The organism is Corynebacterium sp. HMSC05D08 (genome assembly GCF_001807215.1).
In the GTDB taxonomy this organism is placed as follows: domain Bacteria; phylum Actinomycetota; class Actinomycetes; order Mycobacteriales; family Mycobacteriaceae; genus Corynebacterium; species Corynebacterium striatum.
Genome location: NZ_KV788353.1, coordinates 1 through 56,395 on the forward strand (window position 1 = coordinate 1; position 56,395 = coordinate 56,395).

The 56,395-nt window shown below is 60.8% G+C and carries 54 protein-coding genes and 1 tRNA gene (1 of these 55 cut by a window edge); 25 read left to right on the forward strand and 30 right to left on the reverse strand.

The window, feature by feature from the left end:
• Positions 1-11 precede the first annotated feature (11 nt).
• The 3 genes from HMPREF3148_RS10580 to HMPREF3148_RS14075 all read left to right on the forward strand — a co-directional run bounded on the left by HMPREF3148_RS10580 (position 12) and on the right by HMPREF3148_RS14075 (position 2,232).
• Positions 12-314 carry a transposase gene (locus tag HMPREF3148_RS10580; RefSeq protein WP_049151233.1) on the forward strand — a complete coding sequence of 101 codons (303 nt, stop codon included), beginning with the start codon at positions 12-14 and terminating at the stop codon, positions 312-314.
• Positions 315-377: 63 nt separating this feature from the next.
• A complete protein-coding gene (locus tag HMPREF3148_RS13580; protein WP_141741089.1) occupies positions 378-1,247 on the forward strand; it encodes an IS3 family transposase in 870 nt (289 codons plus the stop codon).
• A gap of 172 nt (positions 1,248-1,419) precedes the next feature.
• On the forward strand, positions 1,420-2,232 hold the full coding sequence (locus HMPREF3148_RS14075; RefSeq protein WP_236081523.1) for a hypothetical protein: 813 nt from the start codon (positions 1,420-1,422) through the stop codon (positions 2,230-2,232).
• Between the two features lie 414 nt (positions 2,233-2,646).
• Here the strand turns inward: HMPREF3148_RS14075 and HMPREF3148_RS10595 are convergent, their stop codons facing one another.
• A complete protein-coding gene (locus HMPREF3148_RS10595) occupies positions 2,647-2,952 on the reverse strand; it encodes an SDR family oxidoreductase (RefSeq protein WP_049062434.1) in 306 nt (101 codons plus the stop codon).
• Between the two features lie 76 nt (positions 2,953-3,028).
• Between HMPREF3148_RS10595 and HMPREF3148_RS10600 the strand changes: the two genes are divergently transcribed.
• Genes HMPREF3148_RS10600 through HMPREF3148_RS10610 form a run of 3 tightly spaced genes read left to right on the forward strand, consistent with a single transcriptional unit; the run spans position 3,029 to position 6,726 of the window.
• The gene (locus HMPREF3148_RS10600) at positions 3,029-3,415 is read left to right on the forward strand and encodes a hypothetical protein (protein ID WP_049062435.1); all 387 of its coding nucleotides are present in this window, start codon (positions 3,029-3,031) and stop codon (positions 3,413-3,415) included.
• A 55-nt stretch (positions 3,416-3,470) separates the two neighbouring features.
• Entirely contained in the window at positions 3,471-4,865 is a 1,395-nt protein-coding gene (locus HMPREF3148_RS10605; protein ID WP_141741090.1) for an SWIM zinc finger family protein, read from the forward strand.
• Positions 4,831-6,726, forward strand: a complete 1,896-nt coding sequence (locus HMPREF3148_RS10610; protein ID WP_070509115.1) for a DEAD/DEAH box helicase — start codon at positions 4,831-4,833, stop codon at positions 6,724-6,726. Before HMPREF3148_RS10605 ends, HMPREF3148_RS10610 begins: the two co-directional genes overlap by 35 nt.
• Here the strand turns inward: HMPREF3148_RS10610 and HMPREF3148_RS10615 are convergent.
• The gene (locus tag HMPREF3148_RS10615) at positions 6,723-7,937 is read right to left on the reverse strand and encodes an ATP-binding protein (RefSeq protein ID WP_005531161.1); all 1,215 of its coding nucleotides are present in this window, start codon (positions 7,935-7,937) and stop codon (positions 6,723-6,725) included. The genes HMPREF3148_RS10610 and HMPREF3148_RS10615 overlap by 4 nt on opposite strands.
• 155 nt (positions 7,938-8,092) lie before the next feature.
• Here HMPREF3148_RS10615 and HMPREF3148_RS10620 point away from each other — a divergent pair, with 155 nt between their 5' ends.
• The gene (locus HMPREF3148_RS10620; RefSeq protein WP_049062437.1) at positions 8,093-9,175 is read left to right on the forward strand and encodes an alpha/beta hydrolase; all 1,083 of its coding nucleotides are present in this window, start codon (positions 8,093-8,095) and stop codon (positions 9,173-9,175) included.
• Between the two features lie 38 nt (positions 9,176-9,213).
• Positions 9,214-9,672: an S-ribosylhomocysteine lyase gene (locus tag HMPREF3148_RS10625; RefSeq protein WP_046645682.1), complete on the forward strand. Its 459-nt coding sequence runs from the start codon at positions 9,214-9,216 to the stop codon at positions 9,670-9,672.
• 16 nt (positions 9,673-9,688) lie between these two features.
• Here the strand turns inward: HMPREF3148_RS10625 and HMPREF3148_RS10630 are convergent, their stop codons facing one another.
• From HMPREF3148_RS10630 to HMPREF3148_RS10640, 3 genes are all read right to left on the reverse strand, one after another.
• Positions 9,689-10,600 (reverse strand): aldo/keto reductase, encoded by a 912-nt coding sequence (locus HMPREF3148_RS10630; protein ID WP_065420371.1) that lies wholly within the window; start codon positions 10,598-10,600, stop codon positions 9,689-9,691.
• 120 nt (positions 10,601-10,720) lie between these two features.
• The gene (locus HMPREF3148_RS10635; RefSeq protein ID WP_049062440.1) at positions 10,721-11,566 is read right to left on the reverse strand and encodes a PDDEXK family nuclease; all 846 of its coding nucleotides are present in this window, start codon (positions 11,564-11,566) and stop codon (positions 10,721-10,723) included.
• Between the two features lie 112 nt (positions 11,567-11,678).
• Complete coding sequence (locus HMPREF3148_RS10640) at positions 11,679-12,782, reverse strand: UDP-N-acetylmuramate dehydrogenase (protein ID WP_070509117.1); 1,104 nt, start codon at positions 12,780-12,782, stop codon at positions 11,679-11,681.
• Between the two features lie 24 nt (positions 12,783-12,806).
• Here HMPREF3148_RS10640 and HMPREF3148_RS10645 point away from each other — a divergent pair, with 24 nt between their 5' ends.
• From HMPREF3148_RS10645 to HMPREF3148_RS10655, 3 genes are read left to right on the forward strand one after another with little or no spacing between them, the layout of a single operon-like run.
• On the forward strand, positions 12,807-13,298 hold the full coding sequence (locus tag HMPREF3148_RS10645) for a DUF2505 domain-containing protein (RefSeq protein ID WP_005531167.1): 492 nt from the start codon (positions 12,807-12,809) through the stop codon (positions 13,296-13,298).
• An 18-nt stretch (positions 13,299-13,316) separates the two neighbouring features.
• A complete protein-coding gene (locus HMPREF3148_RS10650) occupies positions 13,317-14,129 on the forward strand; it encodes a class I SAM-dependent methyltransferase (RefSeq protein WP_049062442.1) in 813 nt (270 codons plus the stop codon).
• A 51-nt stretch (positions 14,130-14,180) separates the two neighbouring features.
• Positions 14,181-14,975 carry an LmeA family phospholipid-binding protein gene (locus HMPREF3148_RS10655; RefSeq protein WP_049062443.1) on the forward strand — a complete coding sequence of 265 codons (795 nt, stop codon included), beginning with the start codon at positions 14,181-14,183 and terminating at the stop codon, positions 14,973-14,975.
• A gap of 40 nt (positions 14,976-15,015) precedes the next feature.
• Here the strand turns inward: HMPREF3148_RS10655 and HMPREF3148_RS10660 are convergent, their stop codons facing one another.
• From HMPREF3148_RS10660 to HMPREF3148_RS10695, 8 genes are all read right to left on the reverse strand, one after another.
• Complete coding sequence (locus HMPREF3148_RS10660; protein WP_065422264.1) at positions 15,016-15,513, reverse strand: deoxyribose-phosphate aldolase; 498 nt, start codon at positions 15,511-15,513, stop codon at positions 15,016-15,018.
• A 2-nt stretch (positions 15,514-15,515) separates the two neighbouring features.
• Positions 15,516-15,806, reverse strand: a complete 291-nt coding sequence (locus HMPREF3148_RS10665) for a DUF2516 family protein (protein ID WP_005531171.1) — start codon at positions 15,804-15,806, stop codon at positions 15,516-15,518.
• Between the two features lie 13 nt (positions 15,807-15,819).
• On the reverse strand, positions 15,820-16,281 hold the full coding sequence (locus HMPREF3148_RS10670) for a hypothetical protein (RefSeq protein WP_049062445.1): 462 nt from the start codon (positions 16,279-16,281) through the stop codon (positions 15,820-15,822).
• Positions 16,282-16,302: 21 nt separating this feature from the next.
• Positions 16,303-17,589: a DUF445 domain-containing protein gene (locus tag HMPREF3148_RS10675; RefSeq protein WP_049151243.1), complete on the reverse strand. Its 1,287-nt coding sequence runs from the start codon at positions 17,587-17,589 to the stop codon at positions 16,303-16,305.
• A gap of 102 nt (positions 17,590-17,691) precedes the next feature.
• Positions 17,692-18,063 (reverse strand): hypothetical protein, encoded by a 372-nt coding sequence (locus HMPREF3148_RS10680; RefSeq protein ID WP_049062447.1) that lies wholly within the window; start codon positions 18,061-18,063, stop codon positions 17,692-17,694.
• 47 nt (positions 18,064-18,110) lie between these two features.
• Complete coding sequence (locus HMPREF3148_RS10685) at positions 18,111-18,860, reverse strand: succinate dehydrogenase/fumarate reductase iron-sulfur subunit (protein WP_049151245.1); 750 nt, start codon at positions 18,858-18,860, stop codon at positions 18,111-18,113.
• Complete coding sequence (locus HMPREF3148_RS10690) at positions 18,860-20,875, reverse strand: fumarate reductase/succinate dehydrogenase flavoprotein subunit (RefSeq protein WP_049062448.1); 2,016 nt, start codon at positions 20,873-20,875, stop codon at positions 18,860-18,862. Before HMPREF3148_RS10690 ends, HMPREF3148_RS10685 begins: the two co-directional genes overlap by 1 nt.
• Before the next feature lie 14 nt (positions 20,876-20,889).
• Entirely contained in the window at positions 20,890-21,645 is a 756-nt protein-coding gene (locus HMPREF3148_RS10695; protein ID WP_005531187.1) for a succinate dehydrogenase cytochrome b subunit, read from the reverse strand.
• 391 nt (positions 21,646-22,036) lie between these two features.
• On the opposite strand from HMPREF3148_RS10695, the gene ramB reads away from it, so the two are divergent.
• Positions 22,037-23,443 carry an acetate metabolism transcriptional regulator RamB gene (gene ramB, locus HMPREF3148_RS10700; protein ID WP_005531188.1) on the forward strand — a complete coding sequence of 469 codons (1,407 nt, stop codon included), beginning with the start codon at positions 22,037-22,039 and terminating at the stop codon, positions 23,441-23,443.
• A gap of 203 nt (positions 23,444-23,646) precedes the next feature.
• Here ramB and lpdA read toward each other — a convergent pair whose 3' ends face one another.
• Positions 23,647-25,059: a dihydrolipoyl dehydrogenase gene (gene lpdA, locus HMPREF3148_RS10705; protein WP_049062449.1), complete on the reverse strand. Its 1,413-nt coding sequence runs from the start codon at positions 25,057-25,059 to the stop codon at positions 23,647-23,649.
• A gap of 791 nt (positions 25,060-25,850) precedes the next feature.
• Here lpdA and HMPREF3148_RS10710 point away from each other — a divergent pair.
• From HMPREF3148_RS10710 to rfbA, 6 genes are all read left to right on the forward strand, one after another.
• A complete protein-coding gene (locus HMPREF3148_RS10710) occupies positions 25,851-26,930 on the forward strand; it encodes an alpha/beta hydrolase (RefSeq protein ID WP_005531191.1) in 1,080 nt (359 codons plus the stop codon).
• 50 nt (positions 26,931-26,980) lie between these two features.
• On the forward strand, positions 26,981-28,333 hold the full coding sequence (locus HMPREF3148_RS10715; protein ID WP_049062450.1) for a M1 family metallopeptidase: 1,353 nt from the start codon (positions 26,981-26,983) through the stop codon (positions 28,331-28,333).
• Positions 28,334-28,609: 276 nt separating this feature from the next.
• Positions 28,610-29,896 (forward strand): HNH endonuclease signature motif containing protein, encoded by a 1,287-nt coding sequence (locus HMPREF3148_RS10720; RefSeq protein ID WP_236081524.1) that lies wholly within the window; start codon positions 28,610-28,612, stop codon positions 29,894-29,896.
• Between the two features lie 92 nt (positions 29,897-29,988).
• Positions 29,989-30,996, forward strand: a complete 1,008-nt coding sequence (rfbB, locus tag HMPREF3148_RS10725) for a dTDP-glucose 4,6-dehydratase (protein WP_049062452.1) — start codon at positions 29,989-29,991, stop codon at positions 30,994-30,996.
• Between the two features lie 9 nt (positions 30,997-31,005).
• Positions 31,006-32,349 (forward strand): dTDP-4-dehydrorhamnose reductase, encoded by a 1,344-nt coding sequence (rfbD, locus tag HMPREF3148_RS10730; protein ID WP_049151251.1) that lies wholly within the window; start codon positions 31,006-31,008, stop codon positions 32,347-32,349.
• 10 nt (positions 32,350-32,359) lie between these two features.
• Complete coding sequence (gene rfbA / locus HMPREF3148_RS10735; protein ID WP_005531200.1) at positions 32,360-33,226, forward strand: glucose-1-phosphate thymidylyltransferase RfbA; 867 nt, start codon at positions 32,360-32,362, stop codon at positions 33,224-33,226.
• Here rfbA and HMPREF3148_RS10740 read toward each other — a convergent pair whose 3' ends face one another.
• The 3 genes from HMPREF3148_RS10740 to HMPREF3148_RS10750 are packed head-to-tail and all read right to left on the reverse strand — an operon-like array spanning position 33,227 to position 35,866.
• Positions 33,227-33,847, reverse strand: coding sequence for an MBL fold metallo-hydrolase (locus tag HMPREF3148_RS10740; protein ID WP_005531203.1), 621 nt, complete (start codon positions 33,845-33,847; stop codon positions 33,227-33,229).
• 31 nt (positions 33,848-33,878) lie between these two features.
• The gene (locus HMPREF3148_RS10745; protein WP_049151256.1) at positions 33,879-34,994 is read right to left on the reverse strand and encodes an S-(hydroxymethyl)mycothiol dehydrogenase; all 1,116 of its coding nucleotides are present in this window, start codon (positions 34,992-34,994) and stop codon (positions 33,879-33,881) included.
• A 59-nt stretch (positions 34,995-35,053) separates the two neighbouring features.
• Positions 35,054-35,866 carry a GDSL-type esterase/lipase family protein gene (locus HMPREF3148_RS10750; protein WP_005531218.1) on the reverse strand — a complete coding sequence of 271 codons (813 nt, stop codon included), beginning with the start codon at positions 35,864-35,866 and terminating at the stop codon, positions 35,054-35,056.
• A 235-nt stretch (positions 35,867-36,101) separates the two neighbouring features.
• Here HMPREF3148_RS10750 and HMPREF3148_RS10755 point away from each other — a divergent pair, with 235 nt between their 5' ends.
• On the forward strand, positions 36,102-37,745 hold the full coding sequence (locus HMPREF3148_RS10755) for an AMP-binding protein (protein WP_049151258.1): 1,644 nt from the start codon (positions 36,102-36,104) through the stop codon (positions 37,743-37,745).
• A gap of 205 nt (positions 37,746-37,950) precedes the next feature.
• On the opposite strand, the gene HMPREF3148_RS10760 is transcribed toward HMPREF3148_RS10755, so the two are convergent.
• Positions 37,951-38,023: transfer RNA gene (locus HMPREF3148_RS10760), tRNA-Thr, on the reverse strand.
• Between the two features lie 85 nt (positions 38,024-38,108).
• Positions 38,109-39,347: a DNA polymerase III subunit delta' gene (locus HMPREF3148_RS10765; RefSeq protein WP_080969933.1), complete on the reverse strand. Its 1,239-nt coding sequence runs from the start codon at positions 39,345-39,347 to the stop codon at positions 38,109-38,111.
• On the opposite strand from HMPREF3148_RS10765, the gene HMPREF3148_RS10770 reads away from it, so the two are divergent.
• Together HMPREF3148_RS10770 and HMPREF3148_RS10775 are read left to right on the forward strand one after the other, a co-directional pair.
• Entirely contained in the window at positions 39,346-40,878 is a 1,533-nt protein-coding gene (locus HMPREF3148_RS10770; RefSeq protein ID WP_070509120.1) for an adenylate/guanylate cyclase domain-containing protein, read from the forward strand. The two genes, HMPREF3148_RS10765 and HMPREF3148_RS10770, sit on opposite strands and share 2 nt — an antisense overlap.
• A gap of 60 nt (positions 40,879-40,938) precedes the next feature.
• Entirely contained in the window at positions 40,939-42,207 is a 1,269-nt protein-coding gene (locus HMPREF3148_RS10775) for a DUF418 domain-containing protein (RefSeq protein WP_235590984.1), read from the forward strand.
• Here HMPREF3148_RS10775 and HMPREF3148_RS10780 read toward each other — a convergent pair.
• Entirely contained in the window at positions 42,155-42,814 is a 660-nt protein-coding gene (locus HMPREF3148_RS10780; RefSeq protein ID WP_049151261.1) for a hypothetical protein, read from the reverse strand. The two genes, HMPREF3148_RS10775 and HMPREF3148_RS10780, sit on opposite strands and share 53 nt — an antisense overlap.
• A 2-nt stretch (positions 42,815-42,816) precedes the next feature.
• Entirely contained in the window at positions 42,817-45,759 is a 2,943-nt protein-coding gene (gene topA / locus HMPREF3148_RS10785) for a type I DNA topoisomerase (RefSeq protein WP_049151263.1), read from the reverse strand.
• Between the two features lie 279 nt (positions 45,760-46,038).
• On the opposite strand from topA, the gene HMPREF3148_RS10790 reads away from it, so the two are divergent.
• Positions 46,039-46,668: a DedA family protein gene (locus tag HMPREF3148_RS10790; protein ID WP_049147268.1), complete on the forward strand. Its 630-nt coding sequence runs from the start codon at positions 46,039-46,041 to the stop codon at positions 46,666-46,668.
• A gap of 36 nt (positions 46,669-46,704) precedes the next feature.
• On the opposite strand, the gene HMPREF3148_RS10795 is transcribed toward HMPREF3148_RS10790, so the two are convergent.
• Complete coding sequence (locus HMPREF3148_RS10795) at positions 46,705-46,908, reverse strand: cold-shock protein (RefSeq protein ID WP_005531231.1); 204 nt, start codon at positions 46,906-46,908, stop codon at positions 46,705-46,707.
• A 189-nt stretch (positions 46,909-47,097) separates the two neighbouring features.
• Here HMPREF3148_RS10795 and HMPREF3148_RS10800 point away from each other — a divergent pair, with 189 nt between their 5' ends.
• Positions 47,098-49,461: a DEAD/DEAH box helicase gene (locus HMPREF3148_RS10800; RefSeq protein WP_049151265.1), complete on the forward strand. Its 2,364-nt coding sequence runs from the start codon at positions 47,098-47,100 to the stop codon at positions 49,459-49,461.
• Here HMPREF3148_RS10800 and HMPREF3148_RS10805 read toward each other — a convergent pair.
• The 7 genes from HMPREF3148_RS10805 to ssd form a co-directional block, all read right to left on the reverse strand.
• Entirely contained in the window at positions 49,458-49,781 is a 324-nt protein-coding gene (locus HMPREF3148_RS10805; RefSeq protein WP_005531234.1) for an Rv3654c family TadE-like protein, read from the reverse strand. The genes HMPREF3148_RS10800 and HMPREF3148_RS10805 overlap by 4 nt on opposite strands.
• On the reverse strand, positions 49,778-50,095 hold the full coding sequence (locus HMPREF3148_RS10810; protein WP_005531236.1) for a hypothetical protein: 318 nt from the start codon (positions 50,093-50,095) through the stop codon (positions 49,778-49,780). The genes HMPREF3148_RS10805 and HMPREF3148_RS10810 overlap by 4 nt, the downstream gene beginning before the upstream one ends.
• Before the next feature lie 3 nt (positions 50,096-50,098).
• Complete coding sequence (locus tag HMPREF3148_RS10815) at positions 50,099-50,290, reverse strand: DUF4244 domain-containing protein (RefSeq protein WP_005531238.1); 192 nt, start codon at positions 50,288-50,290, stop codon at positions 50,099-50,101.
• Positions 50,291-50,356: 66 nt separating this feature from the next.
• The gene (locus HMPREF3148_RS10820) at positions 50,357-50,887 is read right to left on the reverse strand and encodes a type II secretion system F family protein (RefSeq protein ID WP_005531240.1); all 531 of its coding nucleotides are present in this window, start codon (positions 50,885-50,887) and stop codon (positions 50,357-50,359) included.
• Positions 50,884-51,621: a type II secretion system F family protein gene (locus tag HMPREF3148_RS10825; protein ID WP_236081525.1), complete on the reverse strand. Its 738-nt coding sequence runs from the start codon at positions 51,619-51,621 to the stop codon at positions 50,884-50,886. The genes HMPREF3148_RS10820 and HMPREF3148_RS10825 overlap by 4 nt, the downstream gene beginning before the upstream one ends.
• Positions 51,622-51,653: 32 nt before the next feature.
• Positions 51,654-52,799 carry a TadA family conjugal transfer-associated ATPase gene (locus tag HMPREF3148_RS10830; RefSeq protein ID WP_049062464.1) on the reverse strand — a complete coding sequence of 382 codons (1,146 nt, stop codon included), beginning with the start codon at positions 52,797-52,799 and terminating at the stop codon, positions 51,654-51,656.
• Positions 52,796-53,821, reverse strand: coding sequence for a septum site-determining protein Ssd (ssd, locus tag HMPREF3148_RS10835; protein WP_070509121.1), 1,026 nt, complete (start codon positions 53,819-53,821; stop codon positions 52,796-52,798). The genes HMPREF3148_RS10830 and ssd overlap by 4 nt, the downstream gene beginning before the upstream one ends.
• A 419-nt stretch (positions 53,822-54,240) precedes the next feature.
• On the opposite strand from ssd, the gene HMPREF3148_RS10840 reads away from it, so the two are divergent.
• A complete protein-coding gene (locus HMPREF3148_RS10840) occupies positions 54,241-55,140 on the forward strand; it encodes an HAD family hydrolase (protein WP_371440711.1) in 900 nt (299 codons plus the stop codon).
• Here HMPREF3148_RS10840 and HMPREF3148_RS10845 read toward each other — a convergent pair.
• Complete coding sequence (locus HMPREF3148_RS10845) at positions 55,137-55,850, reverse strand: hypothetical protein (protein WP_049062467.1); 714 nt, start codon at positions 55,848-55,850, stop codon at positions 55,137-55,139. The two genes, HMPREF3148_RS10840 and HMPREF3148_RS10845, sit on opposite strands and share 4 nt — an antisense overlap.
• A gap of 109 nt (positions 55,851-55,959) precedes the next feature.
• Here HMPREF3148_RS10845 and HMPREF3148_RS10850 point away from each other — a divergent pair, with 109 nt between their 5' ends.
• Positions 55,960-56,395, forward strand: the 5' portion of a protein-coding gene (locus tag HMPREF3148_RS10850; RefSeq protein ID WP_005531246.1) for a phage holin family protein. It continues 59 nt past the right edge of the window; only the first 436 of its 495 coding nucleotides appear in the window; its start codon is at positions 55,960-55,962; its stop codon lies off the right edge, out of view.

Genomic DNA, 56,395 nt, shown 5'->3' on the forward strand with positions numbered 1-56,395 from the left:
AAATCTGGAACATGCCAAGAAAATTTGATCAGGATGCGAAGGACCGCGTCGTTCGCTTGGTGGAGGATCGCATCCTGGCGGAGAGAATTTCGACGCAGGAAGCATGCAAGATCGTGGCACCAAAGCTGGGCGTCTCGTGGCACACAGCGAGGCAATGGACGCAGGCCGCTCGACGCGAGGGACGTGTTGTGGAATCAATGCCCGAGGACCTTGCTGCAGAGAACGCACGGTTACGTCGAGAAAATCACCAGCTGCGCGACACCAACGAGTTGTTGAAAGCCGCTTCGGCTTTTTTCGCATCCGAACTCGACTGAGAAACGTTAAGAAATGATCCGGTTCATTGATGAGTATCGGAATCGTTTCTCAGTCGAGTTCATCTGCCAGACGTTAAACACGCATCGCGAAGGCGGTTTTTTAGCTCGCGTGGGTACCGCCAATCCAAGGCCCGGGGCTTAAGCGCCCGCGCTCTTCGCGACGCTGCCCTTGTAGAGCATATTCGCGACGTTCACGCTGAAAATTACAGCGTCTACGGCGTGCGGAAAATGTGGCATGCTCTCCGCCGTGACGGAATTGATATCGGTCGTGAACAAACTGCTCGGTGGATGCGCCTGGCCGGTGTTTCTGGCAAAGGCAAAGGCAGGTCACCTATCACAACCCGTAAGCCTAACGTGCCTGATCTGCGCCCAGACTTGGTAAATCGTGAGTTTCAAGCCTGTGGCCCTAATCGGCTGTGGGTGGCGGACATTACGTATGTGCGCACCAGGAAAGGGTTTGTGTACACAGCTTTTGTCACTGATGTGTACTCCCGGAGGATCCTCAGGTGGGCGTTGTCTGATTCGATGCGTACTGAGGCGTTGCCGCTGCAGGCGCTCAACCAGGCGATCGTGTGCGGCAAGGAACCGGCGGGCCTAATTCATCACTCGGACCACGGGTCGCAGTATGTGAGCATCGTCTACAACGAGCGCCTGGCTGAGCATGGAATTACGGCGTCGACCGGCACTGTTGGTGATTCCTACGACAATGCTCTGGCGGAGAATGTCAACGGCTCCTACAAGAATGAGCTGATTCATAGGCGAACGTGGTCCGATGTCGTCGACGTGGAAATCGCCACGTTCGAGTGGGTGAATTGGTGGAACGAGTCACGGCTCCACCAGAGCCTAGGCTACCGCACGCCGGCTGAAGTCGAAGCCGAATTGTGGGAACACGACCCCAGTCGAGAAATAATGGAAATTAAGGCACAAGCCTAGGAACAAAACCTGGGACACTTCATATTCCACATTTGCCGATTTCTATCAGATAGGTATTACTGCGGCGAAAGGCTACCGACCGCGGTACAAGGCGAATGTTGAAAAGGCCGTGGATATTGCCCAGCAATGGTGCGTAGAATACCTCGACGACCAGTAGTTCTACAGTTTCGACATGCTCAATAAAGCACTCGAGGACCAAAGCGATTTCATCAACGATCGCCGTCCCTACCGCGGGCAGGATATCTCTCGTCGCCAGTTGTTTGAAGACCATGAGCAACAGCTGCTGCGCCCGTTGCCCGACCGGCGGTGGTCGTGGTCGCGGTGGAAGAAGTCCAAGGTCGCAATGAACTACCACATCCGGATCGCCAATCACTGGTATTCAGTGCCGTGGAAGCTAATGGAAACTGGTGCGGCCCAGGACACAGTGGTCCGGGTGCCCCAATCAATACTCTCGACTCTCTCTGCCAAAAGCATGATAAATGCTATGGTTCGCGAGGATACTTCGCTTGCTCATGCGACAGGGAGCTGGTTCAAGGAATTCGTAAAACCGGGGCAAATTCAATGGAGTCGGAGAAAACGCGATGGCCCTTGCTATTGCTACATATTTCAATTCCGCCCCGTGCAATCCATTAGCATAGTGGGTCCCCAACGGTCCAGGAAGGAGAAAGAAATGAACAGGCACAAAAGCAACAAGAGCCTAAAGTTAAGTAAACTTCTCTCAGCTTTACTCTCAACAACTGCGATTGCGTTCCCGTATCTTTTTCCTTCCATTTTTCCGGAAGGGACCATGCCATATTACATCATTACCGTACCCATAGGTGTAGCAGCTGGAGTCCTTGCATACAAAAGCCAATCGTGGTTGCTTGTTGCATTTTCTATTCTTGCCGGATTATCCCCTCTACTGTTCGCTTGGATAATTTGGGTTGTTATCGGGATCATATATTTTGTCACGGACGGTCGCTTCCCCAGCGCTGAATGGCTCTAAAGAATTCAGAGCCGCAGCACACCCTCGGCGAACAAAATATGCCTGAAATTTCCAGATCCCGCGCCCCCTACTGCGGTGCGGGCTTTCCGCAGCTTTAACCGTAAAGGTGTCAAAAGTGAACTGCTCCCCATAATCCGGACTGAAAAATCAGAAACCAGATTGTGGGGAGTTTTCTATGCATCCAGCAGCAAGTTGAGCCAGGCTCAGCGTGAACAAGCAGTGGAACTATTTGAGCAGGGCTATGGCGCTAGAGCGGTCTCTAATCCTCTCGTCTCATACGCTTCGCTAGGTCTATCCTCCCCGGACGCGGCTGCCCTACTTTCGCCCTCATCACCAAGCTCTGGCGAACAGCACATGTCATGTCAGCGCACCTAAGTTTTCCAACGATCATTTCACGGATAGTCGACCTGCGGTTTAGTGGAAGACCATGCCACCGTCGACGATGATGGTCTGGCCGGTGATGTAGTCAGAGTCAGGACCAGCGAGGAATCCGATGATCTTGGCGACGTCCTCGGATTCGGAGAGGCGCCCCAAGGAGATGTCCTTGGTGAACTGCTCCCAGCCCCACTCAGCGGGCTTACCGGCGTTTTCTGCGAGCTCCTCGGCCAGTCCCTTCATGATCAGAGTACGCACGATGCCCGGCGCGATTCGGGCGGCGGCACGCGAGGGGGCATCGGCAGCGCTGACGGCGCATACGGAAGCTCGGATTCGGCGCAGCACACGTAACGTACGCGCAGATGAAGGTCCTCTTTCGAATCCCACAACGCCGCAGCAGGGGCGCCAGTATGATGAGAGAGTGTCTGCTCTCACTTGCTCGGCACGGCTCGCCCAGGCCGCCGCTGCCTCATTCCTTGCCCTCGCGGCGCTCGCCCCGACTACGGCGTCCGCTCAAGAAGTTACACCGCTGCCTGCACTGTCCTCGACAAGCCTCACCGAGGTCATCGACTCCTATGCGGGCGCGTCCATGTTTATCAATATCAATGCTGGCTATCGGGTCATTCATCCCACGAGTCCCGCCGAGGAGCAGCTCATCCGCTGCATGGATTCGGTACCCAGCAGCTCGCGGGACCGCTGGAGCACGGCCGGCATGATGAGCAGTTATGCCGCGGGCTGGTGGTGCATTTTGAGCAACCCGCAGCTCTCTCTAGCGTTAGATAGGCACATCGCTCGCCCCATGAATTAGCAGCGCTTTCGCCGTCAGCGACCTCGTGTCGGCACCCTCCCGTAGCATGTGCGGTGTGAGGACCGAGACACTCAATAACTTCGTAGACCCGCGGGTCGTCCAGCGCGGGGTTGCGCTGGCCACGCAGAATGCCGCGCGCATCGAGTCCATCGAGGCTGCCCGAGGCGAGGGCGCCAAGGTGTCGGGCTATTGCACCGGGTCGCGTGGGGACGAGTACTTCGTCACGGTCGACTACACGCTGGGCACCGACGGGGTGGTCACGGCTTTTAACTCGTGGTGCGCGTGCCCATATGGCGAGCGGTGCAAGCATGCGGTGGCGCTGGCGCTCAAGCACCACCTTGACTATCGCGAGATAGGCAAGCGCGAGCCGTTGGGCGCGTTCGGCGAGTTTGTTGACCACCTTGTGGAACGCACGGACAGCTTCCGCGAAACACGGGAGGTGCTCAGCGAAGTACTGGGGTGGGAACGGCGCCGCCGGCCTGTACGACGCGAGCCGACGTGGCAGGAATTGTTAGAGGAATACCTGCCTGTGGAATCCGCAGAGTCCTCGGCCGCCACGCCAGTCGCGGTGGTCTTCGAGACCGACTTTAACGTTGTGGGGGATCATGCGGTGTTGCGCAACCTCAGCGTCACCGGCGGCCGACCGCGTAAAAACGGACGCGGGTGGGTGAGCTCTGACATGACGCTGGCTAAGCTGCAGAACGGCACCGGTCATCCCGTCGCAGAACGAGACCGCGACCGACTCATTGAAATTCTTTCCGAGGCTGGTTCTTACGACATTCATAGCCAGCCTCAGTCATTGCGGAGTCTCCGCAGTCCCAAGTTCTTTGCGCTTCTCGACGAAGCCCAGGAGCACGGCACCGAGCTCACCACGGCAGACGGAGGGCTCGTCATCCTCCATGAAGAGCCGCTCACCCCAACCGTGTACGTCACCGAGAATGATGAGGGGCTGCGCATGGACGCCGCGATCGTAGAGTCCGGCGACCATCCCCCACTCATTCTGGGATATGAGGCGCGCGGTGCGGCATGGTTCGATGATGACGGGTACCTGAACCTGGGACGCTTCCGGCACCGCGCACCAGCGGAATGGCAGCGCCTACGGGAAGCCCGCCGCCCCATCACGGTGCCGCCGGAGGGCCGCGCCGAATTCGAAGAGAAGTTCCTGCCGCGACTGCGTGCAACCGGGTGGAGCAGTCCGGACGAGTCGTTTGTGCCCACGCCACCGGCACCGCCCGTGGTGCGGGCGTTTGTCACGGCCACGGCCCACCTGTTGCGCGGGGCCGTCGAGTTCCGCTTCGCCTACTCCAACGGGCGCACGTACGCGCTGGGGGACGGAAGCGGACCCGACGCGCAACGGGGAATCGGAAAGCGAGCTGCTGGCGGGCCTGGAAAGCTTCAACCTCACGGACCGCGAGATGATCGGCGCAGAACTCATGGAATTCCTGCATGAGACGCTGCCGCAGCTGGAAGCCGCGGATGTCGATGCACGGTTGTCGCCCGGCGCGCGGGAGCTCCTCGGGCTGGAGACGGCCGAGTCCATCGATCTCCACGCGGGACTCAAGGGCCAGGACAAGGACTGGCTCGACTTGTCGATGGAAGTCCGTGTCGACGGGCAGGGCGTGCCGCTCGCGGAGGTCATCCGAGCGCTGCGTTCGCAGGCGCGCATCCTCATCGTGAACGGGCACTACGCACACCTCGACTCCCCGCAGTTCGATAAGTTCGCGCAGCTCCTCGAGGACGCGCAGGGGCTTTCCGACGCCCGCCGCAACGCCGTCCGCGTGCCGAAGACGCGCGTGGACTGGTGGGAGCAGCTGGGCGAGCTCGACGCGCTCCAGGTCGATGAGCGCGCGTGGCTCGACAAGGTCGTGGCAGCAGCGCACACGGAGCTGCCCTCGTTCGACGTGCCGGCTGCGTTGGACGCGACGCTGCGCCCATACCAGGAAGACGGTTTCCGCTGGCCGGCAAGCCTGCGGCGGCGTGGATTCGGCGGCGTGTTGGCTGACGACATGGGCTTGGGCAAGACCATCCAGATTTTGTCGATGATCCTCGATTCTGGCGCCGGTCCCTGGTTGGTCGTGGCGCCGACGTCCGTAGTTTCCAACTGGAAGGCCGAGGCCGCGAAATTCGCGCCGTCACTGCGGGTGACGGTGGTGGAAGCGACGGTGAAACGACGCCAGGATTCTCTGGCATCTCTGGCGGAGTCTGCGGATGTGCTCGTCACCTCGTATACGCTTCTGCGTCTCGAGGCATCCGAGTACCAGGCATTGGGCGTGGCGGGCGTGGTTCTCGACGAGGCACAGAACGTGAAGAACCCGACATCCAAGATCTACGCAGCGGTGCGCGACCTGCAGGCGCCGGTGCTCTACGCGGTGACGGGTACACCGATTGAGAACTCGCTCAAAGACGCATGGAGCCAATTCTCCCTCGCCGCGCCCGGTTTGTTGGGGAGCTTCCAGCAGTTCCGTGAACGTTTCGAAAAGCCCATCGCAGGCAACGACACAGAGCTGTCCAAGACGCGCATGGCGGAGCTGCGCCGCCGCGTCGAGCCGTTCCTGCTGCGTCGGCGCAAAGCTGACGTCGCGCTCGACCTGCCGCCCATCCAAGAGCAGGTCGTGCCGGTGGAGCTCGCGCCCGCGCATCGCAACCTGTACGACGTGCACCTCGCCCGCGAGCGCCAGCGCGTGCTTCGCCTGCTCACCGAGGATCCCGAGTCCAACCGCGTCGAGGTGCTCGCCGCGCTCACCCGTCTGCGCCAGCTCGCGATTTCGCCGACGCTCGTGGAACCCGAGTCCGGTGCACCCAGCTCCAAGCTCGACGCGATGACGGGGCTCCTGCGCGACATCCTAGCCGAGGAACACCGCGTACTCATCTTCAGTCAGTTCACGAGCTACCTCGCGGAGATTCGTGCCCGCCTCGAGGCCGAGGGAGTTTCCTTCTCCTACCTCGACGGCGGCACGCGCGACCGCGACGCCGCGATCCGCGCGTTCACGGAAGGTAACACGCAGGTCTTCCTCATTAGCTTGAAGGCCGGCGGCGTGGGCCTCAACCTCACGCAGGCGGACTACGTCATCGTCGCTGACCCATGGTGGAATCCGGCAGCGGAGGCCCAGGCCATCGACCGCGCCCACCGCATTGGCCAGACGCAGCCCGTCACGGTCTATCGGCTGGTCTCCGCGAACACCATCGAGGACAAGGTCGTCGCCCTCCAGGACACCAAGCGCGCGCTGTCCAGCGCCTTCCTCGAGCCCACCGGTTCCGCGACCGGCGGGGCAGCGCTCGATGCAGCGGCGATTAGGGACCTGCTGGCCTAACGCAACGGGGCGCCGTCGAGGAAATCAGCGGCATGGAGATGTACTACCTCTCCAGTGTTCAGAGGCATTGCATCGAATGTGAGGAGAATGCAATGGCTGCCAGCGGGCAGGCCACGGAAGGAAGACAGCTCCCGATGCAGCGTCTTATCATCCAAGGCCGTGAGCGCGACCTGCACATAATAGCGTTCCTTATCCCGCGTCACCACGAAGTCGACTTCTCCCTGCGGCGCATTTCCAACTGCAACCGAGAACCCCCGCCGAAGCAGCTCGAGATAGACCATATTTTCCAGATCGTGCCCGGCATTCGACGAGTTCGCTCCAAGTAACACGTCACGCAGTCCTGGGTCGACAAAATAATACTTGGCACCGCCTTTGAGATGTGCTTTCCCACGGACATCAAAGCGGTCACAGCGATAGAGCATGTGCGCATCGACCAAAAGACCGAGGTACCGCTCCACCGTTGGTTGCGTCGTTTTTGCGCCCGCAGATGTCAGGTAATTGGCAATCTTGTGTGCCGACAGCTGCGAGCCCACATTATCGAATACGAATCTCGCGACCCTCATGAAGATGTCAGGATCTTTAATTGCACCTCGCAGTGCAATGTCGCGCGCGAAAATAGAGTCGAAAATGGCGTTGTTGATCTCCCGTCGGATTTTCGGAGATCCTACTTGCGCCGCGGCTGGCAACGTACCGCGCATCCATTCCGCGTAACGAGCCGAAGGCTGAGAAGGAGCTTCCGGAGCGAAAGAGGAGTACTCATGAAGCGAAAGAGGAAACATCTCCAGCTGTATATAACGCCCAGCTAGGTATGTAAGTCCCTCGCCCACGAACATGGAAGCATTCGAACCCGTCACCGTGATGGTGAGATTCTCGTGAAGCCGCAGCGAGTTAATAACCTGTGACCAATCGTCGAGCTCCTGAACCTCATCCACATGAAGATGCGTCGCCCCCGTTGCTGCAATTCGTGCCGTCATTTCCTCGTGAAACCGCTGGGCTTCACGAAGCCCCAGAGTGGAAAAATCCTCAAAGTTGACAGAAACGACCTTTTCAGAACCAACGTGTTGCTTATAAAGCTCCAGTAGAGACGACTTTCCCGAACGTCGCACACCACTTATTACTCTCACCATACCGTTAGTAGCCGGATCCGCGTCCCAATCCACCAATGTCTGCAGGTAGTCCTTGCGGGTGCGAAGTTCATGTGCGCGAGTCATGACTTAAAGTTTAGTTCAGATTTTCACCAATGGCGACAACAATTTAAAGTTAACTTTAGTTTTATTCCAATTCTGGATGGAATTTAAAGTTAACTTTGGTACTGTTGCTGTGCTGCCATTAGGAAAGAACCCCGCCACCGGCTACATTCGTTGCCATGCCTCTTACTTTCTCCCGCGCGGCTGCAGCCTGCGCTACTGTGCTCCTTGCTGCGTCGACCGCCGCCCCGGCGCTCGCGCAGTCCTCGAACTTCGCGCCTTCGGAAGTCCTGTCTGGACTCGCCCCGGGATTTGAGCCTTCGCAATTCCCGCAAGGCTCCTCAACGGTGCTGCCCAAGGTGGACGGTACAAATGTCCCGACCACGGATGGCTCGGGCGCGCGCTTGGTCGAGACCCGACACATCGAAAAGAACGTCTACCAAATCGACATCTACTCGCCGTCGATGGACCGCGTCATCACGAATTACTACTTGAAGCCTTCTGTTGACGGACCGCGCCCGACGGTCTACCTCATGCAGGGCTCCGAGGGCGGCGAGTTCGGCTCCACTTGGTACACCCAGACCAACTATGAGGACTTCTTCGCGGACAAGCCGGTCAACGTTGTCTCCGCCGTCGGTGGCCGGGGCTCCCAGTTCGCGGACTGGCGCCGCACGGACAAGGAATTCGGCATGAACAAGTGGGTGACGTACTACTCGCAGGAGCTTCCCTACGTCATGGAGCATGAGTTCCACGGCGACGGACGCTCCGCCATCGCGGGCTTGTCCATGTCGGGCTCGGCGGCGCTCAACATCGCGGCAAAGTCGAACGGTAAATTCTCCGCCGCTCTGGGTTTCTCGCCGTACCCGGCGCCGTCCTCCGTCATCGGCCGCGCGTTTAACACGGTCATGACCGCGCGCCTGGGCGGAGACCTCGTCAACGCCTTCGGCTGGCCGGATGACCCGGCGTGGGACGACAACGATCCGTCCGCTCACCCGGAGCGCCTGCGCGGCATCAAGGTCTGGGTGACCACCGGCAATGGCACGCCTATGACGAAGGACCCGTACGACCTTGATGACTTCCAGGAGATGCTCGCCGAGACCATTGCGCGCCCCATGACCGACCAGTTCGTGGCCAAGGCCCGCGCCGCCGGCGTGGACATCACCTACGCACGCGAGAACTACGGCTCGCACTCTTATGAGTTCTTCGAGCATCAACTGCCGAAGGCGTGGTCGCAGGCCATCGCCCCGGCACTGGGACTTTAAATCGGGCTTCGCGGAAGTCGAACGATAGACTCGATCCCATGACAAAGAGCAACGTGGAATCCTTTGAACTCGACCACCGCCTAGTCAAGGCCCCGTACGTACGCGTGGCCAAGCGCGAGCGCCTCAGCGACGACGTGGAGATCATCAAGTATGACCTGCGTTTTTGCCAGCCCAACGAGGAGCACCTAGAAATGCCTACGGTGCACTCCATTGAGCACATGATGGCCAACTTTATGCGCGACTACACGGATAAGCTCATCGGCTTCGCACCGATGGGCTGCCAGACCGGCTTCTACGCCATTACGTACAACATGGAGCAAGACGAGTTGCTGCATGCCCTCGAGAACGGTCTCAACGACATCCTCAACGCCACCGAGGTTCCGGCCGCCAACGAGCGCCAGTGCGGCTGGGGCGCCAGCCACTGTCTTGAGGGTGCACAGGCCGCTGCCCGCGAGTACCTCGCGCACAAGGACGAGTGGCTCGAGGTTATGGCTTAACCTTTATCCGCGGGTCTTATCTACGGCTCTTATCCACGAAGCCTTCGTGCAGTTGCGTCAACCGCGCGCCCTGCACGGGCTTTCGGCTTAGTACCTCGTCAATGGCCTCGCACTCCTGCGCGCTCAGCGCAGTGACTGCGAGGTTTTCTTTGATCCGTGCGAGGTTCGTCGAACCGGCAATCGGCACCACGTCCTTGGACAGCAACCAGCCCAGCGCTATCTCGGAGATGTTGCGGCCGGGCACTGCTGCCGCCACCTCCTGCGCCAGCTGCTTGTTGGCCGCGAAGTTCGCAGAGTGCAAACGCGGCGAGGAAGAATCATCATCTGGCTCGCTGCGGCCTGCCAAAAGCCCCTTCGCCAGCGGTGAATAGGCCAAAAACTCCGCGCCCAACTCGCGGGCTAGCGGGATGATTTCTTCTTCTACGTCGCGGCTAAAGATGGAGTATTCATACTCCAGATACTTCACCGGGCAGACCTTGTGCGCGCGACGAATGGTCTCCGGGCTTGCCTCGCACAGCCCGAAAGCGGCCACGTCACCTGCATCGATAAGTTCTTTCACTGTGCCCGCTACTTCCTCAATGGGCACGTCTTGGTCCACGCGATGCTGCATATACACGTCCAAGCGCTCCCGTTTTAGCCGGCGTAACGAACCATGGGCGCTCGCGCGAATAACCTCCGGGCGCGAGTTCAAAGCGCCGGTGGGCTTTCCTCCCTCAATTTCCCATCCGAACTTGGTGAGGACGCGGGCGCGGTTGCCCAGGGCGTCGCCAAGCATTTCTTCGCCCGTGAAGGGCCCCTGGATTTCAGAGGTGTCGAAAAGCTCTACGCCTGCCTCCGCCGCGCCACGCAGGACATCGACCATCTCGGCGCGACGCGGGGAATTGGAATAGGAGTGCGGAGTCATTGAGGTACAGCCAAGCGCGATCATGGACACCACCGTAGCTGCTTCCCTCGTGTGCGTGTACCTCCCTGTGTAAATAGCCCCCTTAAACCGGCCCGATTTCCTGCGCTAAATACACACAGAAGTACGGTGCCGCGGGCACAGCGTTCACCACGGCGCGTTCTCGTAGCGGAAATAGTAATGCCACTTCCACGCTGGCGGCAGAAACTGCCCTCCCCCGCAGGCCACGGCGATAACCTGGTCGACGGCCACCTGCAGATGATGCTCAATCATGCCTGCCGTGAAATGCAGGGGCTTCCACCCGCGCTGCACCGCGTCGTTGAGCTTCTGGCGGTCCAGCTCAAAACGCTGGATGCGCTCACCTTTGTGATACTCGTAGCCGTCGATCTCGATCGCGACCTTCTCCTTTGCCAGCACGATGTCCCAGTAATAAGGGCCGATGCGTTGGTTGTTGGTCACGGTGAGGCAGGCATCGGCAAGGGCTTGGGTGAGAAGACGCTCGTATTTGCTATCACTGCCGATGACGCTACGCTGCATAATCCGCCGCGTGCGCGCGGGAAAGCGCTGGAAATCCTCCCTAAAAAAGGCCAACCTTTGGTGGCCATCCTTGCCGTTGCAGAAACGCTCCAAGAACTCGATGGCTTTGTCTTCTTCCACAATCTCCAGCGCTTGCAGCGGATTGCATGCGTTTAGGCCGTTGACCATATATGGGCCCTTGGGTGTGGCGCGCCGCGTGGTGAAATACTCACAGGTACGAGCGTGACGTGCCGCCATGAGCTGCAGCGGAAACTCCAGCTTGCGCTCGGCATAAGCGGCCATGGCCGAGCCTCCATCCAGAACGGTGCCGGGATAGCGCTCGTTCAGAATCCCCGCGAGTTCGCGCGGGGTGGGTTGGCGCGGCAACGTCAGGCCCGGCGTGATGCGCACGGCTTTGCCCTTCGCCACGAGGCGATCGATAGTGCGCGAGTGTTTCCCCCGAATTGGTTGCAGCATCCTCTACTTCCCCCAAGTGTGCGTGCTCCCCCAAGCATGCGGATACCTCTCAATGTAAATAGGCCCGTCAATTCGCGCAATTGGGAGGCCTATTTACACACAGCGGTACGTTCTAGATGGATACCCCAATCCAGACCGGCTCCGGCACGAGCTCCACGCCGAAGCGCTTGGCGACGCCCGCGCGAATCTCGCGCGCCAACGCCACCACATCGGCAGCCGTCGCGGTCCCGCGGTTGGTCAGCGCGAGGGTGTGCTTCGTGGACAAGGTAGCCGGACCAGCACCTGGGTAGCCCTTTGCGAACCCGGCGCGCTCGATGAGCCAGGCGGCCGAGAGCTTTATTTCCTCGCCGTCCGAGCCTGCGTGGACTGCGTGGCGCGGCATGCGGTCTGCGTCCTCGGCGCCGCGTTCAGTGCGCACGATCTCCTGGATTCTATCGGCAACCGCAGAGTCCACGATGGGGTTGGTGAAGAAGGAGCCGGCGGACCAGGTGTCGTGGTCGGCGTCGTCAAGCACCATGCCCTTGGACCGACGCAGCGAAAGGACCTGCTCGCGGACCTCAGCCGCGGGCCGGCGCTCGCCTGGGGTCTGCGTGAGCTGGCCAAAGCGCAACGGCTTGGACAGGCCATCGGTGGTCAGCTGCAGCTCGATGGCCAGCACCACGCCGCGGCCGGTGAACTTCAGGTTGGAGTAGCGATACGCCAGCTCCAGCGCCGCGGCGGGCACCCAGGAGGCCTCGCCGGTCGCGCGATCGTAGAGGTAGACCTGCGTGAGGACGTCGGAGATCTCGGCGCCATACGCGCCCACGTTCTGGACCGGAACGGCACCGGCGTCGCCCGGAATGCCGGACAGGCACTCGATGCCGCCCAGGCCGCATTCCACGGTCATCGAAACGACGTCGTCCCAAGTAGCGCCTGCATCCGCGCGGACCAAACCGCTGGCCACGGAGACGTCGATATCGTCGAAGTCGAGGCGCACCACAACCTGCTCAAGCTCGCCCTCTGCGACCACGAGGTTTGAGCCGCCCCCGACAACGAGGTACGGGACTTCCTCGAGCACGCGCAGCGCCGCCACTGCAGCCTCCGCGGTCTCGCAGTGCACCGTGGCCCGCGGCGAGCCGCCAATGCGCAGGGTGGTCAGGTCCTTGAAAGTGGTCTCATGTTCCACCGTCACGCCCGTGATCTCTTGCAGCTTCTGGATCATAAATTCGTCAAGCACGTCTACCAAGGTAGTCTGTAAAGCATGTCAACCCGTAGCGAAAACACCGTAACGATCAATCAGCCCATCGAAAAGGTTCACCAGGCGTTGCTCACGCAGGGTTACTGGGAGCACATTGTTGCTAACCTTTCTCCGGATCCGGGCCAGGTTCACGACTTCACCAACAACGTAGCCATCCTCTTCGAGGTGCTGCCAACCACCCTGCTGCCTGAGGCTGTCCGCGCCATGGTTTCCCAGGACCTCAAGGTCAAGCGCGTCGTCACCATCGGTGACCTCAACGGCAACGCTGCCGACGTCAAGTACACCGCTGACGTCAAGGGCACCCCTGTTGACTTCGGCGGCGACATCGCCCTGACCGGCGAGGGTGATACCACCACCCTGTCCTACGTCAACGAGATCTCCGTGAAGATCCCGATGATGGGCGCTGCCATCGAGCCGAAGGTTGCCGATGCCCTAGGTGAGCTCTTCAATAACGAGGGCAAGCTGACCGAGCAGTGGATCGCTGACAACCTCTAAACGCTACTTTTAACAGAAATGGCCGATCACGCACATAACCTGCGCGCAAGCGCGAGTGCGGGTCGGCCTTTCGGCGTTATTACCCGCGGCACCACCAATCAAAACAGGCTTCGTCGCTGCGACAGGTGGGTCGCGGCGCACCCCGCCATCACGACTTTGCTGCGGTCCGTGGAGGAGCCGCTGGCTCTCGACGTCGGCTATGGCGCGTCCCATTTCACCACCGTGGAGTGGGCGGGCTGGCTGCGCCGGGTGAATCCGCGCGTGCAGGTGACCGGCCTGGAGATTGCGCCGGAGCGCGTGCTACCGCCGCGCGACGGCGTGACGTTCGAGCTGGGTGGATTCGAACTGGCGGGCTATCGTCCGCAGCTCGTTCGCGCGTTCAACGTGTTGCGCCAGTACGACGTCGCCCAGGTTCCGGAAGCCTGGCACGAGGTTACCTCGCGCTTGGCCCCGGGCGGATTCTTCATCGAGGGCACCTGCGATGAGCTGGGTCGGCTTTCTACCTGGATTCTGTTAAACGCGGACGGGCCGCAGTCTCTGACGCTCTCGTGGGACCCGTTTGCTGTGGAGAAGCCTTCGGATTTGGCCGAGCGCCTGCCCAAGGCGCTCATCCACCGCAATGTGCCAGGCGAGCCCATCCACGACCTTCTCAAGGAGGCTGACCGCGCCTGGGAGTACTCGGCGGGCTGGGCGCCGCATGGACCACGCGTGCGATGGCGCATGGCGCACCAATCGCTTATCGACGCCGGGCTTCCCCTCCACCCGATCCGGCGCCGACTTCGCGACAATGTTTTGAGCGTTGACTGGGAAGTCGTTGCGCCGAAGCTGTGAAGGCCCCACCCGCATTGGCCATCTGCCGCCACATGAGTAACACTAGTAGGCATGGCTAAAAAGAAGACTTCACTAGCATGGAAAATTCTCATCGGGGTGCTCGTCACATTCCTCATTCTCGTGTTGGTGGCGGAATTCGGCATGCGCTGGTTCATAAGAAACCAGATGAAAGACCAATTCGTGCAGGCAGCCAAGGACGAAGGCGTTGAGACTCAGGAGGAGCCGGACGTTAGCTTCGGCGCTACCCCGCTGTTGATTGGCATGCTGGGCGGCAAGCTTTCTGAGATGAACATGACCACGCCGTCCACGCTGAAGATCGAGGGCACCGAGATCAAGGGCCAGCCGGCCACCGATATCCACATCGAGGACATGACGCTCTCTGATGACCCGGTAGCCGGCTCGTTGCGTGCTTCGACCAAGGTTCCGGACGATTTCCTGCTGGCCACCTTCCAGAAGGCCATCGCGGAGAAGTCAGGTAGCGATCAGATAGCGAACCTAGCGGTCTCTGACATCACGGCTAACGACGCTGATAACGTCCTCAACGTCGAGTTCGCTAATGGCTTGGCTAACCTGGCGCTGGAGCCTGTCGCACGCGACGGCGGCCTGTCCATCAAGGCAAAGAACGCTTCCCTGCTCGGCTTTGAGTTGCCGCAGGAGGCTACCGGGGCCATCTCCTCCGCCTTGCAGGAGGGCATGAAGGACCAGTTCATTGGCGAGGGGCTTAGCGTCGAAGCAGTTGACGTGGCAGACGGCGAGCTGGAAATGACCATCGTGGGCAAGGACGTTCCGATGAGCAAGCTGGGCGCTGTGACCGCGGGCGGCCAGAGCGCCCCTGCGCAGGGATAGCGAATCCGCGGCCTAAACGGTAGTCCACACGAGAGCCGGCCTAAGCGGTAGGCCACACGAGAGCCGGCTGTGCGGTAGGCCACACGAGAGCCGGCAGTACACCTGCCGGCTCTCGTGCTATCTGGGTTTCGGCTTCAGCGAGGTGTTCCTGCGTGGCATAGATAAGCTTGTCAAAGCCCGCCTGGGCTGCCGCGCGTGCCGCGGCGGCCGCATGCTCGCTAGATGGGACGATGAGCCCCAATGCGACTGGCTGAGGGCAGGCCTCGCGCACGGTGATGAGATCGGTGAGGAGGGCGGTGGCGTCGCCAAGCAATGCATCAACTGCAACCCAAACCTCCGCCGCACCGGATTGCACCGCAAGGCGCGCCTCGGAGGCCTTGATGAGGCTGTGGTGGCGGCCGGTGGGATAGCCCGCCACGGTGGCTACGTGCGGCGCCTGTGCAGCGGCGAGCACGTGCGTGGGCGAGACGAGGAGGGCGCTGTCATTCTGCGCCGCTTCGCGTACATCTGCGATTGTTGCTTCAAGCAGGTTGCGCATTTTTAATAGCTGTAGTCGCCGTTGATGATGGCCTTGAGCTGGGGGCGGACATCAAACCAGTACACGCCGGTGACCACGGCGCCGATCCACTCGATGAACGGCAAGTGCAGGTTCATCGCCACTGCGGAGCCCACCAGCAGGCCCACCCACGTCCACTTGCCCTGGCGGTCTCCGGCACGGAATGCGTCTTCGCGGGTCGTGGCGGCCACGACGGCGCCCACGATCGCGAAGATTGAAACGGCCATGAAGATCCAGTGCTCCATGTTTGCGAGAATATAATATGCAGTGTTCATACGTTAGAACAGTCTAGCTGGCGGAACCGAAGGGGTTGGAATTGTCGTCGTCGACGACCTCACCTTCGACGATGTTTTCATCCAGCGGAGCCTGCGGCGCAGTCTCGGCGGCCTTCTTTGGGGTGGCGCGCTTTTCCTTCGCATTGGAGATAGCCTCGGCCACGCCCTCGCGGCCTTCTTCAAAGGCGGCGGTGACGTCCTGACGGGCGCGCGCGAAGGACTCGGATTCGAAGGTCTCAGTTGCGGCGCTAACGACGGTCTCGCCCAGTTCGCGGACGGTTTCGGTCAACTTATCGATGAAGGGCTTCTCCCCCTCTGCGGAGCTTGGCTCGTCGGCTGCGCGGGCGACGCGCTCGGCCTTCGCCTGCTGCGCCTGCTGCTGGCGCTCCTCCTTGAACCGGTTGCCAAAGTTCTTTGCCACCTCAGCGCTGGAGGCACCGGCGGTTTTCAGTGAGTCGAGAAATGAGTTATCCATGGAGTTCTCCTTCTAAGGCCCTTAGGCTCCAAAAACTAGATGGTTGACGGTATAGATAACCAATCCTGCCAGTGTTCCCACAACCGTGCCATTGAGGCGGATGAATTGCAGGTCTTTTCCTACCAAAAGCTCAATGTTTTCGGAGGCTTCCGTGGCGTCCCAGCGCTTGATGGTCTCCGGGATGATGCTGATGATGTCGCCGGCGAAGTTCTCGGCGGCCCAGCGCGCGGCCTTGTCCACGATGTCATTGGCCTGCTGCAAAAACTTCGGGTCCGTTTGCACGCGCGTGCCGAAACGCTGGGCTTCGGTGGCGATCTTCGTGCGCAAGAAGGACTCGGGATCCGCAGCCTGCTTGGCGACGCCGCTCCTAAAGGCCTCCCACGCCGCCCCCGGCATGGCTTGGATCTGCTCGGAGCTCATCATCTCTTGCTTGATGCCTTCGACACGAGCGACCATCTCGGGATCGTCTTGGAGCTTCTGCGCGAACAGAGTGAGGTTGCGGCGGATAGCTTGGCGCACATCGTGGTTCTTGTCGTACTTGACCTCGGAGGCCCACTCGACGATGGCCACATAGACCTTGTCGCCTGCCATGCCGCGGGCAAAACGAGGCAGCCAGGCGGGCATCTTTTCATCGACGAGCTCGATGACGGCATCCTCCATGGTCAGTACTTTGCCATGGGCCCAGTCGATGAGGTCGTCGACAAGCGGCTCTGCTTTGCCATCGGCGATGTAGCCCTCGAGCAAACGCCCGACCGGCGGACCCCATTCGGGCTCCATCATGCGGTCGAGGATCTGGGTGCGGATGAGTTCCTCGGCCTCGGCGTGGTCAAAGCTGTTGACGGCGCGGGAGGCCATGTCTGCGGCCTTGTGCGCGGCGAGCTCCGCGTTGCGCGGCTGGGCCAGCCAGGCGCCGGCCTTCTCGGGGATGTTGTTCTCCGAGATCTTCGCCGAGAGCGCATCCGGGGTGAGGAACTGTTCCTCTACGAAGGTGCTCAGTGCCTCGCCTACCTGGTCCTTCTTCCTGGGGATCAGCGCGGTGTGCGGGATCGGGATGCCCATGGGGTGGCGGAAGATGGCGGTAACCGCGAACCAGTCCGCGAGGCCGCCGACCATGCCAGCCTCGGCGCCCGCGCGCACATAGCCCACCCACGTCGGGGCGTCGGGGTTGTGGTGCTGCCACCAGGAGCACGCGAAGAAGATGACTGCGGCGAGGATGAGCAGGCCGGTGACGCCCCACTGGTACTTGCGCAGGGTGCGGCGGCGCTCGGCGACGTCGGCTGGGTTGGGGCCTGGGACGGCGATGGTCATTGGTACTCCTTGGTCGAACCTAAAGACTAACCCTGTTATGTCCCTAGAGACTAACGAAGCCCCCGCGCCACGAGGGCTGCGGGGGCGTCCGATGCACAGAAACTAGTTGATACGACCGGTCTCAGAACGATACTGACGGTAGTAACGACGACCGTAGTGGATGAGACCAACGCAAGCGACAGCAATGACGACGAGCAAGGCAGCACCGACGATGATGGAAATCTGGGAGCTCTCCTGGCCCACGCCGTACTGGAAGGCACCAACGCCGAGGCCCCAAATCAGGGTGCCGGCTGCCGGCAGTAGAGAAAGGATCAGGCCCATGCCGACCCAGGTGGAGGTTCGCAGCAAAGAAGAGTGCGGTGCGCCGAAGGATACTGGGTCGTATCCCTCAATGTAAGAGTCCTGGATCTTGCCGGAGAACTCCGGGTAGGTCTCACTTGCGTGATCAGCAACTGCATGGGTGTTGTCGCTCATGGCTGAAACTTTCTCTCGTTCCTGTTATTCCTGTGAATGACTATATCTTAGTCGTCCTTGCCGCGGAAAGCAGCACGTGCACGTTCGCGGGTAACCGCGGACACGGCGGTCAGTGGGACGCCTGCCGGGCAGACGTCAGCGCACTCACCGTAAAGGGAGCAGTGACCGAAGCTCTGCTCAAGGTCGTCGACCATGTTGCGGGCGCGGCGGCCACGCTCTTCCTTGCCCAGCGGCATGAGGGAGAGGTGAACCAGCTTGGCGCCCGTGAACAGGTGTGCTGCACCGTTCGGGCAAGATGCCACGCAGGCACCACAGCCGATGCAGGCAGCGTGGTCGAGGGAGTACTCAGCGGTCTCGTGGTTGAGGTGCAGAGTATCTGCGTCCGGTGCGGTACCGGCGTCCATGGATACGTAGCCACCCTGCTCCATGACGTGGTCCAGCTTGGCGCGGTCCACGATCATGTCCTTGATGACGGGGTATGCAGCGGAACGGAATGGCTCCAGCTTGATGGTGTCGCCATCCTTGAACTGGAACAGGCGCTGCTGGCAGGCCGGGGTGTTCTGGCCAGGGCCGTGCGGACGGCCGTTAACCAGCAGGCCACAGGTACCACAGATGCCCTCACGGCAGTCAGAGGCAAATGCGAAAGGCTCGTTGCCAGCCTCGATCAGACCATCATTGACGTGGTCCAGCAGCTCCAGGATGGACATCTGCTCGGCGGCGTCAGCGACCTGAATGGTCTCGAACTTGCCTTCTTGCGTCGGTCCGGCTTGACGCCAGATCTCAAGTGTCAGTTTCATTACTTGTAGTTCCTTGTCATCAGCGGGATCGAATCAAAGTACAGAGGCTCTGCGTGGCGGATAAACTCGCCAGCGTTTGCACCCGGCTCCCAGGCGGAAACGAAGCACCAGTTCTCATCATCACGCTCAGCCTCGCCATCCTCAGAGAGGTGGTCGTCGCGGAAGTGCGCACCACAGGACTCATCGCGGTCCAGAGCGTCAACACACATGAGCTCGCCCAGGTCGATGTAGTCAGCAACGCGCAGACCGTACTCGAGAACCTGGTTCATGTCATTTGCATTGCCGGTGATGCGGACGTTTGCCCAGAACTCCTCACGCAGAGCGCGGACCTTGTCGATAGCAACTTTAAGGTCCTCGACGTTACGGGAAACGCCGCAGCCCCAGTACAGAATCTCGCCAAGCTGGCGGTGGTAGTAAGCCGGGCCGTGCGGGTTCTCGCCGCGAACGCTCATGAGGCGGTCGATGCGGGACTGCGCGCGCTCAACAGCCTGTGCTGCCTCTGCGGAATCCTCAGCCAGCTTGGCCTCACCGAGGTGGTGAGCCAAGTAGTTCGGGATGGTGAACGGCAGGGTGAACCAGCCGTCGACGGATGCGGACAGCAGGGAGTTAGCGCCCAGGCGGTTCGCACCGTGGTAGGTCCAAGAGCACTCACCGGCGGCGAACAGGCCGTCGATAGCGGTCATCTCGTTGAAGTCGGTCCACAGGCCACCCATGGTGAAGTGGCAGGTCGGTGCGATACGCATCGGGGTCTCGTATGCGGATTCGCCGATTGCCTCTTCATACATCTCGATGAGGTTGGAGTAACGCTCACGGATCTTGTCCTTGCCGAGGCGCTGGATAGCGTCACGGAAGTCCAGGTAAACGGAGTTGTGCAGCGGTCCGACGCCGAGGCCCTTGTTGATCTGCTGAGAGATCGCACGGGAAGCAACGTCACGCGGAACCAGGTTGCCGAAGGCCGGGTAGCGACGCTCCAGGAAGTAGTCGCGCTCCTCTTCCGGAATGTCGTTGGCGGGGCGGTCGTCGCCTTCCTTGATCGGGGACCAGATGCGGCCGTCGTTACGCAGGGACTCAGACATCAGAATGGTCTTGGACTGCCACTCGGAGTTGACCGGAAGACCCGTCGGGTGGAACTGGATGAATGCCGGGGAAGCAAGGTATGCGCCCTGCTCGTAGGCACGCATCATGGCACCAGCGTTGGAGTTCTTGGCCAGCGTAGACATGTGGTAGACGTTGCCGTAACCGCCGGTACCGAGGATAACTGCGTGGCCGGTGAAGGCCTTCAGCTCGCCGGTGATGAGGTTACGGGTGACGATGCCACCTGCGCGCTTCACACCATTGTCGTTGTAGGTGATGATGTCCTGCATGTCGTGGTGAGCAAAGAGCTCCACGTTGCCCAGACCGATCTGGCGGTACAGCGCCGAGGTGGTGGACAGCTGCAGCTGCTGACCTGTTTGACCACGGGTGTAGTAGGTACGAGAGACCTGCACACCACCGAAGGAGCGGGTAGCCAGGGTGCCGCCGTACTCACGGGCGAACGGCGCACCAATGGCGTTCATGTGGTCGATAACACGGACGGACTCGTAAGCTAGGCGCCAGCAGTCGGACTCGCGGCAACGGTAGTCGCCGCCCTTCACGGTGTCCTTGGTGTGGCGGTAAGCGGAGTCGTTGTCAACCTTCTTATGACGGGAAGAGTTAACACCACCCTGTGCAGCAATGGAGTGCGCACGACGTGGGGAGTCATGGTAGGTGAAGACCTTGACGTTGTAGCCCAGCTCGCCGAGGGCGGCAGCTGCAGAACCGGCCGCCAGACCGGTACCAACAACGACGATCTCGAACTTGCGGCGGTTCAGCGGGGAGACCAGCTCCATGTGGTCTTTCTGGTAGCTCCACATGTCCTTCATTGGGACGCCGTGTGGCTCGTGGGACTCCAGAATTCGGCCAGCGGTGACGCCAGGAACAATCGACGTCGGGTGCGAGAACGTTGGGTGCTCGCGCTTGAGTTCAGTGTTAGACATATTCAAAAGCTCCTTTAGCTGACCCAACCCAGGGCGATGGACAGCGGCATAACGATGTTTGCGATGCAAACGACTGCCGGAATGACATAGGCTAGGATCACGAAGACCTGACGCCACTTTGCACCGGTGATACCCAGGTCAGAAGCAGCCAGACGGATGCCGTGGGTCAGGTGCAGGAACAGGCAGCACATTGCCAGCACGTAGAAGATGGTGACAGGCCAGCGGCTGAAGGTGGCAATCATGTTTGCCTTAACCTCACCGTGGACGAATGCCTCAGGGGCAATCGGCTGCACACCCATCGTCAGATCCAGCAGGTGGAAGATGATGAACAGCAGCAGGACGGCACCGGTGACCAGCATGGTCTTGGTGGCAAAGGAATCCAGGCCACCCATGAGGTTGGTGCGCTTGAACTTACCGCGGGACTGCTTAGAACGGGCTGTCAGGGCAAATGCGCCATAGATGTGAGCGATAACGCAGGCGAGAAGGACGATGCGGATAATCCACAGCATGTGGCCATGCGGAATCAGCGGCTCGCCGAGTCCACGCAGGAATTCGCCGTAGATGTCCAGCGCCTCATCGCCGTCGTGAGCCGGCAAGTAAAGCTTCAGGTTGCCGGCCATGTGGCCAACAACGAAGAGCGCAAAGAACAGGCCCGTAACGGCCATGGTGAGCTTCAGTGCCCAGGTGGGAACGGAAGGCTTGGTACGAATTGCTTCATTAGTGATACGGCCGTGAGCGAGAGCTTCACGGTCAGGATTTTTTACAGACATGACACCTCCATAGTCGCTTTTACCTTACGCAGCCTTGTTCGCTGGCAACTAGTCAATTTGGGCCTTCTTTAGCCCGCCAAAGTGCCACTAAGCATTCCGTAGAAATTTCTTTAGGTAAGGATCGCCTAAAAACTAACTTTCGAAAAGCCGTTTACCTTGCATGCTGCCCTTTACGCAATACGGACGTTGCGAAATTCCCAGCAATTTATGAGGTTGATCACAGGCGACGATTCAAGTGACAGGGTTACCCCTTTAGGTGTCAAACTTTCGCAGGAGTCACACCACCCACACCCCACGCAAAATACCCCCAGTCGCAGGGTCGTTAAGAAGCTTCACACAAACTTTGCAAAAATCCTGTTACGACCGGGCCTGCGCCGGTAACCTTTCTCACATGAGCAAGACATACGTGGGTTCGCGCCTTCGCCAACTGCGGCGCGAAAGGGACCTTAGCCAAGCTTCCCTAGCAGCTACGCTAGGCCTTTCGGCCAGCTACGTGAATCAAATCGAACACGATGTTCGCCCATTAACGGTACCTGTCTTACTCCGAATAACGGAAGTCTTCGGTGTCGACGCCACGTTCTTCTCACGCGACGACGATTCACGCCTCCTCGCGGAAATCCAAGACGTAATTCAAGACAAGGAGCTCTGCCCCTCCCCCGTTGAGCTCCAGGAGCTCTCTGAATTGGTCTATAACCACCCCACGGTGGCACGAACCCTCGTGGACATCCACCGTCGCTATCGCAATGTGCGCGACAAGCTCTCACTGGCTACCGATAGCCGGCGCACTGCTGGCACCCAAGCCTTATCCATGCCGCACGACGAAGTCCGCGACTTCTTCTACGCTCGCCAGAACTATCTTGACGAGCTTGATCTACACGCCGAGGCCCTTGCCTCCAAGCTCAACGTTTCCCAGTTCCGCATCCGTGACACAGAGGCCGCCCTAGCCGTGCGCCTCACCGAAAAGCACGGGGTGGAGATCCTCACCACACCCCAAATGGACGGAACGCTGCACCGCTTTGATTCCGAAGAGGGAACGTTCCGTCTCGCCAGCCGCCTTACTGAAGGCCAGCGCGCATTCCGTATGGCGGCGGAGCTAGGGTTCCTAGAAGCCGGCTCGCTTATCGACGCCCTCGTCGACGAAGAGCCCTTCACCTCAGAGGCCTCACGTAACTTGGCTAAGCGCGGCATCGCCAGCTACTTCGCAGCGGCCACCATCCTGCCATACACGACTATTCACGCAGAGGCCGAGCAATCTGGATACGACCTTGAGTACTTGTGCCAGGTCTTCGGCGTGGGCTACGAGACGGTTGCGTCTCGTCTTTCAACCCTCCAGCGCCCAAACAAGCGAGGCATTCCTTTTACTTTTGTGCGCGTTGACCGTGCAGGAAACATGTCCAAGCGCCAATCAGCCACGGGCGTTCACTTTTCCAACTCTGGCGGCACCTGCCCGTTGTGGAATATTTACGAGACCTTCTCTAAACCCGGCGTAATCTCCCGCCAAGTGGCCCAAATGCCCGATGGCCGTAATTACTTGTGGATCTCTCGTTCGGTGCAGCATCACCAGGGCCGCTATGGCGATACGAATAAGCTCTTCGCTATTGGCTTAGGATGCGAAGCTCGCCACGCAGACCGCACGGTGTACGCCGAGGGGCTTGATTTAGGCGACCTCTCTGCAGCAACACCAATTGGCAATGGCTGCCGAACCTGCCCGCGTGCGAACTGCGCACAGCGCGCTTTCCCTGCTATCAACGAGACGCTAAATATCGACGCCCACCGCTCTTCCGTAGCCCCCTACTAAGCACGCGACATCCCGGGCTTGCGGCGCCGCGCTTCGCTGCCGGAACGCAAATACCCAGCCCTGAAAGACAAGACCTCGTGGTCGTACAAGCATCCCGTTTGTTCTCGCGGGATCGCCACCAGCAGGTCTGTGTTTCCAGGGCTGGGTATTTGCCAGAAGATGCAGAAAAGGCCCCCTCGCGGGGGCCTTAACGCAAAAAGCGCTTAGAGGTTAATCATGTGGCCGCCGATGCCCTCGGCAGCTTCCTTCATGGCCTCAGAAAGCGTCGGGTGGGTGTGGATGTTGCGTCCGATTTCCTCTGCGGTGAGGTCGAAACGCTGTGCCAGCGTGAGCTCCGGCAGGAGCTCGGAGACGTTGGAACCAACCATGTGGCCACCGATGAGTTCGCCGTACTCGCCATCAGCGATGAGCTTGACGAAGCCGGCGGTCTCGTTGAGACCAGCAGCCTTACCGTTTGCGGAGAACGGGAAGGTAGCGACCTTGATCTCGCGGTCAGCAAACTTCTCCCGTGCCTGCTCCTCGGTGTAGCCGAAGGAAGCAACCTGCGGGTTGCAGAAGGTAGCACGTGGCATGTTCATGTAGTCACCCAGCAGCTGGGTCTCAGCGCCCGCGATGACCTCAGCGGCAACAACGCCCTGTGCCTCAGCCACGTGTGCGAGCTGCAGCTTCGCGGTGACGTCGCCAATAGCGTAGATGCCCGGAACGTTGGTGCGCATGTAGTCGTCGATCGCGATTGCACCGCGCTCGGTGAGCTCAACACCGGTGTTCTCCAAGCCGAAGCCCTCCACGCGAGGTGCGAAACCGATGGAGACCATGCAGCGGTCAACGGTCAGGGTGTCGGTCTTGGAGCCGTCCTTGGACTCGACCTCAACGGTGACGTTGTCACCGTTGTCCTTGATGGAGGTGGTCTTGAAGCCGGTCAGCAGCTTCACACCAAGCTTCTTGTACTGCTTAGCAATCTCCTTGGAGACGTCCTTGTCCTCGTTCGGCAGAACGCGGTCCATGAACTCGACGATGGTGACGTCCACGCCGTAGTTAGCCAGGACGTATGCGAACTCCATGCCGATTGCGCCGGCACCCACGATGACCATGGACTTCGGAGCCTCGTCCTTCAGGATCTGCTCCTCAAAGGAAACGATGTTGCCGCCGATTTCGACGCCCGGGAGGGACCGAACGACGGAGCCGGTTGCGATGATGCAGTTGTCGAAGGTGACGGTCTTACCCTTGTCATCACCCTCTGTGATTTCAATGGTCTTTGCGTCCTTGAAGGAGCCAAGGCCGTTGATCTCGGTGATCTTGTTCTTCTTCATCAGGTAGTGGACACCTTTGACGATGCCCTCAGAGACCTTGCGGGAGCGCTTGTGAGCAACACCGAAGTCGAAGGAGACATCACCAGAAATGCCGAAAGCCTTAGCCTCATGGTTGAAGGTGTATGCAACCTCGGCGTTCTTCAACAACGCCTTGGACGGGATGCAGCCAACGTTGAGGCAGACGCCTCCCCAGTACTGCTTCTCAATGACAGCAACCTTCTTACCGAGCTGGGCTGCGCGGATGGCGGACACGTAGCCGCCGGGGCCCGCGCCGAGTACTACAACGTCATAATGTTCATTAGTCACGCATATAAGAATACGTAACTTCGTGCGCTGTGTCTCTCTCCCCCCGCGATTGTGTGCATGGGCGAGAGATGGGGACGTCGGCAAGCATGTGCTCCCCACCAACGATGAGCAAAAAAGAACCCGCCTCCGGACCTATATATAGGCACCGTGGCGGGGGCAGCGTTGGCTAATTTAGAACAGCCCCATGGCCAATGCCGCGTTGGAGGACATGGAGGAACCAGCGTGGATCCAGCCACCGAGGATGTTGTTGATCATGACGAGAAGGGTATCAAAAGCGTTCATTGAGCTTCACTTTCTATTGTTTCTGGCTGATTTAGGTGCAGGCCACACGCCCAAGGGGTGGGCCGCAGACCGGGTTGCACATATATTAACGGGCTTTCATGCGACGTCGTTACGTGCCACATGGTTTCCGACGCAGAAGATTATGACACAAAAACCACCCCCACACCACTGCTAACTTCAATAACTTCACGAGAGTCCTATGATCATTGCCCACTATCATCGACAGGCAAACCCCGAAAGTCACTACAAGACACTGCCACCTAGCAATTTGTGCAGCTTAGCCAGCCTTGACCGACACGCTACACAAAAGGCATTCCCCCAAGCCGCCGTTTTGAAACAGTAAAATTCATCGGAAATTGTTAACGAATACGAAGCGGTCGCCGATATCCCAGTTACCGAATGGCTTACTGAACTGAGATTGTTTACCCCTACTGGCTCCGCACGGTAGACCAGACAGCATGAACACAGTAAGCTCTCCTTGTCACTCTTCAGATGTTGGAAAGAAGCCAATGAAGCGAATTAGCACTATCATCGCAGCAGCAGCCATCGCTGCTGGCACTCTCACTGCACCTGCCGCAGGTGCTGCAACCCTCACCCCACAGCAGGTAGCTGGCGAGACCACCCTCTCGGAGGTCTCCGATCTGCAGGTCACCCCAGAGGTAGAAGCAACCAAGTGGTTCCAGAAGTACAAGGACGATGCACGCGTCCTGAAGCTCCAGGCCACCTCCCCTGCTATGAACGGCCGCGTTGTTCCTTTGGCAGTGATCCGTGCGAAGGACGCTAACCGCCCAACCATCTACCTGCTCAATGGTGCAGGTTCCGCTGAGCAGGATTCTGACTGGCTAAACCTGTCCCAGGCCGTTGACTTCTACTCCCAGAAGAACGTCAACGTCGTCGTTCCGCAGGCCGGCGCTTTCTCCTACTACACCGACTGGGAGCAGGAGCCGAACGGCAGCTACCTCTCCGGCCCGCAGAAGTGGGAGACCTTCCTGACCAAGGAGCTGCCGACCGCCCTCGAGGGCCGCCTGCAGGCTTCCAACAAGCGTGCCGTTGCGGGTATGTCCATGTCCGCAACCTCCTCCCTCCTCTTCGCTCAGCACAACCAGGGCTTCTACGATGCAGTAGGCTCCTTCGCTGGCTGTGCCGCTACCTCCACCCCGCTGGAGCACCAGTTCCTGCGCCTAACCGTTAACCGTGGCGGCGCTGAGCCGGAGCAGATGTGGGGCCAAATGGGCTCCGAGAACAACCGTCACAACGATGCCCTGCTCAACTCCGAGAAGCTGCGCGGCACTGCTCTCTACGTTTCCTCCGCAACCGGTCTCGCTGGTGAGACCGACACCTCTTCTTACTACACCGCGCAGGGCATGAACCCAGCCGTTGCACTCATGGGCTCTGCCCAGCTGCAGGTCGAGGGCGGCATCATTGAGGCTGCAGTCAACCACTGCACCCACAATCTGAAGGCAAAGCTGGACAAGCAGCAGATTCCTGCAACCTTCAACTTCCGCAACGTCGGCACCCACTCTTGGCCGGGCTGGCGCGAAGACATTGAGAAGTCCTGGCCGGTATTTGAGGCAGCACTTAACTCCTAGGCTTTCTCGAATAGGGCTTTAGACCTTAAGGGCGGTAGGATCGCAGCATTATGAAGCTGCTTTCCACCGCCCTTTCGCATGTCACCTCAACCGCTGGTCAACTCTCCGAGCACCGCGACGAGTACACCGGTATTGCGTTTAATTTAGGCTTCGAGGTGCTCCACTACGACTTGGACCTCACCTACCGCGTGGAGCCCAACATGCTGCAGGGCGTGGCGGTGCTGCACATGCGCGCACTTGACGACGTCTACAAGCTCACCCTTGATCTTGGTGGCGCCATGGTGGCACGCCGTATCACGGCTAAAAATGCACCACGCGTGGCGAAGTTCCGGCAATCCACTGGCAAGTTGCGCATCAGTTTCGCCGAGACCGTGGAGGAAGGCACCGAGTTTGAGCTCCACATCCGCTACGGCGGCTCCCCGCGCCCGATTCGCACCCCATGGGGCGAGCTGGGGTGGGAGGAGACCGAGTCAGGATCCCTGGTGGCTAGCCAGCCCAACGGCGCTCCCAGCTGGTTCCCGTGCGATGACACCCCGAGCGAGAAGGCCACCTACGATATTCGGATTACCGCAGATGATCCGTTCCGTGTTATTTCTAACGGCAAATTGGTCTCCCGCAAGCAGGCCAGCGGTTCCACAACGACCTGGCATTACCGCACCGAGCACCCCATGGCCACTTACCTCGCCACGGTGCAGGTTGGTGAATTTGTGGAGATTGATTTGGGCAAGCACGTTCGCGCATGGGCCCCGACGCAGCTCAAAGAGGCGGTCAAGCGCGAATTCGCACAGCAACACGAAATGTTGAAGTTCTACGCCGATTGCTTTGGCAGTTACCCATTCGACGAATACCAGGTCGTCATTACCGAGGACGAGTTAGAGATTCCGCTGGAGGCCCAGGGACTTTCTATTTTCGGCTCGAACCATGTCTCGGCTACCTTTGAGCGTCTCATCGCTCACGAGCTATCCCATCAATGGTTTGGTAATTCGGTGGGACTTACAGAATGGAAAGACATTTGGCTTAATGAGGGCTTTGCCTGCTACTGCGAGTGGCTGTGGATGGAGCACGCGCACGACCAGCCTGCGCATGATTCGGCGCGTTCCCACTACAACGTCTTGGCACGCAAAAAGCAGGACCTTAAGCTTTCCAATCCCGGCACACGCGACATGTTCGATGACCGCGTATACAAACGTGGGGCCCTCACGGTTCACGCTTTACGCCGCCTGCTTGGCGACGTCGCCTTTTTCCGCGCCGTCCGCTCCTATGTAAAGGCCAGCCAGCATAACGTCGTTAGTCCTGCGAATCTCATTGAACGCCTGCACGCAGAGAGCGAGGATCCAGCTGCCGTGGACGCGCTGCTTGAGCAGTGGCTGGATCACACGGCGCTACCCAAATTCCCCGCATAGCTCGTCACATAACTGTCTACCCTTACTGGGTGTTTAATTCGAAAAGTTTTTCTACTTCCCCATTGACACCCCTTTAGGATTCGATATAATAGAACATGTAATCGAATACGGGGATTCGAGAGGGGGACGGACACAATGCAAGACAAGCATGAGGCAATAATTTCCACAATCAATAGCATTACGAGCTCGCTAACTTCACTGCGAGAGCTCTTGAAGGATCCCTCTGATGTCTACTTTGGGCGCCTCCACCCTGCTTTTGAGCATCTCGAAACCGTAATGAGTAAGAAGACCACCGTGGATGCGGCATTCGCGTTCATTGCCGCGCGCGATGATGCTGGGCGCGTGGTGGGGTCAAGCAAGCCGGAAGACTACCTCACGGCGAGACTCGGCCTCACTTACGCCGAAGCTCAGTCACGGATAAAGACGGGGCAATCACTTTTTGCGCCGCTTGCTGAGGTCTCCCCTTCTGAATCTGCACCGTCTGAAACGCTGCCAGTGGGCGAGGAAGCTAGCGACGAAGAGCGCAAGCGAGAAGAGGCTGCTCGCGAGCGTGATCGGCGGGAGCGCGCGGCAGCCGAAAAGCGGCGCCGTCAGATGCTCGAGGAAGATGCCGCGCGCGAAAAGACCATCGCGCTTATCGAGCGCGAATTGGAACACCTCACTGAGGGCGCGACGCCTGGGCCGCAAGAATTGCGCCAACAAGCCTTGGAGAGGTCCCGCGAGCTTTCCCATACGGCTTTGCGGGATTGGCTGCGCAACGCTATCCGTCAGGCCAACAAATCGGTTTCGGATGTGGATGCGGTCTTTAAGAAGCGCCGCTTGCGCATTTCCCAGCCAGATGCCGACGGAGGCGTGTTCATCAGCGGCTATGTCGATGCTGCTACTGCGGCGATGCTCAAGGCTGCTTTCGCACCAGCCCGCCATCAGGGCGGACCAAATGTCCCCGCCGAGGAAGACTCGCGCACTTATTCGCAGCGCATGGCGGATCAGCTGGCGGCAATAGTGCACGACTACTTGGAGTCGAAGCAGCACACTAACGGCGGAGTAGGTTCCCTGCTCATCACCACCACGTTGAGCGAGTTGGAGGAGATGGATTCTTCCACGAGGTTCGCCACCAACACAGGAGTGGAGCTTTCCCCGCTCGACCTGTTGCGCATAGGAGCTGCATCGCATGACTTTATCTGCGCAGTAGATGACAAAGGTTTCCCGCTGGAACTTGGCCGCTGCAAGCGCAGCGCAAGCCTCTATCAACGGATTGCTTTGGCGGCATCAGAGCTGGTGTGCTCGCGGCCGGGATGTGATAAGCCCTGGGTCGAATGCGATGTCCACCATATTCATGCTTGGGCAGCCGGTGGGACCACGGACTTACGGAACTTAACGCTCCAATGCAGAGGTCATCATGTTGATAACAATGACCAACGGGACGGGGCCAGAAATATGGGTCATGCGGAACGATGCCCCAAAACAGGAAGAGTGGGTTATCGCCCCGCAGGTTCGGGGCAGATCTTTCTCAATGACAGTCCGGCTGCGCAAAAAGCTCCAGCGCGCAAACTCAGTGCCTAACCGCAGGACAAGTGTGTCTTGCGGGAGGGCAACGCTGGCGTTTTGCTCCGGAGCTGAGGAAGGATAGGAACGGTGGCCTAAACTTGGTAGCCATGCACAGAATGCTCGTCACAGGTGGCGCCGGATTCATCGGCGCAAACTTCGTTCGTCTCGTAGCTAAGGAGCGGCCGGAGGTGGAAATCACGGTCCTCGACAAGCTCACTTACGCCGGCAATCGCGCGAACCTTGAGGGAGTCGAGGCACGGCTAGTGGTCGGTGATATCGCTGACGCCGTGTTGGTAGACGAGCTAGTGGCGCAGTCGGACGTAGTCGTTCACTTCGCCGCTGAGTCGCACAATGACAACTCGCTGCGGGACCCTTCCCCCTTCATTCAGACCAATGTGGTGGGAACGTTCACACTGCTCGAGGCGTGCCGCAAGCATGACGTGCGATTCCACCACGTGTCCACCGATGAGGTTTTCGGCGACCTTGAAATCGGCGCTGACACGAAATTCACGGAGTCCACTCCGTACAACCCTTCCTCGCCGTACTCGGCTTCCAAGGCCGGCTCGGACCATCTCGTGCGTGCTTGGGTGCGCAGCTTCGGTCTGCGGGCGACCATCTCCAACTGCTCCAATAACTATGGCCCGTACCAGCACGTGGAGAAATTCATTCCGCGGCAGATCACCAACTTATTGGATGATCAGCCCGCAAAGCTTTATGGCACCGGCGAGCAAGTGCGCGATTGGATTCACGTCGATGATCACAACGCGGCAGTGCTGGCCATTTTGGATCGTGGCGAAATCGGTGAAACCTACAACATCGGTGCCGACCAGAAAGACATCAACAACAAAGAAGTCATCGAAGTGATCTGCGAGATCATGGGAGCTACTGACGAAACTGGTAAGGCCCGCTACGAGCACGTGGCAGATAGGCCGGGCCACGACCAACGCTATGCCATGGACGCCTCGAAACTGCGCCGCGAGCTCGGCTGGGTCCCGCGCTACACGGACCTCCGCGTGGGGCTTGAGCAAACAATCACGTGGTACCACGACAATGAGCAGTGGTGGCGTCCGGTGAAGGGCGACGTAGAGAAGCACTACGCGCAGCAAGGACAATAAGGGGCAATCATGCAGATCGAGAAGACAGCCATTGAAGGCCTGCTCATCCTGGAACTGGATGTGCACAGCGACAACCGTGGCTGGTTCAAGGAGAATTGGCAGCGCGCCAAGATGCTGGATGCCGGGCTGCCGGACTTTCAGCCGGTGCAGAACAACGTTTCTTTCAACGCCGCGAGGGGCGTGACTCGCGGCCTCCACGCCGAACCATGGGACAAGCTGGTGAGCATCGCCCATGGCAAAGTTTTTGGCGCGTGGTGCGACGTGCGCGAGGGCTCTCCGACCTACGGCGAGCTGGTCACTCACGAAATTGGGCCGGAGACCGCCGTCTTTGTGCCCTGGGGCGTGGCCAACGGTTTCCAGGCGCTGGAGGAAACCGCCTATTCTTACCTCGTCAATGACCACTGGTCACCGGATGCGGAGTACACGTTCGTGAATCTGGACATGGTGGATTGGCCGCTCGAACCCACGGAGATCTCTGACAAAGACCGGAATCACCCGCGCCTTGCCGACGTCACCCCCATGGCCCCGCGCAAAGTATTGGTCACCGGTGCAAACGGCCAACTGGGGCGCGCGCTGCGCCAGGTGTTGCCCCACGCTGAGTTCTGTGCACGCGAGGACTTCGATATCTGCAACCCACCTGAGCGCCATTGGCGGCACTACTCCGCAATCATCAACTGCGCTGCCTACAACGACGTCAATGGGGCCGAGTCCGACCGCGCCCACGCCTGGGAAGTCAACGCCCTAGCGCCCGCTAAGCTCGCGCGCATCGCCGCGGAGAACAACCTGACCTTGGTGCATGTCTCGAGCGACTACATCTTCGACGGTTCCCAGAAAATCCACATCGAGGAGGAAACACCCAGCCCGTTGAGCCTGTATGGGGCGTCGAAGGCGGCAGGTGAGGCGTCGGCAAGCGTGGCGCCAAAGCACTACATCGTGCGCACCTCCTGGGTCTTTGGGGACGGCAATAACTTCGTCAAGACCATGGCGCGGCTTGCCAAACAGGGCGTGGAACCGAAGGTGATCCATGACCAGCACGGGCGGCCGACCTTCGCCGAGGACCTAGCCAAGGGCATCGCTCACCTGCTCAAGGTGCAGGCACCCTACGGCATCTACAACATATCCTCCGGGGGCGACAGCGTAGGCCGCGACGAAATCGCGATGGCCACGTTCATCGGGCTCGGCCACGACCCTTCCGAGGTCCACCCGGTCAGCGCCGAGGAATACGGCGATGAGCCCGCGCAGCGTCCGCTGGAGTCCACGCTGGATTTGTCCAAGATTGAGGCCACCGGCTTTAGCCCTATGAACTGGCGCGCGGCGATTGCGCTGTACCTCGCGCTCTACTCGCTGGATTAAGGTTGAATTCATGAAAGGCATCATCCTCGCTGGCGGTTCAGGCACGCGCCTCTACCCCATCACCAAGGGCATCTCGAAGCAGCTCATGCCGATCTACGACAAGCCCATGGTCTATTACCCGCTGAGCACTCTCATCCAGGCGGGCATCCGGGAGATCCTCATCATCACCACGCCGGAGGATTCGGCATCCTTTGAACGCCTGCTTGGCGACGGCTCCCAGCTCGGCCTCATGCTCTCCTACGCGGTGCAGCCACAGCCGGAGGGCCTGGCGCAGGCTTTCCTCATCGCGGAGGACTTCATCGGGGATGACTCGGTGGCGCTCGTTCTGGGCGACAACATCTTCGAAGGCCACGGCTTTGCCACCGCGCTGGGGCAGTGCCGCAATCCGGAGGGCGGCATCATCTTCGCCTACGAGGTTTCTGATCCGCAGCGCTATGGCGTGGTGGACTTCGACGCCGACGGCAATGCGCTCTCGATTGAGGAGAAGCCGGAAAGGCCCAAGTCCAACCATGCGGTGGTGGGCCTATATTTCTACGACAACTCCGTTGTTGAGATCGCCAAGTCTATCGAGCCCAGCGCCCGCGGGGAGCTAGAAATCACCGCGGTCAACGAGGAATACCTGCGGCGCGGGCAGCTGCGCGTACAGCGCATGCAGCGCGGCGACGTATGGCTGGATACCGGCACCGTGGACTCCATGAGCGAGGCCTCCGCCTACGTCGAGGTCATGCAAAAGCGCACCGGCACGGTGATTGGCTCACCCGAGGTGGCGGCCTACCACGAGGGTTTCATCTCCCGGCAGGCCTTGGCCGCGCTCGCCGATCCGCTCATGAAATCAGGCTATGGCGCCTATCTGGTGGACGCAGCGAGCGAGGGCTAACTAATAGCCGCGGGCCACGTACTCGTCGATGCGGGCAGCCTCTGCCCCTACCGTGGTTTCATCGCCGTGACCTGGCAGGACACGAGTCTCCGGGGGCAGGTGGAACACGACGTTACGCAGCGACTCGATGATGACGTCGAAGTCGGAGTACTTGCGGCCGGTAGCACCGGGCCCGCCATTGAAGAGGGTGTCTCCGGAGAGTAGAACGCCGTCGGATGGCAGGTGCAAGACCACACAGCCCGGGGAGTGACCTGGGGTGTGGAACACCGTGATGTCCTCGCCGCTGACCTGGAACTGCTGGTTATCCGCCAGCGGGGTGAAAGGCGCACCGCCGTTGGACTCCTCCCACAGCATCTCATCGTCGGGGTGGAGATAAACCTCGGCTCTAAAGCGCTCGGCGGCCGCGGGCGCGAGGTCACAGTGGTCGTTGTGGGCGTGAGTGAGGAGGATGCCCTTGACGGGGCGGTCGCCAACCATGTCGGCCACTGCGTCTAGGTCGTGAGAAGGGTCCACCACGTAAACGCCGGAGGCATCGCCGATGACGTAGACGTTATTATCCACGTCCCACTCCCCGCCGTCGAGGCGGAACTTACCCGAGGTCACTACCTTATCGATCTGCATCTTTGCTCCTTCTTGATTGCACCCTAGCGGTTTACGCGAACTCTACGACAGAACGCAGAACCTTGCCGGACTTCATGGTGGTGAAGGCTTCCTCGACGTCGTCAAGCGCAATGCGCTCCGAAACGAACTTGTCCAGCGGGAACTGCCCATTGCGGTGCAAGGAGACGTAGGCCGGGAAGTCGCGCTCCGGGAGGCAATCACCGTACCACGCCGGCTTGATGGAACCCCCGCGGCCGTACAGGTCGATGGCCGGGATATCCACGTGATCCGTGAGGTTCGGCACGCCCACCATGACCATGCGGCCGGCGTGATCGCGGGAGTAGAAAGCCTGGCGCCAGGTCGGCTGAATGCCCACTGCATCGATGGTGACGTCGGTGCCGAAGCCCTCGGTGAGGTTGCGGACGGCCTCGACGACCTCGTCCTCGCTCAAATCCTTGGTGTTAATGGTGTCGGTGGCGCCGAACTCGCGGGCGGTTTCCAGCTTGGATTCGTCAATGTCCACCGCGATGATCTTCGCAGCACCTGCCAGCTTGGCTCCTGCGATGGCCGCAGTGCCCACGCCGCCGCAGCCGAATACGGCGACGGACTCGCCTAGCTGGATGTCGGCGGTATTAACCGCAGCGCCCAGGCCTGCCATGATGCCGCAGCCGAGCAGGCCAGCGGCGGCAGGATCCTCGCCTGGATCCACCTTGGTGCACTGACCCTCGTGAACCAGGGTCTTCTCCGCGAAGGACCCGATGCCGAGCGCTGGGGTCAGCTCCGTGCCGGCGTCCTGGTCGCCTTCGGCCAGACGCATCTTCGCGGAAGCATTATGGGTGTTAAAGCAGTACTTCGGCTCACCCTTCTTGCAGGCGCGGCACTCGCCGCACACGGCGCGCCAGTTCAGGATGACGAAGTCACCGACCTCCACGTGGGTTACGTCGGAGCCCACGCGCTCGACGACGCCCGCAGCCTCATGGCCAAGCAGGAACGGGAAGGCATCTTCGATGTCGCCGTCGCGGTAGGCCAGGTCGGTGTGACACACACCGCAGGCCTGAACTTTTACGATGACGTCGTTTGCGCCCGGCTCGGGCACGACGATGTCAACGGTCTCTACTGGTGCGCCCTTGGAACGGGCGATTACTGCTTTAACGATTGTTTCACTCATGCGGCCGAGCCTACACGGATTTTCAGCAAGACCGCACTAATGAAAATGTCTTTCAGAATCTAGGATGCGGCAATAACGTTTGCCGCATGCTCGTGACCGCGCTGGTTGATGTGCAGCGGCAGATTGCCGTCGCCGGCAGTAAAGTCCACAAGACCAGCCCACATGCGCTGATCCGCGTTCGCACACATGCCGTTATTACGGGAAGAAGGCTTCATGTCGAGAAATTCGACACCCGTACGGGACGCAAGGTCAACCTGCATCCACTGGGCTGCATTCTCCCAGCCTTCCACCTGCGGAAGGTAGGTGCGATCCGCCGGAGTTGGGCCAACGTGCAGCAAGCAATAGCTCCCCGCGGAACCAATGGTCGGATAGCCCACAATCTGAATACGCGCGTTCGGCGCAGCGGCACGAATGCGGTTAATCAAAGGTGCATTCGCATCAACAAAGCGGCGACGCAGCTCGCCCTCGCTCATTCCGGGGTTGTTGTAGGTGTCATTGAAACCGGTGGTGTAGAGAACTCGACGCGTCTCACCGCTGAGCGCCCCCGTCTGGATAGCACGGTCCACCTGGGAGAACATCTGCGGCCCAGGGGAGAAGGAAACGGCGCCGGAGCAGGAGAAATCAGCGACCGGCAGGCCCAACTTCGCGCCGGTGCGCTTTGCAAAGTTATTGGACTGCGGGCAATTCACACCACCAGCACTTTGAGAGCTCAGACGCGCCTGCAGGTAGGCTCCCACATCAGGGTCCGCCAAAACGGAGTCACCGAAAGCCACCAAGTTACGCTCAGCCGCAACCGCCTGCGGCACCTGGCCAACCCCCACCGCAACAAACATAGCGGCGGCGACAGCAGCCACCTTCTTCTTCAGCTTCATTAGATTCCTCTCAAAATTTGTCGCACATTATCCTAGCGCAACCTGGATGCCCGTCCAGTTGACCGCCAGGAATCCGGATATTCAGAAAATGTGTTTAGAATCAAAAGTATCCTACGCTACTTTACGGTAACTTCTGTAACACTAGCGACATTTGACCCCTTCAGAGCAACGGTTAGCCCTGAAAATACGATAGAGAAGCGAATAGCTCTCCAAATTATTTTGAAAATAGGTTTATATGTCTTTCAATTTTTCCGATTTAGCTTTCAAAGCTGCGGCGATCAGCCGCTTTGTCCCCGAACTCTTCAAGTCCGGAATCATTACCCACCACGACGGAATCACTCCCCTGATCAAGGCAGGGCCAATCCTGACCCGCTACCGCTTCACCACGGCGCGCGAGCTCGAGCAGGGCTACATCACCTGTCCAGATCGCATTGCGCTTATCGATGACGACGGCACCCTCACCTACCGCCAACTGCGCAATAACGCGCAGACCCTCGCCAAGCACTTGCGCGCGCTCGACCTGCCGGAGATCCGCCTCGGTGTCATGGCTCGCAACGGCCGCGGCATCATTATCCCGCTCGGTGCCAAAGGCTACGCGGGTGCCCACATCTTCCTACTCAACGTGGGTTCCTCTCCGGAACAGCTAGCCGGTTGCATCGAAGAAAACAACATCAACGTCCTCGCTATCGATGACGAATTCATCGACCGTCTCGATCCGGCCTATTACGAGAAGCTCGAGGTCATCATCAGCCACGACTCGGGCGCGGAACATTATGGATTGCGCACGCTAAGCGACGTCGTCAAGCACCCCGAGGCCGTCTCCCAGGTCCGCCTGGACAAGTACCCCAAGCATGGCCACATCGTGCTGATGTCTTCCGGCACCACCGGCATCCCGAAGGGCATCATGCGTCCAGAGCCGACCCTGCCGGTCGTGCTTGCCTCCATCGTGGGCAACATCCCGTGGCGCGCAAACCAGAAGGTGCAGATGACGGCGTCCATCTTCCACACTTGGGGTTGGGCCTGCATCAACATCGCGCTGGGTCTGCGCAACACCATCGTGACCCGCCGCGACTTTGACCCGGAGCTGGCGCTCGATGATATTCAGCGCTATAAGCTCGACGGCCTGCTATCCTCCCCCGTCTTTTTCCGTGCGATGGTCGAAGTGGACCCATCTGGGCGCTACGACACCTCTTCGTTAAAGTTCATCGCTTCTGCAGGCCACGCGCTCACGCCGCAGATTGTGGAGGAAACCAACGGGCGCTTCGGACCCATTCTGTGCAACGTATACGGCTCCACGGAGCTCGCGCTCGCCTCCACGGCGACGATGGAAGAGGTGGCCAAGGACCCGACCACCGGCGGCAAGGTGGCTTCGGGCACGAAGCTGCGCATCCTCGACGAGGAGGGCATCGAGGTGCCGCGCGGCGAGGTCGGCGAGATTTACCTGACCAACTCCACCGCGTTGATTGGCTACACCAACCCGAAGATCAAGCTAAACAAGATTGACGGGCTGATTTCCATCGGCGACTTGGGCTACATCGACGAGCAGGGTTACCTGCACGTGGTGGGTCGCGCCGACGACATGATTATCGTCGGCGGCGAGAACGTTCACCCGCAGTCGGTCACTGAGATTCTGGAAGCGATGCCGGGCATCCACGAGGTGCACGCCGGCGGCGTGGAGGACGAGAAGACCTTCCAGCGCATCGCGGTGTGGGCTGTGACCACCAAGGATTCGCTGGGCAAGTCCGTGACGGCAGAAACCATCCGCGAATGGGTGCGCGAGAACCTCGCCGACCACTCGGTGCCGCGCGATGTCCACTTCCTGGACAAACTTCCGCGCAACGCTACGGGCAAGGTTGTCCCGCGCTTGCTGCAGAGCTAACGAGAGCTAACGCTTTCCTACTTCTCCCCCTCCCTCCGCCATCCTCTAGCAAATACCCAGGGGTGGAAATGCAGCTTTCTGGTGGATTGCGGGGCGTCGGCAAGCACGTGCGGTGGCGAGCAGGAAGTCTGTAGTTCCAGGTCTGGGTAACTAGCCAGGAAGCACTAAACCCGCCTCTTACAGATAAGAAGGCGGGTTCTTTTTGAGCCGCTTGTGAGAATCGAACTCACGACCTTTTCATTACGAGTGAAATGCTCTACCGACTGAGCTAAAGCGGCACACTGCATATGCAGCAAAAGGGATTCTATCGCAGTGCTGGCGGGTTCCGGAAATCGCGTGTGGATCGGCGTCGGAAAGCAGGCTCTAGCGGGCCAAACGCAACCGCCCCACCATGCCGTCGAAGGCCACTTGGGGGTTGGCGTTCTGCAGAAGTTGTTCACGGCAGGTGCGAATCGCGGACTGCGCCGCGAGCAGACCGTCCTCGCTCACGCGCTTGGCCAGTTCGCCTGCCAATCCAGCAAAATCCGGGTGCGTCATCTCCACTTGGGCACCGACCTTGAGCATGAGGGCATCGCGGTAGATTCCCGCTAGATCGATGAGCGCCATGTCCAAGCCGTCCGTAATCCGGCGCTTGGCGCGCTTCTTGTGCAAATCCTCGAGCTCCTTGAGGGCCGACTTGGCGTCGCGCTGTGCCCGGGCCGCACCTTTACCTTTGGCACCCACGCCAAAGGACTGCTCCAGCTTGGCCAGCTCCTCCGCATCCTGCTCGGCGCGGGAATTTTTGGCGTCGGTCTCCACGAACTTCAGCAATGCCGTTACTGCTTGGAAAGCCTGCGACCCGCGGAAGACCTCCTCGGCCAGGTTGATGGCCATGGCGCGACGCTTCTGCACGCCGGGATCCTGCACCAAGTGACGCGCGCGGCCCACGTGGCGCAGGCTGGTCACGGCGGCCAGGCGGGCGTCGTGCTCGCTGGCGCCCTCGGCGATGAGCTGCTTGACGATGCCGTCGACGCTCGGTGCCGGGATATAGAGGTGGCGGCAGCGTGATCGCAGGGTCTGGGAAAAGTCCTGCGGGTCCTCCGACGGGGCGACCATGATGATGACCGTGCGCTCCGGCGGCTCCTCAACAGTCTTGAGAAGCGCGTTGGCGGCCTCGTTGCGGAAGCGATCGGCCTTATTGAAGATGACCACGCGCCACGGCGCCACGCTGGGAAGGCTCGCGGCGCGGCCGATCACCTCGCGGGCCTCGCCCACGGTGATGAATTGTTCTTGGGGGTCCACGTAGACCAAGTCGGTGTGTTTTTGTTGCTCGAGTACGCCGCGGCAGGCCTCGCACTGGCCGCAGCCAGGGTCCCCATTTTCGTCAGCGCTAGTGCACATCAACGCAGCCGCGAAGCAGAGCGCAGCCAGGGACCTTCCAGCCCCCGGCGGGCCCGTGAACAGCCACGAGTGGCTCATGGCACGCGGGGCCCCCTCCCCGCGGGCTGCCCGCGCGGCGGCCAGGATTGTGTGGGCCACCGCCGGGGTATCTGCCAATCGTTGTGCAACGCTTCCGGTATTCACTCGCCCTAGCCTACTGGGATAACTAAAGTAATAAATCATGAACAGACTACTGCGTGGCGCCCGCTGGCTTATGGGCACCCAATGGCCGATGTACGCCACGCTCGTTCTGGGATCTAACATCGTCGGCGCCATCGCGATTATGACCTTCGTGGTCTTCTTCCTGCCGATGCCGGAAATCAAGGACTTCACCTCCGACGTGCCCCACCTCGAGCTCGTCGGCGTCCTATACGTGACCTTCGCTGTGGTGATCGGCATCGCGGTTACCCTGCTGCTTTTCCGTCCGGTGCTGGATTGGCAGCGCAATCCCGACGCCCATGATCCCAACATGGTGCGCAACCTCGTGCTACGCATCCCGGTCTACCAAGCCGCGGTGGCGGCCTTGGTGTGGGTCATCGGCATCATCCTCGCCATAGTTATCGCCTCGCAGTCCTCGGGCCGTTTGGGTCTGGTGGTCGGTGTGTCCACCACCTTGGCGGGACTGCTGGTGGTCCTGCTGACCTACCTGCAAGCCGAGCGTCTGGTGCGCCCAGTAGCCGCACAGGCCGTGGCGCGTCGCTTCGAGGACTCCACGCTGGAGCCGCCCATCAAGTACCGCCTCATCTTTACCTGGGTGATGACGTCGGGCATTCCTTTGATCGGAATCGTGCTCGTTCTGCTGGGCCAGCGCGCGGGACTGTTTAGCGATAACTCCACCGACATCATGCCCGCGGTAATCGCCCTTGCGCTGACCGCCTTGGGAACAGGTTTTACCGGTACCGTCTTCGCGATGATGAGCGTGGTTGACCCCATCCTGGAGCTGCAGGACGCTATCAACCGCGTGCGCCGCGGCGATGACAACGTGCAGGTGGACATCTACGACGGATCCGAGTTGGGCGTGCTGCAGGCAGGTTTTAACGAGATGATGCGCGGCCTGCGCGAGCGCCAACGCGTACGCGATATCTTCGGCCGCTATGTGGGCACGGAGGTGGCCCAGCGCGCACTGGAGGAACGCCCCGAGTTGGGCGGCGAGGACCGCAAGGTAGCCGTTCTTTTCATCGACGTCATCGGCTCCACCACCTTCGCGGTCAACCACACCCCAGAGGAGGTCGTCGAAGAGCTCAACAAGTTCTTCGAGCACGTAGTCGAAGTGGTGCACCGCAACAAGGGCATCATCAACAAGTTCCAGGGCGATGCCGCGCTGGCCGTATTCGGCGCTCCGCTTAACGTCTACGACGCTAACTCCATGGCGCTGCAGGCGGCGCGCGAGCTGCGTCAGGAGCTGCGTGGCTTGGAGCTGCAGGCAGGCATCGGCGTCGCGGCGGGTCACGTGGTGGCCGGCCACATCGGCGGCGCAGATCGCTTCGAGTACACCGTCATCGGTGACGCAGTAAACGAGGCGGCGCGCCTGACCGAGCTGGCCAAGGACACCCCGGGCCAAGTGCTGACTAACTCCGCCACGCTGCGCGGTGCCAACGAGGCTGAACAGGCGCGTTGGACCATGATGAAGTCCATTGAGCTGCGCGGACGACGCCGCATGACGCGACTGGCACGCCCTATCCGCCCCACGCTTGCTGAGCGCGCGGAACAATAGCGGAGTAGTCGCGGCACAGTAGCCGAGAATTAGTTTCATAAGATCTGTAACATGCGGCCCATGACCTCCGCAGTGTCTCAGTCTCGACCTCGCATGATCGTGCCCGACGTAGCTCGTGGCATGGCTCTTCTCGGCATCGCCCTAGCCAACGTCTGCACTGGGTGGATTACCACCACCCATCCAGACGGCCAGTATTTCGGCGGCATCGATTCTGGCAACGTGTGGGATAAAGCAACTGTGCTCTTTACCGCGATGTTCGCGCATAACCGCGGTTTGCCGATGTTCTCCACGCTCCTGGGCTTCGGTATCGGGCTTATCACCCTGAGCCTTTGGCGCCGCGGCTTCCCGCTCGGCCAGGCGCGCATGGTCATCATCAAGCGCTACGGCTTCCTGGCCGTTTTCGGCATTATCCACCTGGTGTTTATCTTCTATGGCGACATCATGTTTTTCTACGGCTGCTGTGCTTTGGTCATCAGCATGTTTATTTCCCTGCACGATAAAACTCTCAAGAAGATCGCTTATACCCTGCTGACCATCATTACGGTCCTTGGAATCGGTGCGTTTGTGTTTACGCTTTTGGTTCCGGAATCAGGCATGAATTACGTCCTCTTTTCCGAGCTTCCCCAATCCTATGGGAAGTTGGTGCTGGATGGATTATTGATGCTGTTGGGGCAGGCTGTTAGCGCCGTGCCGTTCATGCTCATGTACGGACCCATCATGTTGGTGGGCTTTACGTGGGCGCGCCAGGGCACGCTTGCCGACGTCGCGTCTCACCGCACCGAGCTGCGCATCTGGGCAGGCATTACAGCAGTGATCATCTTGGGCGTGGGCCTGCCGTGGGGCCTTGCTACTATCGGCGTGCTCCCCGCGGAAGTCGAGGGGGCCTTCTTTCAGCTCAACACCTTCGTCGGCGTGATTACCGGCCCGGGCATCCTGGCGATGCTCGCGCTGGTGCTAGAGAAGGTGCAGACACTGCCTTGGTGGCTGTGGCCATTTAGTGCGCTGGGTAAGCGCTCGATGAGCGGCTACATCATGCAGTCGATCATCTTCTTCGCGGTGATTTTCCCGTTCACCTTGAACATCGGCTCCCAGTTCTATGCCTCCGGCTTGGCCTTGTTGGCGGTGGGCAACTGGCTGCTCACTCTGCTGCTGGCCTGCCTTCTCGAATACTTTGGCAAGCCGGGCCCGTTCGAGTGGCTGCATCGCCGAATTTCTTATGGCAAGACGATGCGGCCAGAACTAAAAAGGCAGCCGCCTAGTGGCATTGAATCACCCGTCAGTGGCGCTCCAGTGCATCAACCAGAAGGAAATGTCCAAGCACGCGGCTAGCGGCCTCGGCGGCGCCCAGCAGGCGGCTATCGCGCAGCGGGTTGACGGGCAGGGTGCGTGCAAGGGTAAGCCCCTCTGAAAAGAGGATGAGGTTGGCGCCGTGGCTCGCTCCCTTCGTGGCGTCTGCACGCAAGGCTGGATCCCCTGCGAGCGCCGAAGTGGCGGCAACAGCCGCACCAGCCACTGCGGTGGCCGCGCGGTAGCGGCCCTTAGATACGGCAAGGCCGCCAGCCCACGCGCCGATGCGCAGGCCCCAGCCCAGCTTGTCGTTGCGCTGCGCGCGCAAAAGATACAGATAAGCCCCGTGATGCAAGGCAATGGCGGCAATGCCCAGAGCATTCGGTTCGCCGCGCTTGCAGTACTGGCCCACCGAACCGGCAGCAAGGCCACCGCGCAGCACCGGGTTCGCCGTTTGGGCGCATAGAGTAGCTATTACTGCGGCGTCGAGAAGCCGGGGCTCAAACCCGAAGATGCGCGCCCAAGCGCTGGCCTCCCCAGCAGCTAGAAAACCAAGGCGCGCGGGGTGGCCGGCGGGATCGGTGATTGCGGGATATACCGCCCGCCACAGCGCGGCGGCGCCCTGTTCAGTGCGTTTCAGGAAGTCCATCGCTACTTGCGGCTGCCTGCCTTGACCACGTTTTTAGTGCCTGGCGAAGGCTTCTTCGCCGACTTCTTGGTTGCCTTCTTCGTGGATTTCTTGGTCGATTTTTTGGTCGACTTCTTCCCAGCCTTCTTGGTGGTCTTCTTACCGCCATCCGCGGCTTCCTTGGCACGGCGCTCGGACAACAGCTCGTTGGCGCGGGCGTCGGTAAGCGTTGCTGGATCGTCGCCGCGGCGCAGCGAAGCATTCGTGGTGCCGTCGGTGACGTACGGGCCGAAGCGGCCATCCTTGACGGACATCGGCTTGCCGGAGACGTCATTGTCACCCAGCTGCTTCAGCGGCGGCTGCGCGGCGGCGCGGCCACGGCGCTTCGGCTCCGCGTAGATGCGGCGCGCCTCGTCCAAGGTGATGGAGAAGATCTGCTCTTCGTTAGCCAGCGAGCGGGAATCACTGCTCTTCTTCAGGTACGGGCCGTAGCGGCCGTTCTGCGCAGTGATGACTTCGTTGTCGGAAGGATCCACGCCCACCTCACGCGGCAGGGACAGCAGCTTGAGCGCCTCTTCCAAGGTGACAGAAGATGGCTCCATCGAGCTAAACAGCGAAGCAGTGCCCGGCTTGAGCTTTTCGTCGATGTACTCGGCGATGCGCTTTTCCTTCTGCTTTTCCGCAGTCTTGGTCTCCCAGTTCTTGGCGCGCTTGCCTTCCTCGGCGCGCTGCTTGTCTTCGGCCTCGCGCTCCTGCTTGACCACCTCGAGGGCCTCGGCCTCGGCCTTTTCGCGCTCATCGTCGCGCACCTGCTCGGTCACGTAAGGACCAAAGCGGCCTTCCTTGGCCACGACCATGCGCCCGTTAGCAGGGTTCTCACCCAGCTCGCGGCCGCCCTGCGGGGTGGCGAAGAGCTTCTCTGCGAACTCCTCGTTGAGCTCATCCGGGGTGGTGGTCTCAGAAAGGTTGGCGCGCTGGTACTCAGGCGTGCCGTCCTCGTTGGTGCCCACGACGCGCTCGATGTACGGGCCATAGCGGCCCACGCGCACGAAGACGTCGCGGCCTTCCGAGTCGGTGTAAAGCTTCAGCGAGTTGACCTGGCGGGCGTCGATGGCCTCGAGGTTGATGTCGATGAGCGACTTCAGACCGCCGTGGCGGGCAATCGAGTCCGCCTTCTGGTCCTTGGCTGCGGCGTTGCCGAAGTAGAAGCCATTGAGCCAGTCGGTTCCGTTCTCGGTGCCGGCGGCGATGGCGTCGAGCTCGTCCTCCATGGAGGAGGTGAAGTCGTAGTCCACCAGCTCGGTGAAGTTGTTTTCCATCAGGCCGATGACCGCGAAGGCAACCCAGGACGGAACCAGGGCGTTGCCGCGGGAAAGCACGTAGCCGCGGTCCTGGATGGTCTTGATGATGGAGGCGTACGTCGACGGGCGGCCGATGCCTAGGTCTTCCATCTTCTTAACCAAGCTGGCCTCGGTGTAGCGAGCCGGCGGGTTGGTGGAGTGGCCGTCTGCTGTCACCTTGGTGGCGGCGAGGTCATCGCCCTCGTCCAGGTGCGGCAGGCGGGACTCGCCGTCGGAATTCTTGGCAGCCACATCTTCGTAAGCCTTGAGGAAGCCCGGGAAGGTGATGGTGCGGCCGGTGGCAGAGAACTCCACGTCCTGAGCGCCCTCGGAGGTGGTGGCGGTGGACGCCACGGTGACCTTCATGGAGGTGCCCTTGGCGTCAGCCATCTGGGAAGCCACGGTGCGCTTCCAGATGAGCTCGTAGAGCTTGAACTCCTCCGCGTCGAGCCTGCCGGAGAGCTCGCCCGGGGTGGCGAACTTCTCGCCGGCTGGGCGGATAGCCTCGTGGGCCTCCTGGGAGTTTTTCACCTTGCGGTCGTAGATGCGCGGCGCCTCAGAGACGTACTCCGAACCAAAAATGGAGCTTGCGGCCCCACGCGCGGCGTTGAGCCCCTGCTTGGACAGCGAGGTCGAGTCGGTACGCATATAGGTGATGTGACCGTTTTCGTAGAGACGCTGCGCGATACGCATGGTGCGCTCGGAGGTGTAGTGCAGGCGACGGCCTGCCTCCTGCTGCAGCGTCGAAGTCATGAACGGCGCATAAGGCTTGCGGGTATATGGCTTGTGCTCGACGCTGGAAACGTCGAAGGTGGCGCCCTGGAGGGCGTCGGCAAGCGCGTGCGCCTGCGCCTGCTTGACGACGACCACCTCATCACCCTTGAGCTGGCCCCTATCGTCGAAGTCACGACCCAAGGCAACGCGCTTGCCGTCGATGGCGGTCAGGCGGGCGTCGAACTCCTCCTTAGCATTGCCCTGCGTCTGCAGGGAAGCGGTCAGGTCCCAATACTCAGCAGAGATGAACGCCATGCGCTCACGCTCGCGCTCGACGATGACGCGGGTAGCAACGGACTGCACGCGGCCGGCGGACAGGCGCGGCATGACCTTCTTCCACAGAACCGGGGACACCTCGTAGCCGTAGAGGCGGTCAAGGATGCGGCGGGTTTCCTGGGCATCGATGAGGTTCTCGTCGAGCTCACGGGTGTTTTCTGCCGCCTCCAAGATGGCGGACTTGGTGATCTCGTTGAAGACCATTCGGCGCACAGGGACCTTGGGCTTGAGAACCTCGAGCAGGTGCCAAGCGATGGCTTCGCCCTCGCGGTCCGGGTCTGTTGCGAGGTAGAGCTGATCGCACTGCTTCAGCTTGGCCTTGAGGTCTGCGACCTTCTTCTTTTTCTCCTGGCTGATGACGTACAGCGGGGTGAAGTTGTCCTCAGGGTTCACGCCGAGGCGGGCCCAGGATTCCTTCTTGTACTTCGCAGGGACGTCAGCAGCGCCGCGTGGAAGATCGCGGATGTGCCCCACGGAGGCTTCAACAATGTATTTGTCGCCTAGGTAGGGCTGGATCTTCTTAGCCTTGGTCGCTGACTCGACGATGACCAGGGTTTTCCCGGCTGCTTCTGCCACTCGACTTCATCCCTTTCGATGACGCGATATCATGTCGCTGTTTCAAACCCTTTTTAGCGCTTCAGGATCGCGCACAATAAAAGGCAATTGAGCAATAGCGTACACAGTTCTTTTTCTCTGTACTTATTAGGGCAGCTGCGCTGCCTTGTTTAAGCGCGGTTATACTGGTCGCTTTACAGCCAGCTGTAGCTTTGGGGGCCACGTTTCCTGACAGCGCCTCAGCACAGGGCACAATAAAAGGCACACTAACACGAACAGCACGCCCGATGGGGAGGAATGATGGTTGCATCCGTCACCGCATGGATCGAAATGGTCATGCTCACCCAATGGGTATACCCGCTGGTGGGAAGCCTAATCTTCCTAGACTGTTTCTTCCCCGTCCTCCCCTCTGAAATCCCACTCAATATGGTGGGTGCTTGGTCCGCGTCGCAGGGGTACCCGCACGTCCCCACTATGTTCTTCGTCGCATTGGTGGCAGCCATTCTGGGCGATAATCTCTGTTTCCTTCTGGGAACCCGCTTAATGGCCTTGGTCAACCGCGTTCAAAAGGGCTCCAAAGCCTACGAGGGCCTAGCGTGGGTCAAGCGCAACATGCGCCGCGGCGGTGGCGCCGCAATCATCATTGCCCGCTTCATTCCCTCAGCGCGACTATTCATGACCATTCTGTTGGGTTCGATGCGCTATCCGTGGCCGCTGTTTTTCTTCTTCGACACCATAGGCGTCTCCATCTGGGCTGCCCAAGCGCTAGCCATTGGCTATGTGGGAGGTATGGCCTTCTCCGATTCGCCGGCGCTCGCGATGGTGGTCAGTATTATCGCCGCAATCATCATCGGCTTTGGCCTACAGAAGGTTCAAAACGCTCTGCTGGAATGGTGGGATACCCACCGCGGATACGCAGAAACCCCCTAGGAAAATCATTCCTAAGGGGTTGCGCGAATTAAAGTTTTAGAGAGCAGTCACGTTCTGTGCCTGCAGGCCCTTCTGCCCCTCAGCTACCTCGAAAGAGACCTTCTGGTTCTCTTCGAGGGTACGGAAGCCGTTGCCCTGAATCTCGGAGTAGTGAACGAAGATGTCGCCGGAGCCATCTTCCATCTCGATAAAGCCGTAGCCCTTTTCTGCGTTGAAGAACTTGACGGTACCTTGTGCCATGGTGTTAAACCTTCTATGTGAGTGTCCACTCGGTGTGGACGAAAAATTGGATTGTGGAAAACAAATCTTCGCCAGCACTAACAAAAAGAAAAACACTGAGCCAAGAATTCATCGGCCTGCCTCCCAGTGTGGCACGTTTGTTCAGTAGGCGATAGTTTGACGCAAAAGATTTTCGGGAAAGGGGGTAGCGTGACCAACCCTCTTGGTGAAGAACTCGTCGAGCTCCTGCAGCGACGCTACGACGAATCCACATGCACTTTCACCACCACCCTGCCGGCGAAAACGGCCAGCTATGCGCCGTGGCCCGAATGGGTTCTCCCTGGGCTGCGCACCTTCCTTGAGGGCCGTGACGTGCACAAGCTCTACTCCCATCAGGTCGCGGTAGCCGAGCGCGCCTGGCAGGGAAACGACGTCGTGGTGGCCACAGGCACGTCTTCGGGCAAGTCCTTGGGATACCTGCTTCCCATCCTCACTGCGTTGGCAAGTGACCCTACTGCGTGCGCGTTGTATCTCACCCCCACAAAGGCGCTGGGCTCGGACCAGCTGCACTCCGTTTCGCAGATGTGCAGGGAGGTCGAGGAGCTGCACGGGATGGTTGCCGCGCCTTACGACGGCGATACTCCCACCGAGGCGCGCGCCGGAATCAGGGATGACGCGCGGTTCATTTTCTCCAACCCGGACATGATTCATATGTCGATGCTGGCCTCCCACCAGCGCTGGGCGCGCTTCCTGCGGCATCTGCGCTTCATTGTGATCGACGAGTGCCACTCCTACCGCGGGGTCTTTGGCGCGAACGTGGCGCTGGTGTTGCGCCGCCTATTAAGGCTGTGCGATCACTACGGAGCGCGCCCAGTGGTCATTTCTGCCTCCGCCACAATGAAGGACCCGGCCATCCATACGCAGCGTTTGACGGGGCGTAAAACCCGCGAGGTGACCGAGGACGGTGCGCCGACGGGCGCGCGAACGGTGGCGTTGTGGGAGCCGGGCTTCATTGAAGGCGCTGAAGGCGAAAACGGCGCCCCGGTTCGCCGCGCCGCGACCACGGAAGCTGCCGGAATGATGGCGACCTTCGTGGCAGAGGGCGCGCGCACCTTGACTTTCGTGCGTTCCCGGCGCGCCGCGGAGGTAGTGGCGCTACGCACGGCGGAAGACCTTTCGGGCGCGTTGGGCCGGCCGGATTTCGCCCGCCGCATCGCTGCGTATCGCGCGGGCTACCTGGCAGAAGACAGGCGCAAGTTGGAAAAGGCCCTCGATTCCGGTGAGTTGTTGGGCGTGGCGACGACTTCGGCGCTGGAACTAGGTATCGATGTGGGCGGATTGGATGCCGTCATCACCGCGGGGTTTCCGGGCACGGTGGCAAGTTTTTGGCAGCAAGCAGGCCGCGCGGGCAGGCGCGGGCAAGGCTCCGTGGTGGTGTTGGTGGCACGCGACGAGCCGATGGATACCTACCTGGTGCACCACCCTGACGCGCTGCTGGGCAAGCCAGTTGAGACGAGCGTGTTCAACCCGGCGAATCCCTATATCCTGTTCGGGCACGTCTACTGCGCGGCCGTCGAGAAGCCGCTCCAGGATGCGGAAATCGAGCAGCTCGGGGCGCACGACGTGGTGCATGCTCTGGCGGAGCGGGGGCTGCTGCGCCGCCGCGACCGCGGATGGTTCGCCGCGCCGATTCCGGCTGGGGAGGAGCTCACGCCGGAGACTGCCCACGCGGCGGTGTCGCTGCGCGGTGGTTCGGGCGAAGAGGTCATGATCGTGGATGCTTCTGACGGGCGTTTGCTCGGCACAATCGACGCCGCACGCGCCGCCAGCCAGGTCCATCCCGGCGCGGTGTATCTGCACCAGGGCGAGAGCTACGTCATCGAGGAGCTGCACTTCGCCGACTACCTGGCGCTGGCTAAGCCGGACACCCCGGAGTACACCACGACCCCGCGCTCGACCACGGATATTCGAATCGTGCGCGAGGCCGACGAACTGGTGAACTACGCGCCGGGGCTGTGGGTAGCCAACGTCGAGGTAGAGGTCATCGACCAAGTGACGGGTTATCAGGTGCGTTTGCCTGATGGCACGGTGGGCGATGACATTGCCCTGGAGATGCCGCAACAGCGCCTGCATACCCGCGCGGTGGCGTACACCATCAATCCGCTGGCACTTGCAGCGATGGGCGTCACCGCAGCGGATACGCCTGGCACCTTGCACGCGGCGGAGCACGCCGCCATCGGTCTGCTGCCGCTGATTGCAACATGTGACCGGTGGGATATCGGCGGCGTCTCTACCGCGCAGCATGCGGACACGGGCTTGCCCACGGTGTTTGTGTACGACGGTCACCCCGGCGGCGCCGGCTTTGCCGACGAGGGCTTCCGCCGCTTCCCCGAGTGGATAGCCACCACCTACGAGACGGTGGTCTCCTGCCCGTGCGAGTCGGGCTGCCCGTCCTGCGTGCAGTCACCGAAGTGCGGCAACGGCAACAACCCGCTGGACAAGGCAGGCGCCATCAAGCTGTTGGGCGCGCTGGTGACGATGACGCAATCAGGGCCCATGCCTGCCGACGCTTAGACAGGCCCGGCCCGCGCCACCGCCTCCACCCGCCGTACGGCAACGGTGACGATGACGTCGCGTTCGACCACTCGGCACTCCCGCAGCGTCGATTCGTTGTGCGCGGCCGTCTCCCGCGCCTGGGCGCACGCGTCCCTGCCCCGGGCGTGGTCCCAAGCAGCCGCCACGGCAGCCATGTCCGCCGCAACCTGCGCTTCGTGGCGCGCAGCCACCCGCCCCGCTACGGCGGTGACGCCGAGCAAGAGGGACACGATGGCCACGATGATGCCCGCATTGGCCACGGTGGCATAGCCAGCATCGGAGTTATGCCAGCGGTTCATCGCGTGGACCCGATCTCAGCAGGGAACACAGCACGCGCCTTCATCGACCCGAGCGGGGCCGGCACCGTGGCTTGTGCGGTCACGAGCCCGCCATGCTCAGCAACGTCGACGCTTGCCCCGTCACTCGAGAAGGGCTCCCCGATGGCATGTGCACGGGCAGCTGCCCCAGCGGCGTCGACAGCCGCGAGGTGTGCCGCCATCGTTGCCACCCCGGCGACTGCGCCCGCGGCCACGATGACCAGCGAACTTAACCCCAGAGCCGCCTCGATGGTGACCGAGCCCGTGTCATTACGCAGGATGCGGATGAGTTGCATAGCCTAGCGCGGAGTATTGGAGAGCGCGTCGGTGATGATGGATTCGATGGCGTCGGGAACCTGTCCGCCATTGATGACTGCATAAAGTACCGCAGCCAGCGCCGCAGCAGCGAGTGAGCCCATGGCGTATTCGATCGTCGACATACCCTCGTCGTTGCCTAAGACGGCTTTCATGCGAGTAGCTAGAACTTTCATATCTTTCTCCTTTGTAGTGCTGGTTTCTGTAGTTGATGTGTGAGATTCGTATTAGTGGATAGGTTGCTAAAGCAGCTGGGTCCCCAGGCTGATAATCACGGGCACGAGCCCCAAGACGATGAACGCTGGCAGAAAGCACACGGCTAGCGGAACCGCGATGAATACCCCGGCGCGCTCAGCGCGTGCCACAGCATTCGCGGCGGCCTCCGCGCGCAGCGTCTCCACCAGGCGGTGACAGCCCGCGGCAATCGCGGCGCCGGATTCACCCGAGAGCTCAAGCAGACCCGCCAGATCCGCCAACTGCGGTTGTTCACGCAGGACCGCGATGGCCGAAGACATCGGCGCACCAACCCCCAGCAGCGCGGCAGCTTCCTGCCACGCGGGGCAGGCGCTTGTCGACGCCACCCCAGCCAACGCATCGCGCACCGACAGGCCCGCCTCCACGCACACCGCGAAGAGCTCGAGGTCAGCCGCAACATCAAGAGGCGCTGGCTGCTGCCGCGGCCCATCGCGTGGCGTCTTTGGCCGCACGAGACGACGCAGCGGCGGGGCCGTGGGAATAAGAAGCGCTAGGGCCAGACAAAGCAAGGTCATCATGCCGCAGCCCTCCGCAGGATGTAGCGCGACCAGGCAAAGCCTGCACAGGCAAGGGCCACACCGACGTCGAGAAGCAGGCCCCCTAATCCCCCGCCTAACAGGAACGATAGTGAATCCGCGCCCATCGCCCCTCCCATCGCGATGCCGGCCAACGGCAAACAGGCCAGGATAAGTGCGGTGGCCTGTGGGCCCTGCAGCGAAGACTCCGTGGATTTGGCGTGGCGGCGCGCGGCATCGAGCTGGGCCTGGGCCTGCTCGATAAGATTTGCGAGCGCGACCCCGTGTGCCGTCGACATGCGTATGACGTGGCCAAGGCGCACTACCGCCGGGTCCGCGGCCTCCACGAGCGGGGCGTGAATATGCCCACCGTGAGCAGCCATTCCAGCCGCAGTTTGAAGCGGAAGCCGCACTGCCGCGGGGCATTCTGCAGGGACCGAGTTCACACCGCGTTGCAACGCACCCGCCGTGGTGGCACCCGCCCTGAGATCCGCGGCAACCGTGCCGAGGAAGGTAGCCAGATGTTCCCGACCGCGCCGGGCTTGGCGGGCTTGATTGACGTCGCGGATGTACCAGACCGCACAGACCACAACGAACAACACGGCCACTGCGACGCTGACACGCCCGAATACGTAGCAGCCGAGCACCCCGCAGAAGACCACCGGAACCACAAGTAGCCCGGCAGGGCGAGTCCGCGCGTTGCCTGGCTGCAGCCGGCGAGCTACCGGAGGCTGCATCACAAGGGCCGCTCCCGTTAGGAGTAAGAAGGTCATGGTGCAACCCCCAGGCGCTCAGCGAAGTCCCCGTAACCGGGCCCCTTGCCGGTATCGATGCTCCAGATAAGCTCGGGCACCACGGGGTTTCCTTCGAGCAGCCCGATGTGCGCCAGGCGCCGGCCCTCTGGCCGCCGTTCCATCGCAAGCACCACGTGTACCGCCGCCGCCAGCTGCGAGTGCAGTGCGTCGCGATCCAAACCGCCGAGCCCGGCGAGGGCCTCCATGCGCGCTGGTACCTCCCAAACCGAGTTCGCGTGCAGGGTCCCAGCACCGCCGTCGTGGCCGGTGTTGAGCGCGGCAAGCAAATCCACAACTTCCGCTCCGCGAATTTCTCCCACCACAATGCGGTCGGGGCGCATGCGCAGCGATTGCTGCAGGAGCCGCGCCATCGTGATTTCACCGCGGCCTTCCGCGTTAGCGCGCCGCGCCACCAGCGTCACCACGTGCGGATGCAAAGGCGCAAGCTCCGCGGTGTCCTCAATAACGAGGATGCGCTCAGAGTCTGGCACCGTACCCAGCATCGCTGAGAGCAAAGTAGTCTTGCCCGCTCCCGTTCCGCCAATGACCAGGAAGGAAGCGTGGCGTTCCACAATCGCCCGCAGCAGGGGCTCGACCTCTGCTGCGATGCTGCCGCTTGCCACCAGTTGGTCAAGGCTCGTTTGTGCTTGGCGGAGCACGCGCAAGCTAATGCAGGTGCCGCCCGCAGAAGGCGGGGCAAGCAGCGCGTGCAGGCGCAGGGCTGTGCCATCGGGCCGCGCGAGCCTTCCATCGGCGAAAGGCTGTGCGTCATCGAGGCGCACACCCGCCACCGACGCGAGGCGGGTGGCAAGCTGGCGTACCTCGGCGTCGCTGGCAAAGCTGACGGGCACCGGCTCCAAGCCGCTGCCACGGTCGATGAAGCAACTGCGTGGACCGTTGACCACAACGTCGCTCAGCCCCGGCTGCGCCAGAATCGGTTCCAGCACCCCGAGCCCAAGCGAGTCATGGCGCAGGCGGCGCAAAAGGTCGAGAACATCGCCATCACTGATGACGCCTGCCTCTGCCCGGATACGCCGGGCCAGCGCCGTGGTGTCGGCCACGAGCTCCGGCTCGGCAGCCACAATTCCGCGCAGTTTATCTAGGAGGCTGGTGTTACTCATGAAAGCACCTCGTCGATCACTCGCTGGGCAGCTGCGCGCAACAGGCGCGGTATGCTGCGCAAACCGCCTGTCTCCACGGCCTTGGTCAACCCGCGCACAGTGGGAATCTCCGCAATCGGGTCGCAGTGCACGATGTTCGCAATATCCTCTGGCTCAAGCCCCGACCACTGCCGATGCCGAACCACAACACTGCACGCCATCTGCTGCGCACGCAGCTCCCCAACCAGCTGTGCACACGCCGCGGCGGAGCGCACCTCGGCAGCACAGACGATGATCACGTGTTCACAGACTTGCGGAATATCGCCCGGCGCGGCATCAAAGACAGCACCTTGTGGGTGCAACGCAGCTGCTTGGAAAATGGCCTCGCGCCGCGCTGGCTTAAGGGTCGCTACCTGCGCATGTGCGCTTCGCGACGCCGCCAGCACCCCCAGGTTTCCGTGCCGCGGCACCGCCCGATGCAGGTCCGTGGCGTTTACGGCGCCACTTCCCGCTGCAAGATCCGGCCACCTTGCCCCTGGTTCCTCCTCGATGCCAGCGAGAAGATCGAGCCCACCGGAGTAAGGAGCGGCGTCGACGAGCAGCCCTGCTCCCGCCTCCACCGCGAGCGCATAGGCAAAGGTAGATGTGCCCACTCCCCCGGCTGCGCCAACCACTGCGAGCGCGAAAGAGCCGCCGCTTTGCTCACGTGGGCTCACCTGATCCGCAAGCGCACTCAAGAGCTGCTTCGACTCAGCAGGCACGATGAAGGCTTCGGCGCTGCGGCATTTCATCGCGGCCTCGTAGTCAATGGGGCCGGGGTCGGCCACAACGAAGAAAACCGGGGCAACGCTGTGTTTGGCCACGAGAGCCGCGGTGAGCTTGTCTGCGATGACAACGCTGGCCTTGGGCAGGTGCCGCGGAAAGTCGCGTGGGTCTTCCACCGTGGTGACGTGCACGCTGGTAGCAGCGGCTGCTGCAAGAACCTCGGCGCGCAACGCGGAATCTCCCACGGCGATGGCGATGGTGACGTCTTGTGAACTCATGCCTTAAGCCTGCGGGTGACATAGCCGCTGTTTCTAGAGGCAATTTTCTCGCTGTGGATAACGCACCTATTGGAAACGCGTTGTAGCGATGCAGCGTGACGTGTCAGCAAATATGTGTGGAAAACAGCCGTTTTGTGCTTTCCTTTGCCTTGACCTTCGCGTGCACAAACAGGGCGGAAATAGATGATGACCCGCGCCTCGGGGGGGTGTGCGCGGGTCATCGGTAACCCGGCATCGGGGGGGTGAGCCGGGGCAGGCCGCACAGTATATCGGGGCCTTGCACCGCTCATTATGGCATGGAAGCGGGCCATTGACAACAGCAACCACGGCGCAAGGCACCCAAGGCCCCAGACCAATTGCCTAACGAGAGAAATCACAAAGTTCCGCCAACCTTGCCGCCACCGCGTAACACCCTTAACATTGGTCACAGTATGATTCCCGATCCCCACCGTGCTGAAGCTATCGGCACGGAAGCCGCCTCCACCGCTGCCGATTCCTCCGTGCCCAGCGGTGATTCCCGCGTGGCTGCTTTCTTCGATCTGGATAAAACCATTATCGCCACTTCCTCCGCATTCGCCTTCGGCAAGGAGTTCATGCACAACGGACTCATCACGCCGTCGGAAGCCCTGCAAATGTCGATTGCAAAAGCGGGCTACATGTTTGCAGGCCAATCCAGCGAACAGATGGACGCCACCCGCGACCAGTTAGCAGCAATGGTCGCAGGTTGGTCGGTGGATGAGGTCCACAACATCGTGGCTGAGACGATGCACAACGTGGTCACCCCGGCCATTTATGCCGAGGCCCGCGAGCTCATCACGTTCCATCAATCGGCGGGCCACGAGGTGGTCATCATCTCAGCTTCCGCATCAGCGCTGGTGCGCCCCATCGCCAAGGAGCTCGGCATCACGCGCGTGGCAGCCACCGAGCTAGAAGAAAGCGACGGCCGCTTTACCGGGGAAATCCTCTTCTATTGCAAGGGGCCTGCCAAGGCGCAATCAATAAGTGACATCGCGGAGGAACTGGGGGTCGATCTTGGCGAGTCCTATGCATACTCCGATTCGGCCACAGACATCCCGATGCTCGCAATGGTGGGCCACCCCGTTGCGGTCAATCCTGACCGACACATGAAAAAGCACGCCTTGGAACAAGGCTGGGACATCCGCACTTTCAAGGACCCGGTCCCCCTCTTTACGATGCCCGGCGCGAAGGAAGTAGGCATCGGTTCCGCAGTAGTGGCCGGAATCGCCGCAGTTGTGGCGGCTGGCCTGTGGCTGTCCCAACGCCCCTCGGCCTTCTGGGAACCCGAGAACAGCGCCTAGGCCGACCGCGCGATGCCGTCCGCTTCTTCCCCGCCCGCAGCCCATGCCTTAAGCAGAAACTCCAAAGTTTTGCCAGGCTGCTCCGGATAAGCGCTGATGGCTTCCCAATACTCATCGCGGTGGCGGTTGTAGTAGGTTTCGGGGACCGCAAAGCCACGCGGGTCGAAGCCACTGTGTATCGCCGCGATGCGGGCTGCAACCATGCCGATGAGGTGACTGCGCGAGCCGAAGACGCCGTAGGCAGCGAGCTCCGCATGCAACACCACTGGGAGCAACCGGTCAAAAATCATTCCGCTACCACTGCTGATGAGACGCGCCAAGGCTTGGACACGCGCGGCGCCCGACGCCGCCGGAATGCCTGTTCCGCCCGCCGCAACGTCGAGTCGCGCGAGAACTTGGAGCGGCGAGCGCGCAAAGGTGCGCACAGTAGTCGATTGCACCTCGGGCGCCAGCACCGAGTAGGCACTAATAGCGTTTGCAAGGGGCCCGTCGGCCGCATCTTCGGGCTGCAAATTCGGGGAGATATTTAGGCCTTCGACGAACACCGCGGCCCGTGCGCCGCGCATCGCGGACTCTGCGGAAATAACATCGAATTTCCGTAAACCCGCCGGGCGGCGATGTGCGCGAGAAATTTTCTGAACCGCTTGCGCAGCCGCATTTTCCACCCCAGGCAATGCAAAGAGCGGGGCCAACGGGTCATTTTCTGCCATATCCTCTAGGATAGACCTGTGCGGCCTCTGCGATTCCCCACACACGCAGTTGTCAGGTTTCACTACTATGGCCACTACAGATTTAGACAAACGCTAGGAGTTACTAACCGTGAGCAACGACGGACTATTCACTGACGGATCGGACCAATTCGCACCGAAGGTCAATGCTATCCCGCTCAGCGATGCAGATACCTCGAGGCCCGGTGAGGTATCCGTGGGACAGCTGGTCTCCAACGCTACCGAGCAGATGTCTCAGCTCGTCCGCTCCGAGGTTGAGCTCGCCAAGACCGAGCTTGCTCAATCCGCCAAGAAGGGCGGCATCGGTGCTGGCATGTTCGGCGTCGCTGGCACCATCGCGCTGTACAGCTCTTTCTTCTTTTTCTTCTTCCTTGCGGAGCTGCTCGACCTCTGGCTCGATCGCTGGGCAGCGTTCCTGATCGTCTTCCTCATCATGCTGGTTCTCGCAGCCATCGTGGGCTTTATCGGCTTCAAGAACATCAAGAAGGTTAAGGCACCTGAGAAGACCATCCAGTCCACCAAGGAAC

Coding starts and splice junctions, on each gene's coding strand:
- ssd (WP_070509121.1), bottom strand. CDS start 53,821: ATGAGTTCACAAGACGTCACCATCGCCATCGCCGTGGGAGATTCCGCG.
- HMPREF3148_RS10720 (WP_236081524.1), top strand. CDS start 28,610: ATGAGTAAGAAGACCACCGTGGATGCGGCATTCGCGTTCATTGCCGCG.
- HMPREF3148_RS10645 (WP_005531167.1), top strand. CDS start 12,807: ATGTCAACCCGTAGCGAAAACACCGTAACGATCAATCAGCCCATCGAA.
- HMPREF3148_RS10675 (WP_049151243.1), bottom strand. CDS start 17,589: ATGACCATCGCCGTCCCAGGCCCCAACCCAGCCGACGTCGCCGAGCGC.
- HMPREF3148_RS10845 (WP_049062467.1), bottom strand. CDS start 55,850: ATGGCAGAAAATGACCCGTTGGCCCCGCTCTTTGCATTGCCTGGGGTG.
- HMPREF3148_RS10665 (WP_005531171.1), bottom strand. CDS start 15,806: ATGAACACTGCATATTATATTCTCGCAAACATGGAGCACTGGATCTTC.
- HMPREF3148_RS10750 (WP_005531218.1), bottom strand. CDS start 35,866: ATGAAGCTGAAGAAGAAGGTGGCTGCTGTCGCCGCCGCTATGTTTGTT.
- HMPREF3148_RS10580 (WP_049151233.1), top strand. CDS start 12: ATGCCAAGAAAATTTGATCAGGATGCGAAGGACCGCGTCGTTCGCTTG.
- HMPREF3148_RS10810 (WP_005531236.1), bottom strand. CDS start 50,095: ATGCAACTCATCCGCATCCTGCGTAATGACACGGGCTCGGTCACCATC.
- HMPREF3148_RS10685 (WP_049151245.1), bottom strand. CDS start 18,860: ATGAAACTGACACTTGAGATCTGGCGTCAAGCCGGACCGACGCAAGAA.
- rfbA (WP_005531200.1), top strand. CDS start 32,360: ATGAAAGGCATCATCCTCGCTGGCGGTTCAGGCACGCGCCTCTACCCC.
- HMPREF3148_RS10795 (WP_005531231.1), bottom strand. CDS start 46,908: ATGGCACAAGGTACCGTCAAGTTCTTCAACGCAGAAAAGGGCTACGGC.
- HMPREF3148_RS10775 (WP_235590984.1), top strand. CDS start 40,939: ATGACCTCCGCAGTGTCTCAGTCTCGACCTCGCATGATCGTGCCCGAC.
- HMPREF3148_RS10820 (WP_005531240.1), bottom strand. CDS start 50,887: ATGATGACCTTGCTTTGTCTGGCCCTAGCGCTTCTTATTCCCACGGCC.
- HMPREF3148_RS10635 (WP_049062440.1), bottom strand. CDS start 11,566: ATGCTGCAACCAATTCGGGGGAAACACTCGCGCACTATCGATCGCCTC.
- HMPREF3148_RS10650 (WP_049062442.1), top strand. CDS start 13,317: ATGGCCGATCACGCACATAACCTGCGCGCAAGCGCGAGTGCGGGTCGG.
- HMPREF3148_RS10825 (WP_236081525.1), bottom strand. CDS start 51,621: ATGCAGCCTCCGGTAGCTCGCCGGCTGCAGCCAGGCAACGCGCGGACT.
- HMPREF3148_RS10695 (WP_005531187.1), bottom strand. CDS start 21,645: ATGTCTGTAAAAAATCCTGACCGTGAAGCTCTCGCTCACGGCCGTATC.
- HMPREF3148_RS10680 (WP_049062447.1), bottom strand. CDS start 18,063: ATGAGCGACAACACCCATGCAGTTGCTGATCACGCAAGTGAGACCTAC.
- HMPREF3148_RS10610 (WP_070509115.1), top strand. CDS start 4,831: ATGATCGGCGCAGAACTCATGGAATTCCTGCATGAGACGCTGCCGCAG.
- HMPREF3148_RS10830 (WP_049062464.1), bottom strand. CDS start 52,799: ATGAGTAACACCAGCCTCCTAGATAAACTGCGCGGAATTGTGGCTGCC.
- HMPREF3148_RS14075 (WP_236081523.1), top strand. CDS start 1,420: ATGCTCAATAAAGCACTCGAGGACCAAAGCGATTTCATCAACGATCGC.
- HMPREF3148_RS10630 (WP_065420371.1), bottom strand. CDS start 10,600: ATGATCGCGCTTGGCTGTACCTCAATGACTCCGCACTCCTATTCCAAT.
- HMPREF3148_RS10780 (WP_049151261.1), bottom strand. CDS start 42,814: ATGGACTTCCTGAAACGCACTGAACAGGGCGCCGCCGCGCTGTGGCGG.
- HMPREF3148_RS10625 (WP_046645682.1), top strand. CDS start 9,214: ATGACAAAGAGCAACGTGGAATCCTTTGAACTCGACCACCGCCTAGTC.
- HMPREF3148_RS10765 (WP_080969933.1), bottom strand. CDS start 39,347: ATGATTTATTACTTTAGTTATCCCAGTAGGCTAGGGCGAGTGAATACC.
- rfbB (WP_049062452.1), top strand. CDS start 29,989: ATGCACAGAATGCTCGTCACAGGTGGCGCCGGATTCATCGGCGCAAAC.
- HMPREF3148_RS10655 (WP_049062443.1), top strand. CDS start 14,181: ATGGCTAAAAAGAAGACTTCACTAGCATGGAAAATTCTCATCGGGGTG.
- HMPREF3148_RS10660 (WP_065422264.1), bottom strand. CDS start 15,513: ATGCGCAACCTGCTTGAAGCAACAATCGCAGATGTACGCGAAGCGGCG.
- HMPREF3148_RS10755 (WP_049151258.1), top strand. CDS start 36,102: ATGTCTTTCAATTTTTCCGATTTAGCTTTCAAAGCTGCGGCGATCAGC.
- HMPREF3148_RS10615 (WP_005531161.1), bottom strand. CDS start 7,937: ATGACTCGCGCACATGAACTTCGCACCCGCAAGGACTACCTGCAGACA.
- HMPREF3148_RS10620 (WP_049062437.1), top strand. CDS start 8,093: ATGCCTCTTACTTTCTCCCGCGCGGCTGCAGCCTGCGCTACTGTGCTC.
- HMPREF3148_RS10790 (WP_049147268.1), top strand. CDS start 46,039: ATGGTTGCATCCGTCACCGCATGGATCGAAATGGTCATGCTCACCCAA.
- HMPREF3148_RS10740 (WP_005531203.1), bottom strand. CDS start 33,847: ATGCAGATCGATAAGGTAGTGACCTCGGGTAAGTTCCGCCTCGACGGC.
- HMPREF3148_RS10770 (WP_070509120.1), top strand. CDS start 39,346: ATGAACAGACTACTGCGTGGCGCCCGCTGGCTTATGGGCACCCAATGG.
- HMPREF3148_RS10745 (WP_049151256.1), bottom strand. CDS start 34,994: ATGAGTGAAACAATCGTTAAAGCAGTAATCGCCCGTTCCAAGGGCGCA.
- HMPREF3148_RS10690 (WP_049062448.1), bottom strand. CDS start 20,875: ATGTCTAACACTGAACTCAAGCGCGAGCACCCAACGTTCTCGCACCCG.
- HMPREF3148_RS10815 (WP_005531238.1), bottom strand. CDS start 50,290: ATGAAAGTTCTAGCTACTCGCATGAAAGCCGTCTTAGGCAACGACGAG.
- HMPREF3148_RS10670 (WP_049062445.1), bottom strand. CDS start 16,281: ATGGATAACTCATTTCTCGACTCACTGAAAACCGCCGGTGCCTCCAGC.
- HMPREF3148_RS10710 (WP_005531191.1), top strand. CDS start 25,851: ATGAAGCGAATTAGCACTATCATCGCAGCAGCAGCCATCGCTGCTGGC.
- HMPREF3148_RS10805 (WP_005531234.1), bottom strand. CDS start 49,781: ATGAACCGCTGGCATAACTCCGATGCTGGCTATGCCACCGTGGCCAAT.
- rfbD (WP_049151251.1), top strand. CDS start 31,006: ATGCAGATCGAGAAGACAGCCATTGAAGGCCTGCTCATCCTGGAACTG.
- HMPREF3148_RS10715 (WP_049062450.1), top strand. CDS start 26,981: ATGAAGCTGCTTTCCACCGCCCTTTCGCATGTCACCTCAACCGCTGGT.
- ramB (WP_005531188.1), top strand. CDS start 22,037: ATGAGCAAGACATACGTGGGTTCGCGCCTTCGCCAACTGCGGCGCGAA.